The following is a 55749-nucleotide window of genomic DNA, read 5'->3' on the forward strand; positions in this document are numbered from 1 at the left end:
GGACGTCCGTCCGGGGCGGCACGGATCCGCGCGGAACGGCCGGGTTCTCGCTGTCCTCGGGGTTCGGATCCGGACGCGCCGCGGCCGACGACGGACGGTTGAACGCGACCTGGCCGGCCTTCGTGCTCGCGAACGCGAGCCACGCCGCCGCCCCGTCCGGGGAGGCGGAGTCCGCCGTCGGGACGAACGCCTCGTACCGGACGACCGGCGCGTCCCCGAGGCCGACGAGGCCCCAGCTACCGTCGCCTTCGGGTTCATTCCGGTGGCCGAACCCGGCCCGACGGAGGTACGACGACAGCCACGACCCGGCCTGAACGGCGGCCGCCTCCCCGTTCCCGACCCGGCGGCCCGCTTCGGCGAACGTCCCGCTCGAACGGTCCCCGGCGGCGAGGAGGCGTGCCGTCGCCGACACCGCTTCGCGGACGGCGGACCGGCCGCCGTCGCCCGAGAGGAACCGCCGGTACGCCCCGGGGTCGTCGGCGGCGAGCAGGGCGGTGAACAACTGGAGCGTGGACCTCGGCCAGACGAGCGCGTGGGCGAACGGCCGCGCGTCGACCGACGACCTCGCGACTGCCTCGACGGCCCCGAGGAGTCCGTCGACGGACGAGAGTGACGCGGGGTCGATCCCGGCGGCGGCGAGGACGTCGACGTTGTAGTAGACGGTATCGACCCGGAAGGCGGCGACCGGGACGGCCCGGTAGGCTCCGCCCCGCCGACACGCTTCCCGGGCGAGCGGCGGGTGCGCGTCCGCGGCGTCGCCGACCCACGCGTCCTCGACGGTCGACAGCGAGCCGTCGAACGGGGCCAGGTTCCCGCCCGGCACGGTTCCGAACACCTCCGGCGGGTCGCCGCCCTCGATGCGTCGGCCCACGAGTTCGTCGACGCTTAGGTCCGCCACGGTCCGCACGTCCGTCGCCACCGCCGGGTGGGCGTCGCCGAACGCCGCGGTGAACGACTCGCTCGCGACCCGGTCGGGGCCGGACGTCCAGTTGTGCAGGACCTCGACCGGCGTTCCCGTCTCGGTGGGCCCGCTCGTCGCCGTCGGGTCGCCGGACGACGCGCAGCCGACGAGGCTTCCGAAGCCCCCCGTGGCGAGCGCGGCCAGCAGCGGCCGTCGCCGGGAGGTCGGCTGGGCTTCCGGGGGACCAGTCATCGATCCAGGTGGTTCGCCGATGAGCTACAAATGTTTTCCGCCGCAGACGAAGCGTATCTATCTCCCGAATCGTCGGAACACTCCATCGAGCGATGGGCCTTCGCCCGTCCGGCCGACCACACGAATCGCTCCGCGCATCCCCCCGTGCTCTCATCGGGGTGGACCCCGTCGAAACTCGGCCTCCCGAAACCCCTCGTACGGTCCCGACCGAGCGACCTTTGCTCCGGGACGGAGGGGCAACGTTTTTTCCGTCGACCGCCTGTCACCGATCATGGACCTACAAGAGATCGAGGAACTCATCGAATCGCACGTGCCCGACGCCGAGGCCGAAGTGATCCAGCCTCGCGGCCCCGAGGACGACGACCACCTCGCCGCCCGCGTCGTCTCCCCCGCGTTCGAGGGGAAGTCGCTCGTCGACCAGCACGAACTCGTCTACGACGCGCTGGAGGGGCGCATGACCGAGGACATCCACGCGCTCGAACTGAAGACGTACACGCCCGACGAGGCCCCGGCCTGACGCCGCCGGTCCCCGACCGCCGACAGCGGTAGGCATTTGTTTCCGGGACCGCTCCGGTGTGGTATGGGATTCGAACCGACTGCGGACCTCTCGCCTGAGGAAGCACAGGAGCGCGTCGACAGCGCCATCGAGGAAAACGAGGTCGTCCTGTTCATGAAGGGGACCGAACTGATGCCCCAGTGTGGCTTCTCCCGCCGCGCGCTCGGCCTGATCGACCAGCACCGCGACGAGTACGAAACCGTCGACGTGCTCGAAGCCCTCGACGAGTACCGCGAAGCCCTCGAAGCACACAGCGGCTGGGAGACGATCCCCCAGACGTTCGTCGACGGCGAGTTCGTCGGCGGCAGCGACATCCTCGCGGAACTCGACGAGCGCGGCGAACTCGCCGACGAACTGTCGGCGTAACTGCCTAGTCCACGTACTCGTACCCCCACTCGGACAGCGTCGCCGCGATGGCCTCGGCGTCGGCCGTCGCCACCATCGCCTCGCGGACGTCTAACTTCTTCAGGTCCTTCTCGCGGATGTCCAGTTCGTCGGCGACGGCGTCCATGATCGCGTCCTCCGCCGCGGAGTACTCGTCCCGGAGGAAGAACTGGTGGACGTTGTCGCGGTCCTCCTTGACCCGCGAACGCCGGAGGACCCACGGGATCTCCGTCGGTTCGTCGTCCCCGTCGTCGCTGTTGCCCGCATCGTCGGTGTCGTCGGTCGCGTCGTCGTCTCCTCCTCGTGACTGGTCGCGGTCGTCACGCTGTCCGCGGCGGTCGGCCCGCTCGTTCGTCGACGGTGACTCCGCGGTCGACTCCTCCGCCGGGACCTCGGGCTCGCCTTCGGCTCCCCCGTCGTCGGGCTCCACAGGGTCGTCGGCGAACGGGTCGTCGCCGGCTCCGGACTTCATTCGAACTCACCCTCGATTCCGGCCGCGAGGTCGTCGTACTTCTCCAGGGTCTCCAGTTCGTACTCGCCGTTGGGCTCGCGTTCGTCCTCCAGCACGCCGTAGGCCGAGGTGCGGTGGTCCCACATGTTCTGCATCAGGCTCGCCCGCTCCCTGAACACGACCGGCAGGTCGAAGTCCGACGCCTTCAGTTCCTCCAGCTGTGTCTCCTGGGTGTTGGTGCGCTTGAACCCCACCGGCACGACGCCGAGCACGCCGACCTGGATGCCGACTTCCTCCTCCAGGCCGGTCACCAGGTCGTCGAGTCCGCGGATGCTCAGCGCGCCCTTCCCGGATAACTCGACTGGCAGGAGCACCGACCGCGTGGCGAAGATGGCGTTGTTCAGCGCGTCCCCCGGCGTCGCCTGCGGGTCGCAGATGATCACGTCGTAGTCGCCCGGCACGTCGTTCTCCCGGAGCACCCGGAGCAACTGCTCGTGTTTCGGCCACTCGTAGTCGTCGTCCGGGTGCATGTCCTCCTCTATCTCCGCGGCCTTCATCAGGTTCCGCGTGAGGTTCTCCAGCATGTTGTGGCTCGGGATCACGTCGACCCCGGCCTCGTCGGTCTCCCGGATCAGGTCGCGGAACTCTCCCTTCGGCCGTCCGATGAGGTGCCGGACGAGGTTGTCGGCGGTGCCGTCCGACCGGTCGTCGTCCACCTCGAACAGGTAGCTCAGGCTCCCTTCCTGCGGGTCGAGGTCGATGCAGAGCACGTCGTGGCCGCGCCGGGCGTGCGCGACGGCGAGGTTTGCCGCCGTCGTCGTCTTCCCGACGCCGCCGGCCTCCGAGTACGTCGTGTACGTGATCATGACCGGTCAGTCGCACTGATGGGTCATAAATCATGGCTATACTTGACAGTGTTACTGAACAGTCACACTGACCAGTAATACTGTGTGGTGTTGCTGATTGGTGGATCTGGACAGTCGTCCGGGCCCTACAGACTGCCCGGGGATACTGTCGCTGTCGAGGTGCAGTCTTGTGGTTTTGACTGTTCCGTTGGGCTGACTGAGCGAACGTACTGTCGAGTATCGCTGCCCAGTTGGACTATTGCGTTACACTGGCTAGTCAAACTGACCAGTTACACTGTTCAGGATGTCTGGTCAATGCTACTGACTACACCCTCTCGATACGGCCCGTCCCGGGAGGGCTTACCCGCCCCGGTGGGGAGTCCCCGACCGCGGTCCCGGGGGAGTATGTACACACTATCTGTTTCTATTGTACACGAAAAAGTTATACTGGCGCTCGTCGATCGTTCACAGGAGACAATGCCAGGGGACGTCTTCGGCCCGGCGGAGTACGAGCGACGGATCGAACGGACGAAAGAGCGGATGCGCGAGGAGGGGCTGGACGCGCTGGTCGTCTCGGACCCGGCGAACATGAACTACCTCTCGGGGTACGACGGCTGGTCGTTCTACGTCCACCAGGCGGTCGTCGTCACGGCCGAGCGCGACGAACCGGTGTGGATCGGGCGCGGCCAGGACTCGAACGGGGCCCGCGCGACGACGTGGCTCTCGGAGGAGAGCATCCACTCCTACAGCGACGACCACGTCCACTCCCCGTACGACCTCCACCCGACCGACTACTTCGCCGAGGTGCTGGAGGCGCTGGACGTCGAGGACGGCCGGATCGGCGTGGAGATGGACGCCTACTACTTCACCGCGAAGGCGTACACGCGGCTCCAGTCGAACCTGCCTGAGGCGGAATTCGAGGATGCGACGCTGCTGGTCAACTGGGTGCGCGCGGTCAAGTCCGACGCGGAACTGGAGTACATGCGACAGGCCGCACGCATCTCCGAGAACGCGATGGCCGCGGGGCTCGACGCCGTCGGCGAGGGCGTCCCCGAGTACGAAGTCGCGGCGGAGATATACGACGCGCTGATCCGCGGCACCGACGACTTCGGCGGCGACTACCCCTCCATCGTCCCGCTGATGCCGTCGGGCGACCACACCGGCACGCCCCACCTCACGTGGACCGACAGGCGTTTCGAGGAGGGCGACCCCGTCATCATCGAACTGTCGGGCTGCCGGCACCGCTACCACTCGCCGCTCGCGCGGACGACGTTCGTCGGCGACCCGCCCGAGAAGCTGGCCGAGACCACCGACATCGTCGTGGAGGGGCTGAACGCGGCGCTCGACGCGGTCGAGCCGGGCGTCACCTGCGAGGAGGTCGAGGCGGCGTGGCGCGACGTGATCTCGAGCTACGGCATCGAGAAGGAGGAGCGGATCGCGTACTCGATGGGCCTGGGCTACCCGCCGGACTGGGGCGAACACACCGCCAGCATCCGGCCGGGCGACACGACGGAACTGGAGGAGGGCATGACGTTCCACATGATCCCGGGCATCTGGCAGGACGACGTGGGCACCGAACTGAGCGAGACGTTCCACGTCACCAGCGACGGCGCGGAGGTGCTGGCCGACTTCCCGCGGGAACTGTTCTCGACGCGGTGAACGTCGGCATCAGCTCGGATCGTACGGATTCGTCGCCGTGTCGAGGCGATAGACGTCCTCGGCCGCGTCGAAGTCGTCGTCGAACGCGTACAGGTAGCCAAGCCCTTCGGTCCGCATGTACGCGACGAGGCACGCGTCGACGAACGAGAGCGGTTCGTACTGCCTGAACAGGGCTTTCCCCGTCGCGAGGCCGTCCGCCGTGAGCGAGTCGATGTGGAATCGCGCGTTCTCCTCGATCCGGTCGAGCAGGTCCACGGCCGCGGGGTGTCCGGCGTGGGTGACGAGCCCGTTGAGGGTTTCGGCGAGCACGTAATCGAGGACGACCGCTTCGGGGAGCGTCCCGTCGTCGACCCCCCGAAGGATCGGGAGCGCGTCGTCGTGGGCGCCGTCCCCCCGATAGGCCGCAGCGAAGAGGACGGTCGTATCGAACAGCGCGCGGGGCATCTACTCGTCGACGCCCCAGGCGTCGTGGTCGGCGGTCACGTCGGTCGCTTCCGCTCCCTCGTACCCCTCGAACTCGGCGAACGTTCCCGTCTCCTGCCGGACGACCCGGACCCGGACGCTCCCGTCGTCCTCCACGTGCCACCGGAGCTGGTCGCCGTCGTCGATCCCCAGTTCGCGACGGATCTTGGCCGGGATGTTCGCCTGGTTGCCCGACACCTTGCTCTCGGCGTCGGTTCGGTCGCTGCTCATATCGAAAGCGACGGCTCGGCCCGATAAAAACCTAGTGTGAGATCACACTACCGATTACGTCGCGGTCCGACCGTCCGTCTTCTGCTAGTTACCGTCCTTCCGGCGCGAGGACGACGTTCTCCAACTCGCCGCCCTCGTCCAGCGCCGCGACGTTGCGCGCGACGATGTCGGCAAGCCGTTCCCAGTGCTTCGGCGTGTGGCCGCCGGTGTGGGGCGTGATCAGGCAGTTCTCCAGGTCCCAGAGCGGGTGGTCCGCCGGCAGCGGTTCGGGGTCGGTCACGTCCAGCGCCGCGCCGCGGATCTTGTTGGACTGCAGGGCGGCGACCAGCGCGTCCGTGTCGACGATCCCGCCCCGGGCGGCGTTGACGACGACGGCGTTCGGCGGCAGCGTCGCGAGTTCGGCCTCGCCGACGAGGCCGCGCGTCAGGTCCGTCAGCGGGCAGGCGATCACGACGTAGTCGCTTCGGGCGAACGCGTCGTGGACGGCGTCCTCGTCGAAGCCGACGACCTCGTCAGTCGGGCCGCCCTTCTCGGGCGTGTAGCGGACGCCGACCGTGTCGACCTCGAACCCCTGCAGGCGCTGCGCGACGGCCCGCCCGATGGAGCCGAGACCGATGATAGCGACCGTGCTGTCGGTGAACTCGCTCGACTGGAAGTGTCGCCACTCGCCGTTCTGTTTGCGCCGCCAGCCCTCGTGGAGGCGGCGGGCGAACACGAGCATGTTCCCGATCGCCTGCTCGGCGATGCCCGGGGCGTGGATGCCGCCCGCGTTCGTCAGGGCGATGCCGCGCTCGGCCAGCGCGTCCGTCGGAACGTGGTCGGTCCCGGCGAACGTGCAGGCGAACAGTTCCAGCCGTTCGGCGCGGTCGAGCAGGGCCTCGTCGATATCGATCCCGGTCACGACGCGGGCGGTCTCGACCAGTTCGCGCTCCTCCGCGGGGGTGCGGGCCAGCGCGACCTCGCGGTCGGGCAGTCGCTCCCGGAGGCGGTCTGCGTACGATGCCATCGACAGTCCTTCCGTCCCCTCGCGGAGGACGGCTATCTCTGGTGTGTCGCTCATGGGGTGGGTCCCGCGCCGGTGGACGCGGCTCGGCCTGTGAAACGCCCGACGCCCTCTTAGTCTTTTGTGTATCTGGTATTAACGGGAACTGTGTATAGTTAAGGTGGTGGAGCGTGTTAGCGACGGCCATGCACGAACCTATCCGGGACAGGCTGACGAGCCTCCGCCGCGGGTTCCACCGCCACCCCGAACCCGCCTGGCGCGAGTTCTACACCACGCACCGACTCGTCGAGGAACTGCGGGGGATCGGCGTCGACGAACTCGCCGTCGGCCCGGACGCCTACGACCCCGCCGACAGGATGGCCGTGCCCGACGGCGACGCGTTCGAGCCGTGGCTGGACCGGGCGCGGGAGCGGGGTGCCGACGACGACCTGCTGGAGCGGATGGCGGGCGGGAACACCGGCGTCGTCGCCGTGCTGGAGCGGGGCGACGGGCCGGCGGTCGGCCTCCGGGTCGACATCGACGGCCTGTTCGTCGAGGAGTCGACCGCGGACGGCCACCGCCCGGCCGAGGAGGGGTTCCGGTCGGGCATCGACGGGACGATGCACGCGTGCGGCCACGACGTCCACATGACGTGGGGGCTGGCCGTCCTGGAGGCGATCAAGGACAGCGAGTTCGAGGGCCGCTTCGTCGTCTTCTTCCAGCCCGCGGAGGAGGTGGGCGGCGGCGGGAACCCGATGGCCCGGAGCCGTTTCGCCGACGGGCTGGACTACCTCTTTGCCGCACACGTCGGCCTCGACCACCCCTCCGGCGAGATGGTCGCCGGCATCGAGAAGCCCCTGGCGATGTGCCACGTCGACGTGACGTTCGAGGGCACCTCCGCACATGCGGGCAAGGCCCCGAACCAGGGCGACAACGCCGTGCAGGCGCTCGGGACGGCGATCACCAACGCGTACGGCATCCCCCGCCACGAGGACGGGATGACCCGGGTCAACCTCGGCCGGGTCGAGGGCGGTACCGCGAGCAACGTCATCGCCGAGCGCGCCCACGCGGAGGCGGAGGCCCGCGGCGAGACCACCGAACTGATGGAGTACACGAAGGCCCGGCTCCGCCGCGTCGTGCGCTCGGCGGCGCGGATGCACGGCTGCACCGCCGACTTCGAGGTGGTCAGCGAATCGCCCCGCGCCGACAGCGACCCCGAACTGGTCGACGTGATCGCCGAGGCCGCGGCGGGCGTCGCCGGCGTGGACACGGTCGTCCCGACCGCCGACTTCGGCGCGAGCGAGGACGCGACGTTCCTCATGGAGCGCGTCCAGGAGGCGGGCGGCCTCGCCGCGTACTGCATCGTCGGGACGGACCACCCGACGAGCCACCACACGCCGACGTTCGACGTGGACGAGGACAGCATCGCGACGGGCGTCGCCGTGCTGACCGAATCGATCCTTGCGACCGCGGAGGTCGGGCCGTGAACGCGGACGACGTCGTCACCGCGGCGGACGTGCGGGCCGACCGCGACCGACTGGGCGACGTGGTCCACCGGACACCGCTCGACACCTCGACCACGCTCGCCGAGCGCAGCGGCGCGGCCGCGGTCGGGCTGAAGCTGGAGAACGTCCAGCGCACGGGCTCGTTCAAGATCCGCGGCGCGTACAACCGGATGGCTCAGCTCGCGCCGGACGAGCGCGAACGCGGCGTGATCACGGCCAGCGCCGGGAACCACGCGCAGGGCGTCGCGCTGGCCGGCGACCTGCTGGGCGTCGAGACGACGGTCGTGGTCCCGGAGGTGACGCCCGCGGCGAAGGTCGAGGCCACCCGGGGCTACGGCGCGGAGGTCGTCGTCGAGGGCGACATCTACGAGCGCTCCTACGAGCACGCGCTGGAATTGGCCGAGCGCGAGGGCCTGACGTTCGTCCACCCGTTCGACGACGCGGCGGTCATCGCGGGGCAGGGCACGGTCGGGCTGGAGATCGTCGAGGCCTTCCCCGACCCGGACACCGTCCTCGTCTCGGTCGGCGGCGGCGGGCTGATATCCGGGATCGCGACCGCGCTGAAGGCCCGGGACCCCGACGTCCGCGTCGTCGGCGTCCAGCCCGAGGGCGCGGCCCACGCGAAGCCGTCGCTGGAGGCGAGGGAGATCCGCGAACTGCCCGGCGTCGACACCGTCGCGGAGGGGATCGCAGACACCCGCCTGCTGGAGAAGACGTTCGCCGTGATGTCCGAGCGCGTTGACGACGTTGTCGCCGTCTCGGACCGGGAACTGGCCGTCGCGGTGACGGTGCTCGCCGAGCGCGCGAAGACGGTCGCGGAGGCGGCCGGCGCTGCCCCCGTCGCCGCCCTGCTCTCCGGGGCAGTCGACGTGAGGGGCGAGCGCGTCGCCGCGGTCGTCTCCGGGGGCAACGTGAACCTGAGCGAGCACGCCGAACTGACGCGGACCGGGCTACACGAACTCGACCGGTACGCCGAGGCCCGTCTCGCGCTGGACGGCTGGCCGACCGCGCTCGGCCGGGTGGCGGAAGTCGTCGAAGCGCGCGGGGCCGAACTCGACGCCGCCGAGCGTGCGCGGCGAACGGCCGGCGACGACCCGAACCGGACGCCGCTCTCGGTCGGGATCGAGGGCGCGGGGGCCGAACACCTCCGCGAGGTGCTCGCCGCGCTCGATGCCCGCGACGGCGTGGCGGTCGTCTCGTCGACGCTGGCGCGGTAGCCGGGCGGTCAGAATTCGCTCTATCACAACACCCATCCCTCTCTACGGTGAAGGGATCGGTGTCTACCCGATCACATGACCGAGAAACGCGAGTACACCGGCGACTACGCCGACAAGACCCTGTACATCCCCGGCCCGACCGAGGTCCGCGACGACGTCATCGACGCGATGGCCGAGCCGATGTTCGGCCACCGCATGGACCGGATGACGGACCTGTACACGACCATCGTCGAGGACACGAAGGAGTTCCTCGGCACCGACAACGAGGTCGTGATCCTCACCGCCTCCGGCACCGAGTTCTGGGAGGCGTCGACGCTCAACCTCGTCGACGAGAACATCCTCGTGCCGACCTGCGGGAGCTTCAGCGAGCGCCACGCCAACGTCGCCGAACGGCTCGGCAAGGACGTCGACCGGCTGGAGTACGACTGGGGCGAGGCGATCAAGCCCGAGGACATCCGCGCCGAACTCGAAGCCAGCGACGAGGGGTACGACGTGGTCGCGACCGTGATGAACGAGAGTTCGACCGGCGTCCGCAACCCCATCGAGGAGATCGGCGACGTGGTCGCGGAGTACCCGGACACGTACTTCGTCGTCGACGCCGTCTCCGCGCTGGGGGGCGACCACGTCGACATCGACGCCCACGGCATCGACGTCATCTTCGCGTCCACGCAGAAGGCCTTCGCCATGCCGCCGGGGCTGGCGGTCTGTGTCGTCAGCGACGAGGCCTACGAGCGCGAACTGGAGAAGGAGTCGGCGTCGTGGTACGGCGGCTTCCAGCGGACCATCGACTACTACGAGCGCAAGGGCCAGACCCACTCGACGCCCGCGATCCCGGTCATGCTCGCGTACCGCAAGCAGATGAAACACATGCTCGACGAGGGCCACGAGGCCCGCAGCGAGCGCCACCGCGAGATGGCGGAGTACACCCGCGACTGGGCGCGCGAACACTTCGACGTGTTCCCCGAGGCGGGGTACGAGTCCCAGACCGTCTCCTGTATCGAGAACACGCAGGGTATCGACGTCGCCGCCACCATCGAGGCGGTGTCCGAGGAGTACGACTTCGCGTTCTCGAACGGCTACGGCTCCCAGCTCGGCGAGGAGACGTTCCGCATCGGCCACATGGGCGAACACGACGTCGAGAGCATCCGGGCGCTGACCGACGCCATCGAGGACGTCGCCGACCTGTAAGGATAGCTCGCGGGGGTCGGGCTACTCCGCCGCCGCTGCCGCGTCGAGGAAGATGCTCGTGCCCATCTCGATCTCGCGGTGCGTGGAGTCCAGCGGCGGGAGCAGGCGGATCGTCTTCTTGCCGCAGCCGAGCGTGAGCAGGCCGCGCTCCAGCGACTCCTTCACGACGGTGTCCCGGCGGCTCGGCGCGTCGAACTCGACGGCGAGCATCAGGCCCTTGCCGCGCACGTCGACGACGCAGTCGGGCGCGCCGTCCCGCAGCATCTCCTTGGCCTGCCGGCCGCGCTCGGTGGCGTTGTCGAGCAGGTCGTGCTCCTCGATGGCCTCCAGCGTGAACGCCCCCATCATCGAGCCGAGCACGTCGCCGCCGCCGAACGTCGAGCCGAGTCGGTTCTTCTCCGAGGGGAAGATCTCCGACCGGGAGATCGTCGCGCCGACGCGGAGCGCCTTCGCGCTGGCTATCACGTCCGGCTCGATCGGGTAGTGGTCTATCGCCCACGTCTCGCCGGTGCGGCCGACGCCGGACTGTATCTCGTCGACGACGATCGGGATGTCGTGGGCGTCGCAGACGTCGCCGACCTCGGCCATGAAATCCTCGCTGGGGAAGCGGTACCCCCCGACGCCCTGGATGGGTTCGAGGATCACGAACGCGACCTCGTCGGGGTTGACGTGGCCCTGCGGCGCGAGCATGTTCCGCAGCTGCGAGCCGCCGCCGGCGAAGAAGCCGCAGTCGCAGGTCTCCGCGGAGCAGGCGCGGTCGTCGCAGAACGGCACCGTCTGGATCCCCGCGATCTCGGGGTAGTGGCGGGTGTACACCTCCTTGGACTTCGTCAGCGACAGCGTGCCCAGCGTCCGCCCGTGGAAGCTGTCCGCGAACGCGACGCCGTACTTCGCGGCGGGCGCGTGGTCGTGGGTGATCTTCACCGCGTTCTCGACGGCCTCCGCGCCGGAGTTCGAGAGGAAGACGGTGTCCATCCCGTACTGGCTGGAGACGTCGACCAGTTTCTCCATCAGGTGGCTCGACCCCGGGAACTGTGCGTCCTCGGGGTCCGGGCCGGCCCCGAAGTACATGTCCTGGCCGGCGATCTTCATCGGCTCCACGAGGTCGAACTCGCGGAGCTTCGACGTGACCTTCCCGTTGTTGTACCCGAGCGGGGCCGCGCCGATGTGGCAGGTGAAATCCAGGAGGACGTTGCCGTCGACGTCCGTGACGAAGGGGCCGTCCGCCTCCCGCGTCACGTCCCAGACGAACTCGTGGGAGTACTCGCTGGGCGCGGCGTGTTCGCCGTGGAACTCGACCCACTTGCGGGCGTTCGGGCCGGGAAGCGCGTCCGCGTCCGGCTCGGCCGTGTCCCTATCCATACACAGAATACGTGTACAATGTACATTAAAACTTGTTATAGATACCGGAGTTGCCGGGACGCCCCCGGCCGCTACGTCGAACCGCGCACCGCAGTCAAAAAGGCGTTTCGCGGCGCTGTCAGTCGTCGTCGGATTCGACCGGCCCGCCGGGACCGGAGGGCGAATCGCGTTCGGCCCTCCGACCCGACCCGATGAGCACGGTCTCGTCCTGCAGCAACACCCGGCCGTACTTCGAACTGAAGTCCCTGATCAGCGACAGCATCGCGAGGAAGCAGACGAACGCGAACGGCGCGCCGGTTATGATCACCGCGTTCTGGAGCGCGCTCGTCCCGCCCTCGCCGCCGATGATCATGAGGATCGCGGCGGTCATGCCGAGGACGACGCCCCAGAAGATCCGGTTGATAGTCGACGGACTGGCCTTGCCGCCGGTGGTCATCATCGAGACGGCCAGCGTCGAGGAGTCGGCCGACGTGATGAAGAACGTCGTGACGAGGACCATGAACGCGATCATGAACACCGTTCCCAGGGGGAACGCCTCGAAGAGGATGAACCCCGACACCTCCGGCGTGCCGTTGGCGATCACGGTGCTGAAGTCCGCCACGCCGGTGTGGTGGTACCGCAGCGCGGTGCCGCCGACGAACGTGAACCACGGGATGGTCGCGGCCGAAGTCGCGCCGATGCCCGTGAACGCGACTTCGCGGACGGTCCGGCCCTTGGAGATGCGGGCGATGAACAGGCCCGCGAAGGGCGACCACGAGAGCGCCCACGCCCAGTAGAAGACGGTCCAGGAGTTCATCCATCCCGTCCCGCCGTCGCCGCCGGCCCCCGTGTAGAGGCTCATCGACGTGAAGTCGGCGATCATGCCGCCCATGGCCTGCGAGCCGAGCAGGAGCAGGAACAGCGTCGGCCCCAGGATGAACGTCGCCGCCATCAGGATGACGAACAGGATCATGTTGAAGTTCGACAGCCTGCGGATCCCCCTGTCGACGCCCAGCACCATCGATATCGTAAACAGGAGCGTCATCGTCGTCACCACGAGGAGGATGCCGGCGTTCCCGAGGTCGATCCCCCACTGGTAGCTGAGTCCGGCGATGAACTGGCTGCCGATGAAGCCAAGCGACGTCGCCACGCCGCCGATCGTCGCGAAGACGGCGAGGATGTCGACGACCTTCGCGAACGGGCCGTCGAGGTTCTCCTTCCCGATGATCGGCGTCAGCGCCGAGGAGACCCGCAGCGGGACGTCATCGTAGTTGTACGCGAAGTAGCTGATCGCGAGTCCCATGATCGTGAACACGGCCAACTGGGGCAGCGCCCAGTGGAACAGCGTCTGCTGGATCGCGATCGGGATCGCCTCGCTCGTGCCGCCCTCGACGCCGAACAGCGGCGACGGGTTGTCGTAGTAGAACAGCGCCTCGGTCGGGCCCCAGAACACGACGCCGGCCGCGAACCCGGCGGAGTACAGCATCGCGAAGTACGACAGGAAGCTGTACTCGGGGTCCGAATCGCCCATCTTGATCTTCCCCCACGGCCCCACGATCAGGAACAGCAGGAAGAGGACGATCAGGAACACGATCACCAGCAGCGCCCAGTTCAGGTACGTGACGACCCAGTTGTAGACGGTCCCGATCGTTTCCGTGACGAGCGTCTCGTTGACGAAGAACGCGCCGATCACGCCGACGGTCAGCAGCGCCCCGAACGTGAAGACGATCGGGTCGATCTCCTCTACGAACTCCTCGACCATCCCCTGGCTGCCGTCGCTCACGGGTTCTCACCCCCTTGGTTCGGCAGGGTTCTCCGATTCTCCGTCCGATGCCCCGATCTGCCGCCCACCATGGCGAGCGTTGCCATGGCATACTCGATTATCGTTTACACTATAAGGTTTTCGTTTCCGTACCTAACATATACAGATAGTGTTTATAACTGGGGTGGGATCGGCGGGAACTACGACTCGACTCCGAGTAAACCGATTTCGTTCGCGACGCCCAGGGCTGGCGACGTGCACTCCCGAGGAAAACGACCGGCGACACCTGACCGCCCGACCGACGACGCTACTTCGTCAGCTCCTCGACCGTCCGCTCGCGGGCCCGCTCGCTCTCCGACACCCGCGACGCGAACTCGTCGACGCTGTCCTTTATCTCCTCACGGGTCGCCTCCGGCGAGAACTCGTCGGACATCGTGAGCAGGCGGACGAACGCCCGCAGTTCCTCGTCGGTGATCTGGGCGAACTCGTCGTTCTCCAGCTTGTCGACGACCTCGTCGACGTCTATCTGGCCGACCGGGTCGACGTTGAACTCCACGTTGACCATCCGGTAGTTCGACCCCGCGAGCTTCTGTTCGGCCTTGCCCACGCCCTCGGACAGCATGTCCTTGAACGGCGTGTAGTAGCCCATCGTCCCGAGGTGGAGGAACGCGAGCATGTCGGTGACACCCTGGGTCAGCCCCTCGCGCTCCCCGTCGTCGGGGTCGAACACGGTGTCGCGGTCCCGCTCCTCGAGGCACTCGAAGAGGATGCTGAAATCCAGTATCGCGTTCTGGACGCGCCGGCGGATCCGGTTTCGCTTCTGTTTTTTCGAGTGGTCGGTGTAGTCGGTCTTCCGGCCGAGCAGGAAGTCGCGGTCGGAGGGCGTGAGTATCCCGCGCGGGCGGTCGGAGTCGGCGGCGGTCCGCAACTGGTCCGGTACGTCGTTCCCGTCCATACACAGAAAGCGCGTACCCGACCGAATTAATGGTTGTGGTCGGCCCGGCGCGGACGGTTCCGCGCGGCAAACGGTGTACGATTTTCGTATTCGCCGCCCGCCCGCGGCTACCTCGCGGGGAGGTCGACGACCGCGTCCCGGAGGAGTTCGACGGCGATCGGGAGGCTCGCCTCGTCCACGTCGAACGTCGGCGTGTGGTGGCTCGTCGGGTGGTCGGCACCCACGATGCAGTACGTCGCCAGCCCGCCGCCCTCCCGGACGCGCTCCATGAGGTACGCGACGTCCTCGCTCGCGCCGAACTCCGCCGACGGGACCACCGTGTCCACGCCGGTCACGCCCTCGGCGACGGCGGCGACGCGGTCGCGGAGTTCGGGGTCGCTGTCGGCGCGGGGCGACTCGCTGACGACCCTGACGGTCACGTCGCAGTCGTGCATCTCGGCGGCGGCGTACAGCACCCGCTCCAGTTCCGTCCGGGTGTACTCCATCAGCGCCGTCGTCTCGCCGCGGATCTCGCCGTGGAGCGTCACCTCCTCGGCGACGACGTTGCTGGCGGTGCCGCCCTCGACGCGGCCGAAGTTCACCCGCGTCATCCCGTCCTCGTGGCGGGGGATCGCGTAGGCGTTCTGTACCGCCGTCGCCATCGCCTGCATTGCGTTGGCCCCCTCGTTTGGCGACTTGCCGGCGTGGGCGCTCGCCCCCTCGAACGTCGCCGTCAGGTGGGCCATCGCCAGCGGCTTCTCGACCCCGGCGACGACGGTCCCCGTCGGGTTGTCGAGGCCGACGTGGAGCGCGAACAGGTAGTCCACGTCGTCGACGTAGCCGCTCTCGGCCATCGACTTCCCCCCGCCGGATATCTCCTCGGCGGGCTGGAACACCACCTTGAACGTGCCCGCGAAGTCGCTCTCCTTCACCGCCGCGAGCGCGCCGATCCCGATGGCGACGTGGGCGTCGTGGCCGCAGGCGTGCATGTACCCGTCGTGCTCCGACCGGAACCCCTCGTCGGCCGGCCGGTGGCCCGGTTCGTCCGCCTCCGACAGCGAGATGGCGTCCATGTCGACCCTGAGCGCGACCGTCGGCGCGCCGTCGCCTTCGAGTACGGCGATAGCGCCCGTGTACCCGCCGGCGGTGCGGTCCAGCACGTCGGGGTCGACGCCGGCGACCCGGGCGCGCTCGACCCAGGGCGCTATCTCCCCGTCGGTCGGTTCGGCCATCCGCTCGTCGGGGGCGTGTGCCTCCCGGCCGACGGCCAGTTCGTCGACGCCGATCCGCTCGACCTCCTCGACGATGCGGGCGGTCGTCTGGTACTCCCGCCACCCCGGTTCGGGCCGCCTGTGGAACTCGCGCCGCAGGTCCCGTAACCGGTTCCGCACGTCGAAGAACATTCTCGGCGTTGGTTCGACACGGAGATACTTAACTGTGGCCGGACCCGCCGGCGGTTTGGGTCCCCGCAACGGCGTAGCCCCTCGGCGTTGTCGCCGCGTATCGGGGCGTACGGGGGCCGTTTGGGGAAACCCTCTTGCCGTCACGGCGTAACGTGACAGGCAAATGGCGGGAACCGATCCGGTCGTTCGTGTCTCCGACCTCCGGAAGGAGTACGGGTCGACGACCGCCGTCGACGGCGTCTCGTTCGAGATCCGCGCCGGCGAGATATTCGGCCTGCTCGGGCCGAACGGCGCCGGCAAGACGACGACCGTCGAACTGCTCCAGGGCCTTCGCACCCCGACGAGCGGCGACGCGACCGTCCTCGGCCTCGACCTCCGGGACGACCTCTACCGGATCAAAGACCGGATCGGGGTCGTCCCGCAGTCGTTTCACACCTTCGAACGGCTCTCCGTCCGCGAGAACGTCGCGCTCATGCGCGACCTGTACTTCGACCCCCTGTCGGTCGACACGGTGCTCGAACGGCTGGACCTCGACGACTGGGCCGACGAGCCGTTCGCGTCGCTGTCGGGGGGTTTCCAGCGCCGGACCGGCATCGCGATGGCGCTCGTCTCCGACCCGGACGTCCTGTTTCTGGACGAACCCACGACCGGGCTGGACCCGGCCGCCAGACGCGCGACGTGGCAGCGGATTCAGGCGCTCCCCGACCGGGGGACGACCGTCGTTCTGACGACCCACTACATGGACGAGATCGAGTTCCTCGCCGACCGCGTCGCGCTCATGGTCGACGGCCGGATCGAGGCCGTCGACACCGTCCCGGCGCTCGTCGAGCGGTACGCGGGCAGCGTCAGGGTGGTCGTCTCCCTCCCGGAGTCGGCCGACGACGGCGACGACCGGGTCGCGTCGGTGCTGCGTGATCGTGCGCGCGAGACCTACCGGCCGAACGACCGGAAACTGATCGGCATCTTCGACGACCGGGGGGCGGCCCAGCGGACGTTCAGCGAACTTCACGGGACTGATCACGCCGGCTCGGTCGAACTGGTCAGCGCCGGGATGGAGGACGTCTTCCTCGAAGTCGCCGGGCGTCCCCTCGACGCGGGGGGCGTTCGATGACCCGACTGACGAGCCTCACGGCGACGCTGCTCCGCGACTGGGCGCGGAACCGGGAGGCCGTGTTCTTCGCGCTGTTTTTCCCGCTCATCCTGCTTCTCATCTTCAGTACGGTGTTCGCCGGCGGCGCGACCGAGTTCGACCTCGCCGTCCAGAACAACGACGTCGACGGGAACGGCACCCCGACGGCGCTGTCGGCGACGTTCGTCGACGCGCTCGAACGGGCGGGCCCCCTCGACGTGGAGCGCGTCGACCCCGACCGCGACCTGTCCGACGCCGACCGGCTCGAGGAACGGACCGGCCACCGGCGGGTTCTCGTCATCCCGGAGGGGTTCCACGAGCGCGTCCGGGCCGGCAGCGGGCGCGTCCGGATGGCCGTGATCCGGGACACTATCGAGCGGGCCGGGGGCAACGTGACCGACGAACAGCGGACGGCGCTCGAAGGAGTGGGCGCGAACGCCACGCAGGGCAACCTCTCGGGCGCGTCCCCGGTCGAAGTGACGCTCCTGACCTCGCCCGACGACGACGCCGCCGGGGCCGTCGGGAGCGTCCTCGACAGCGTCGTCGGCAGGTTCAACGACCGCTCGATCGGCGTCGAGGAGCCGCCCGTGACGGTTCACACCGAGGAACGCGGCCCCGAGCGCCTCGGCGGGGTGGACTACTTCCTGCCGGCGTTCATCGTCGCCACGGTCCTCATCAACGGGGTCATGACGGTCCCCTCGGCGGTCGCGACGCTCAAACGCGACGGGACGCTGAAGCGCCTCGCCGCGACGCCGCTCCGGAAACACGAGTGGGTCCTGGCGAACGTGATCCAGCAGTCGATCCTTGCGGTGGGGGTCACCGGGGTGATGCTCGCGGTGGCCCGGGTCGCCTTCGGCGTCCAGGTCGTCCCGGGTCCGCTGTCGATCGCACTGGTCGTCGTCGGCGCGGTCGCGTTCACTGCTCTCGGGATGGTCGTCGGCGGACTGATCCGCGATCCGGGGTCGGCGATCAGCCTCGGCGGCGCCATCGCGTTCCCGCTCATGTTCGTTTCGGGGATCTTCTGGGAACTGGACCTCATGCCGGCGACGCTCCAGCGAGTCGCCGAGTACAGCCCGGTCACGCACTATCACCGGAGCCTCCGCCAGTTGCTCATCCTGGACTCGACGGACGGCGTGGCGAGCACGTTCGCCGTCCTCCTCGCCCTGGCTGCCGTCTTCCTCGTCGGCGCGCTCTACGCCACCCGCTGGCAGGAGTTCGACTGACCGGGCCCGGCGGTCGCTTACCTCCGTCCGCTGGCCGAAGGCCGTCCCGTCAATTCGACTCGGACTGTGTCCCACGGACAGCGACGCCGGCGAACTGGCTACTGGTGACGACTAGACAGCCGCGTGGAACTTGAATCGATCCCACTCTCACCGGCACTCATCTCGTTGAAACAGAATAATAAAAATAAGGTTAGTAAGGACGTACCATAATTATACAAACTATTCTATACGGCGACGGAGCGGGCCCTCGCTACGGCAGTCCCCGACGGTATCGAACCCGGTCCGAACGCCGTCTTTGCGAGTCGGCGTCGGATCAGTGCTACGACGTGAAGAGGACAGCCGGTAGAGATGGGCGGATAGAGCCAGTAAGGTCGTGGTAAACGTGTCTCTACCGTGATGGTCCACGCGGGCCTCGGGACGGATTCTGACTGGGCCTTCGATCGTTCAACACTCTATCCGTGTACTTCGGCAACCCCGTTCTGGCGAAATATGGGAACTGAATTTGACTCAAATACCAGATAAAATACTATACTTCCAAATTGGTATATTTGGATCAGAACTGTGGATTCGGCCCATCCCACGAAGCCGGTGGGAGCGCACAGCTATCGAACAAGTGTTACGAAGCGTCGCCGCCAGACACGTGTCGAGTTCGGGCGTGGATAGACCGGAACTCCGTCGCCCGAAGGCCGCTCGGCGCGGGCGCTACTTCGCGAGGGGTTCGACGCCCGACCGGGCGAAGTCCACCGTGCGGTTCTTGACGGCCTCGCCGGTCTCACGGTCGAAGAGGTGGATCGCCTCCTCGGGGAAGCCGACGGTGACGCGGTCCCCGCGGGCGACGTTCGGGTCGCCTTCCGTCGTGGCGACGAACTCCGCCGACGTCTCCGGGTTCTCGAACCGGAGGTGGATGATGTTCTCGTTGCCCATCGGCTCGACGACGGACACCTCCGCCTCGAACTGCTGTCCGCCCTTCTCGGGTTCCGCAACGTGGATGTCCTCCGGCCGGATCCCGAACGCGATGCCGGTCACGCCGTCGATGTCGGCGGCCAGTTCCTCCGACAGCGGGTACTCGAACGCGTCGGTCATCACGCGGCCGGCCTCGTGTTCCCCGTCGAAGAAGTTCATCGACGGCTCGCCGAGGAACCCAGCGACAAACCGGTTTGCCGGCTCGTGGTAGCATTCGAGGGGCGTGCCGACCTGCTGGAGTTCGCCGCGGTCGAGGATGGCGATCCGGTCGCCCATCGTCATCGCCTCGGTCTGGTCGTGGGTGACGTACACCGTCGTGACGCCCAGTTGCTCCTGGAGGTGCTGGAGCTCCGTACGCATCTCGGCGCGGAGCTTCGCGTCCAGGTTGCTGAGCGGTTCGTCCATGAGGAACACCTCGGGGTCGCGGACGATTGCGCGGCCCAGCGCGACGCGCTGTTGCTGGCCGCCCGAGAGCTCGTTGGGCTTGCGGTCCAGCAGGTCCTCGATCCCCATCATCTCGGCCGTCTCCTCGACGATCGAGGCCACCTCGTCGTTCGGCGTGTCCGTCGACTGTTTGATCCCGAAGGACATGTTCGCCCGGACCGACTTGTGCGGGTAGAGCGCGTACGACTGGAACACCATCGCGATGTCGCGCTCCTGGGCGGAGACGTCGTTGATGGACTCGCCGTCGAGCCGTACGTGGCCGTCGGTGACGTCCTCGAGGCCGGCGATCATCCGGAGCGTCGTCGACTTCCCGCAGCCCGACGGACCGACCAGCACGAGGAAGTCGCCGTCGGGCACCTCGATCGAGACGTCGTCGACAGCGACGACGCTCGCGTCCTCGTCCTGGTACACCTTGGTTATCTCGTCAAGTTCTAGCTCAACCATGTTACACCTGCGTGAGTTCCTGTTTCGAGCCGTCCCGGGGGTTCCGGAGCGCCGCGCCGCTCCCGCCGTCGAAGACGTGGATCCGGTCGGGATCGATGCCCACGACGACTTCCTCCCCGGCGTCGAAGACGTTCATCCCGTCGGTCACCGCCCGCAACACGTCGTGTTCGGTCGTCGTCTCGGAGTGTGCGAGGTGGACCACGTTCCGGTCCCCGTGGGTTTCGTTCACCGTGACGACCATGCGGAACTCGTGGTCGCCCAGGTCAGCGGGGTCCGTTCCCTCGGCGGGTCGGAGGTCGATCGACTCCGGGCGGACCCCGATCACGACGTCCTCGGTCTCACCGACTGCGTCGGCGATCCGCGGCGGGAACGGGTACTCGATGTGCTCGCCGACGAACGTCCCCTCGGACCGACGGCCCGTGAGGAAGTTCATCGAGGGTTCGCCGATGAACCCCGCGACGAACTGGTTCGCGGGCTCGTGGTACACCTCCAGCGGCTCGCCGACCTGCTGCAGGCGGCCGTCGTTCAGCACCGCGATCCGGTCGCCCATCGTCATCGCCTCGGTCTGGTCGTGGGTGACGTACACCGTCGTCACGCCGAGGTCGGCCTGGAGGCTCTGGAGCTCCGTGCGCATCTCCGCGCGGAGCTTCGCGTCGAGATTCGCCAGCGGCTCGTCCATGAGGAACACCTCGGGGTCGCGCACGATGGCGCGGCCGAGCGCAACGCGCTGTTGCTGGCCGCCCGAGAGCTCGTCGGGCTTGCGGTCCAGCAGTTCCGCGATGTCGAGGTCCGCGGCGGTGTCCTCGACCTGCTGGTCCATCCTGGCGGCGGCGGAGTAGCCGGCCTGCTCCTCTCCGTCCTCCGGCTCGTCTACCTCCTCTTCCTCGAGCCCGAACCGGATGTTCTCCCGGACCGTCATGTGCGGGTAGAGCGCGTAGTCCTGGAACACCATCGCGATGTTCCGGTTCTGGGGCACGCGGTAGTTCATGTGCTCGCCGTCGATGTAGAGGTTCCCCGACGTGGGTGATTCGAGGCCGGCGATCATCCGGAGCGTGGTCGACTTCCCACAGCCCGACGGGCCGACGAGCACGAGGAACTCCCCGTCCTCGACGTCTATCGTTACGTCTTCGACGGCGACTTCGCTCCCGTAGCGCTTCGTCAGGCGGTCGAGTTGAATGCGTCCCATGGGTTACCCACTCTCCGTGCGCAGCCCTTTCGCGAACTGTTCGGCGAACGCCACGTACAGGATGATCGTCGGCAGCGCGGCGAGGAACGCCGCGGACATCCGGATCCCGAAGTCGATCCCGGACGTCGACGTCCCGATCGCCGGCAGGATCAGCGTCACCGGCGCGGCGGGGTTGTTCGCGCTCGTGATGAGCGTAAACGAGAACAGGAACTCGTTGTATATCTGCGTGAACTGGTAGATGAACACGACGCCGAACATCGGCTTCGAGATGGGCAACACGATGCGGCGGTAGATCTTCGTGATGCTCGCCCCGTCTATCTTCGCCGCCTCCACCAGCGAGTTCGGGAGCCCCTTGTAGTACGACCGGAACAGGATCGTACAGATGGGGATGCCGTACGCGACGTGCGTGATGACCAGCGGCACGAGCTGGGAGTGGTGGCCCTGCAGCAGCGGCACGGCCGCGAACGTCGGTTCGAGCATCCGCCCCAGCGGGAAGATGTTGTTCCAGAAGCGCGCGAGCGGCACGAGGACGGCCTGGTACGGCACGAACACGCCGACCAGGAACAGCGACAGCAGCGCCAGCTGGCCGCGCCAGCGCACCATCGTGAGGCCGAACGCCGCCATGCTCGCCAGCAACACGTTGATGATGGTCGCCGGGATGGCCATGAGCAGCGAGTTGATGAACGCGGTCGACAGCCGGTCGAATGCGAACTCGAGGTTCGAGAGCGTGAACCCCTGTCCTGCCGGCGGCGCGAACGGCAGCGACCGCGCGACCGCCTCGTTCGTCTTCAGCGCCGTCATGATGCCGGTCTGAAGGGGGACGAGGAAGAAGCCGAGGAAGAGCACGACCAGCGTGTACTGGCCGACCCGCCTGAGGCTGACGTCCTCGACGAGCGATACGACGTCGATGTTCGGTCGGGATGTGGACTGAGACATGTTAGAGGCTCCCCTGTCGGTACTGGTAGTAGAGGTACGGTGCGATCACGCCGAGCGCGAGCAGCAACAGCATGGTGGCGATGGCCGCGCCGTACGCCCACTTCCCGAACTTGAACGCCTGCCGGACCATCAGCGTGGCGAGGATGTCCGTGCCGTTCGGCGGCCGGTACTGCCCGACCAGCGCGTAGAGGAAGGTAAACGCCTTGAGCGCGAACACCATCAGCACGACGGCGGCGCTCACCGACGACTCCTTCAGCTGGGGGATGATGATGCTGACGTACGTGCGGAACGTGCTCGCGCCGTCGACCCTCGCGGCCTCGAACTGGTCCGACGGGATCGACTGCAGCCCCGCCAGATACACCACCATCGCGTAGCCGCTGAACTGCCACACCAGCGCGAAGATGACCGCCGCGAGCGCGAAGTCGGGGTTGCCGAGCCAGTTGATCGACTCGAAGCCAAGTCCCTCGATTATCACGGTGAGCACGCCGTTTTCCTGGTTGTACATCCACAGCCAGAGCTGTGCGGTGACGACGAACGACAGCGCCATCGGCAGCAGGTAGGCCGTCTGTATCTTCTCCTTGAACCTGATGCCGTGGTCGAGCAGCACCGCGAGGAACAGCCCCAGTCCGAGCGAGACGCTGGTGAACGCGACCAGCAACACGAAGTTGTTGAACGCGGCCCGGCGGAACGCCTCGTTGCCGACCGCCGTCCGGTACATCTCGAGGTCGAAGCTCTCGAACGTGGGCTGGCTGAGCCCGGCGTAGTCGGTGAACGATATCGCGAGGTTGTAGCCGATCCCGCCGTAGACGGCGACGGCCATGAGGAGAAACGGGATGCCCCAGTACGGCGACGACCTGACGAAGTCGCTGTTCAGGAAGTACCTGAGCTTCGTCCGCCAGCCGACCGGCTCCTCGTCCGGCATCTCGGGGTCGTTGGTGGGTTGTGTTGCCATCGAGCTAGTCATCTATGCGCTACTGGGAGACGGCTTCGAGCAGCCCGTCGGCGGCGGCCTCCGCGTCGTAGGGGCCCATGAAGTTGTTCCCGATAGCGCTCTTGCAGTCGTTCATGGCTTCGGGTTCCACGGCGAGGCCGTGGGCTATCGTCGGCGGGTAGGCGTCCGAACTCGTGAGGTCCTCGTAGGTCATCGCGAGGAAGTCGGTCAGTTCGCTCGAATCGATGTCGGTCCGGAGCGGCACGGAGCCCTTGAGGTTGTTGAACGCGACCTGGGCCTCCTTCGTGCCGATGAACTTCTGCCACGACACCGTCTTCTCCCGCGTCGGGTTGCTCCCCGGCGTGACGAAGGCGTCGACGTGGTAGAAGTACAGCCCCTCGGTCCCCGGGAACGGGATCCAGTCCCACTGCTCGCCGTAGTTGAACTCGTCGTCGGCGCGGAACATCCCGTACAGCCAGTTCCCGCCGTGGATGCACGCCGCCTCGTCGGCGATGAGCTTCTGGGCGGCCTGCGTGTACCCGATGGACGACGCGTCCTCGGTGATGTAGTTCTCCTGGATCTCCTGCAGCGTTTCGAGGGCGTCGATGACGGCGCCCCTGTCACCGTCGCCCGCGATGAAGTCCTCGTACGCCTCGACCCCGCTCTGGCTCGTGAGGATCTGCGCCCACGTCTGGAGCCCGAGGAACGGGGCCTGCATCCCGTGGGCGAACGCCGTGTAGTCCGTCTCCGAGTCGATGGTTTCGAGCGCGTCGACGAAGTCCGGCACGCTCCCCAGGCTCGACGGGTCGATGCCGGCCTCCTCGAACGCCGCCGTGTTGTAGAACAGGTTGTTCAGTCGGTGTGACCCGATCGGGACGGCGGGCATCTTGTCGTTGAACGTACAGAGGTCGACGACCCGGTCCTGCATGCTGTCCTTGTAACCCTCCGCTTCCCAGACGTCCTCCTCGAGGTCCATGAGGCTCCCGCGGTAGCGTTCGAGGTTCTTGCCCGGCCAGTTGGCGAACGCGCCCATCGGGTTCGAGTTCGTCAGCCGGCGGAGCACCGTCGTGTTCAGCTCGACGTTCCCCTGCCCGCCGACCGCCTTGATGTTCGAGTCGAGGTCGGGGTACTCGTCGTTGAACAGTTCGGTGAGCTCGTTGATCGCGTCCGAGCCGTCGCCGCCCGTCCATCCGTGGAGCACCTCCAGCGTCTCGTCGCTGCTCTCGTCGCCGCCGAGACAGCCGGCCGCGCCGGCCGCGACCGCTCCCGCGATACCACCGAGATACGCACGTCTGTCGATACCGGCCACCTGATCGTTACTATCGACCATGTACATTACCACACATGCATAACAGTATATAAATCTACTGGAGAGGGTGAAAACCGACCCCACGCATTGGGATACCACGCCCGCCAGTTCACCGCGTAACCGCGGTGAGAGACGCTGTCGGTGGCGATTTTCCTATTGGCTGTGCTAGCCTGCTGTCGGCAGTACACCTCGGTCTCTCCGGTCTTGGCCGCGTGGGTGGTGTGGTTCCGGTATCAGCGGATAACAGCCCGCGTTGCCGACGCGGCCCCCGGGCATCGACTGACGGTCGAGGTACCGGCCGTCGGCGCACGTCTCCCGCTGGCCCCGACCAGTACGGCGATTCGATCACGATCGACCGTGTCGATATGGTTCCGGCCACAGCGGAACGGCGGCGTGGCTATCCGCGGGAGCGGCGGGGAATAGCGGACTGATTACGAACATAGATATGTAAAGAAACGAGCGATTGATTTCCGGTGTCAGCGGAAAACCGCGGGAAACGCAGGGGCGACGGAGCGGGGGGCTACCTGACCTCGTCGGCAATGCCCAGCGTGCCGAGGCGCGATGGCGGGACGTGTTCGGGTCCTCCGGATCGTAATATCTGCCGCTACCCAAATCGACCTGCGTGTGAAAGCTGAACCGAGCGGTTGCATGACGGATACGAACGAGAACTACGTTAACGGAGAGTGGGTTCCGGCGGCGACCGGCGAGACAGTCGACGTCGTGAACCCCGCGAACCCCGACGAGGTCGTCGCACGCTACCAGCAGTCCGGCACCGAGGCCGCGACCGACGCGGTCGAGGCCGCGGCCGACGCCGCCTCGGACTGGGCCGACACGCCCGGGCCGGACCGCGGCGCGGTCCTCCGCGATGCCGGCGCGATCCTGGACGACAGGAAGGACGAACTGACCGATCAACTCGTCGCCGAGGAGGGCAAGGCCCGCCCCGAGGCGGCGGGCGAGGTACAGCGGGCCATCGATATCTTCTACTACTTCGCGGAGAAGGCCCGCGACCTCGGCGGGAGCCTGAAGTCGGCGAGCGGTCGCGACACCTCCCTCTACACGGTCGAGGAGCCGGTCGGCGTCGCGGCGCTCATCACGCCGTGGAACTACCCCATCGCGATCCCGGCCTGGAAGCTCGCGCCGGCGCTGGCCACCGGCAACAGCGTCGTCCTCAAGCCGGCGAGCGCCGCGCCCGGCCCGGCCGTCGCGCTCGCGGAGGCGCTCGACGAGGCGGGGCTGCCGGACGGCGTCCTCAACCTCGTCACCGGCCCGGGCAGCAGCGTCGGCAGCACGTTCGTCGAACACGACGCCGTCGACGCCGTCTCGTTCACCGGCAGCAGCGAGGTCGGCGAGATGGTGTACGACCAGGCGACCGACGCCGGCAAGCGCGCCCAGATGGAGATGGGCGGGAAGAACCCGACGGTGGTCGGCGCGTCGGCCGACCCTGCGGAGGCCGCGGAGATAGTCGCGAACGGCGGGTTCGGGACGACCGGCCAGTCTTGTACCGCGTGTTCCCGCGCCGTCGTCCACGAGGACGTGTACGACGAGTTCGTCGACGAACTGGTTGCGCGGGCGGAGGCGATCGACATCGGCCCCGGCAGCGACGCCGAGATGGGCCCGCAGGTCAGCGAGAGCGAGCGCGACGGCACCCTTGAGTACATCGGGATCGCCGAGGACGAGGGGGCGACCCTCGCCGCCGGCGGCGGCGTCCCCGCGGAGTACGACGAGGGCTACTTCGTGGAGCCGACGGTGTTCACCGACGTCGAGCCGGACTACCGGATCGCCCAGGAGGAGGTGTTCGGGCCGGTCGTCGCGGTCATCGAAGTCGAGGACTTCGACGAGGGCCTCGCCGTTGCCAACGACGTCGAGTACGGCCTCTCCGCCAGCGTCGTCACCGACGACCACACGGAAGCAAAGCGGTTCCTCTCGGAGGCCGAGGCCGGCGTGGTGAAGGTCAACGAGAAGACGACCGGGCTGGAACTGCACGTCCCCTTCGGCGGGTTCAAGCGCTCGTCCTCGGAGACGTGGCGCGAGCAGGGCGACGCCGGCATCGACTTCTACACCATCAGCAAGACGGTGTACGACAACTACTGAACCGGCCGCAGCCGGGGGACGGGACGGCTGCGCGTCTGTGACGTCGCACGGACGCGCGGCCGGACGGGGCTTCAGTCCGATCCGGTGTGGATCGTGACGAAGCCGTCGAAGTTGAGGATGACGCGCTGGGCGAAGTCGCCGAAGATGGCCTTGCCGGCCGGCGAACGGCGCTCGCTGGTGATGAAGACGTGGTCGCAGCCGAAGTCCTCGGAGGCGTCGAGCGTCGCCGTCCCGTAGCCGCCGTCGATGACGCGGACGACGGCCTCGTACTCGACGTCGGCCCCGTCGAGCGTCTCCTCGACGTACGCTTCGAGCGCATCCTCGGCCGCGTCGACGAACTCGGCCTGGTTGTCGTAGGTGACGCCCTCGACGCCGCCCAGCGCCTCGAACTTCTCGACGCCGGACCCGAGCTGGCGCTCGGTGGCGAACGTCAACACGACGAGCGGGGCGTCGGCCCCGCGCGCTTGCTGTGCGGCTTCCCGGAGGAGCCCCTCGTGTGGCTCCGCGTCCTTGATGACGACTAACCCTCGGTCCATAGTCGACGCGAGGAACCGCTGTGCGTTAAAAGTACCGACGGCGCGCCGGCGCGCCCGGCAAAAATCCATCATTCGTGTAACCGTTCCACAAATATTTATAACCGTGCAGTGAGGTGTTCCCATCCGGAGAATGTCAGCAACGTTTCCAGCGTTAGCAGCGTTACTCATCGGTGTGGCAGTCGTCGTACTGTTCCTCGTCGTGTGGGACCTCCCCGCGTTCGTTGGGCTGGTGCTCTCGGCGTTCATCGTCGGCACCGTGAACGCCTACTTCCTCCCGGAGGTCGCGTTCGGGAGCATCCCGAGCCAGGTCGCCGCCGCGTTCGGGGAGAACATGGCCGGGATCGGTATCCCGATCCTGATGGCCGCCATCATCGGAAAGTCGATGACCGAGTCGGGGGCGGCAAACCGCATCGTCCGGTCGTTCCAGGCGGTCCTCTCCGACGAGAACGCCGACTTCGCCCTTTGGGGGAGCAGCACGATCCTCTCCATCCCGGTGTTCTTCGACAACGTGTTCTACCTGATGGCCCCGCTCGCCCGCTCGATGCGCGCACGAATCGGGGGCAACTACGCCCTCTACATCGCCGTCGTCGGCGGCGGCGGGACCGCCGCACACGCGTTCGTGCCGCCGACGCCCGGTCCCCTTGCCGTCGCACAGGAGTTGGGTGCCGGCGAGTCCATCCTCGGGATGACGATCGTCGTCGGCCTCGCGGTCGCGATCCCGTCCGCGCTCGTCGCCGGCGTCGGCTACGGCCGGTTCATCAACAAGCGCATGGAGATCCCGCTCCGGGACTCGATGGGGACGACCGCCGAGGACTTGGAGCGGCAGGCCCAGAAGTCCGCGGGGAACCTGCCGGGGTTCTTCGAGTCGCTGCTGCCGGTCCTCGTCGCCGTCCTGTTCATCGCCTCCGGTACGTTCGTGGACACCTTCGAGGGGACGTACCCGACGCTGGAGCGCTTCCAATCGGTCACGAACTTCGTCGGCGACGCGAACTTCGCGCTGACGATCGCGGCCATGGTCGCCGCGCTGACGTACCTCCGCATGGACGACTTCCCGCGGCAGGTCTGGCAGGACGAACTCACCGAGGCGCTGCAAAACGGCGGTAACATCGCCGCCATCACGGCCGCCGGCGGCGCGTTCGGCGCGATGCTGGCCGCCTCCAACATCGGCGGCGTCATCGCGGACGCGCTGAGCGACGTCGGTATCGGGCTGCTCGTCACCGCGTGGCTCATCGCCGCCATCGTCCGCATCGCCCAGGGGTCGGCGACCGTCGCGATGATCACGACCGGCGGCATCATGGCCCCGCTTGTCCCCGATCTCGCGGTCCACCCGGCCTACCTCGTCGTCGCCATCGGCGCGGGCGGCATCACCACGTCGTGGTACAACGACTCCGGCTTCTGGATCGTCAAGGAGATCGGCGGCCTCACGCAGGCCGAGACGTTCAAGGCCTGGACCGCGGTCACGTCGATCCTCTCGGTCGTCGCGCTGTTTATCATCCTGCTGTACTCGACGCTGTTCCCGCTCGCGTAGCGCGAGAGCGGCGTTTCCGTCCGCGGTGTATCGTTTTCCGCACGCCAACGTCCCGAGTCAGAATCGTCCGGTATGCGTCACTTCTTCCGTCACTCCGTCTCGCTTGAGAAACCTGCGGACGGCCGGCCCTAGTCCAGCGTGACCGTCGTCCCCGACGCCGCCGATTCGTGGAGGGCTTCGAGGACGCGCATGTCGTAGCGGCCGTGTTCCCCGTCCGCGTAGATCGGCTCGCCCGAGAGCACGCGGTCGGCGAAGTAGTCGAACTCCTCGGTCATCTCGTTGACGTCGTCCGCCGACGCCGAGAACTCCCGGTCGCCGGTTTCGAGCGAGAGCGCACACTCCATGTGGAACGCCGGCGAGAGCGTGAGTTGCCCCTCGGTCCCCGTGATCGTCAGTTCGGTGTCCTCGTAGGCGTTCTGCGTCGCGGTGAACGCCGCGTGGACGCCGTCGTCGTAGACGGCGGTGGCCGTCGAGCGCTCGTCAGGGACGTCCGCGAAGGCGTCGTGGGTCGACGCCATCTGGGCCTGCACCGAGACCGGGTCCGAGTCGAGGACGAACCGCGTCGTGTTGATCGGATAGATGCCCAGGTCCATCATCGACGTCCCGTAGCCGGTCGCGTCCGGGTCGAGCCGCCACTGGTCCGGGTCGTCGATGATCGAGAGCAGCGACTGCGAGTTGTTCCCGTATACCTGAACCGGCTCGCCGATGGCCCCGCTCTGGACCAGTTCGCGCGCTCGCCGCACCGCCGGCTCCGTATGCATCCGGTAGGCGACCATCAGCGGGATCCCGCCGTCGTCGGCCGCCTCGACCATCCGGTCGGCGCGCTCGACGCTCGCCTCCATCGGCTTCTCGCAGAGCACGGCCTTGCCGAGGTCGGCGGCCGTCTCGACGTATTCGAGGTGGTAGGCGTTGGGCGTCGCGACGTAGACGGCGTCGTACTCGTCGCTCGCCTCGCCGTCGTGGTACTCCGCGCCGGAGATTGCGTGGGGTACGTCGGCCTCGTCCGCGAACCGCTCCGCTTTCTCCCGCGAGCGGCTCACGAGCACCGTCGCCTCGCAGAGGTCCGTGTCCCGGATCGCGGGGATGGCCTCGTCGATGGTCCACCAGCCGAGCCCGACGAGCGCGAGCCTGAGCGTTCCCTCCGTCGTCCCCTGCCAGTCCCGTTCCGTGAACGAGTCGACCGTTTCTGGGATACCCATACCACGCCTTCGGCGGGGAAGTGTCATAAATGGTCATGCCTCGACGCTGGTTTCGACGAACGTCGTATAAAGAATTATGTGTCCGTCGAACACACCGACCCGTATGCGCTGGAAGTGCCCACGGTGTTCCGGTAGCGTGAAGCGTAGAAACGGCTCGCTCGTCTGTGATACCTGTGGCCACGCGCCCAGACACGGCGCGGACTGACCGCTCGCCGAGCAGTCGGTCCGGGTCGGTGCGGTGCGCGCGGTCGAACCATGAGGGTCCGGGGTCGTCGGTGTCCCGCCTGCCGACACGGGCGGGTCGGGTGGCCGTCGGCTACAGCTGTTCGACGGGGTTCACCAGCGTCCCGACGTTCTCGATCTCGATGTTGACGACGTCGCCCTCCTCCAGGGTGAAGCCGTCCGGCGGGATGATCGACGTCCCGGTCAGGAGCGCGGTCGACTCGGGGACGTAGTTGTAGCGGCGGAAGAACTCCGCCAGTTCGTCGCAGGTCCGGACCATCTCGCTCGTCGACGTCGACTCCGTGAACGCGACGTCGCCGTCGCGCTCGATGGTGAGCGTCATCTCGACGTCGTGGGGGTCGCCGATGGTCTCCTCGGTGACGATGCAGGGCCCGATCGCGCAGCTCTTGTCGTAGATCTTGCTCTGCGGGAGGTAGAGGAGGTTCTCGCGTTCGATCTCGCGGCTACAGACGTCGTTGCCGACGGTGTAACCGACGATCTCCCCGTCGTGGAGCACCATCGTGAACTCGGGTTCCGGCACGTCCCAGTCGGAGTCCCCGCGGATGCCGACGGCGTCGTCCGGGCCGACCGTCCGCGTCGGCGTCGCCTTGAAGTACACCTCGGGGCGGTCGCCCTCGTACGCGCCAAGGTACGCCTCCTCCAGGCCGCCTTCCCCCTCGCGGGACTCCTGACTGATGGCGTACGTGACGCCCGCGCCCCACACCTCGTCGGGGTCGAAGGGCCGGATCAGGTTGTCACGGACCGTCTCACGGTCGATATCCGGCGCGTCCGCGAGGTGGCGGCGCGCGACGTCGTCGACGTTCTGGTCCGTCAGCGACGCGGCGTCGGCGAGTTGCATAAACGAACTCGGCCCGGGCTCCGTCGCCGTCAGGTCGTACGTGCCCTCCCCGTCCTCCGCAATGAGCGACACAGTTTCGTCTCTCTGTATGCGGTAGTATCGCATATCCCCACGTGTACTACCGACCGGTAAATATCTTTGTGTTTCGGCTGAATCTAAGCGTCCGGTGATGCCGGACGGCGATCCTGCTGAGATTTACGAACATATGGTTGTAAACTAACCCTGAGAGGGGATCGATCCCGATGGTCCCGTCGGGGCCCGTTCCGGCGATGGCGGAAACGAGGCAGCCCGCCGGTGACCCGAACTAGTTGGACGAGGATTCGTAGGATGTCGGGTCGATAGTACCGTCGCGCCGACGCGCTGACCCGCCGACAGGCTCGGCTACCGAGTCGGAACGAACGCGGGTCGGGACGCGGCCGAACGAACCGCGGGCGATGCACCCGCGCGGAAAAGGTGGGACCTGCAGTCTGCGGTTACCGCCTGTCGACTTCGCGTTTCTCCCAGTCCTTCTCGAAGAGGTTGATGGTGTGGACCTTGTCCTCGGTGTAGGCGTGTTCCTCGATGACGTCGTGGTTGAGTTCGATGCCGTAGCCCGGCCCCTCGGGCAGCTGGACGTAGCCGTCCTCGACCTCCAGCGGATCGACGAGCAGGTCGTCGACCCAGTCGACGTCGTACGTCTGGAACATCTCCTGGATCCGGAAGTTCGGGACCGAGGTACAGAAGTGGGAGTAGATCGCTCCCGCGACCGGCCCCTGCGGGTTGTGCGGGGCGATGTCGACGTGGTCGGCCTCCGCGAGCCCGGCGATCTTCTTCCCCTCGGTGATCCCGCCGGTGTTCATCAGGTCGGGCTGGAGGACGTCGACGTCCGTCCGCGTGACCAGCTCGTAGAACTCGTGTTTGGTCATGTGGCGCTCGCCGGTCGCGACCGGGATCGGCGACTTGGCCGCGACCTCACGCAGGCTGTTGATCGAGTCCGGCGGGCACGGCTCCTCGTACCAGGTGGGGTCGAACTCGTCGAGCTTCCGCGCGATGTCGACCGCCTGTCCGGCCGAGAACCGGCCGTGACACTCGATGAGCAGGTCGACGTCGGGGCCGACGGCCTCGCGGACCGCGCGGACGATGTCGACCGCGTGGTTGACGTCCTTCTTCGGCATCGACTGCCAGGCGGTGCCGAACGGGTCGAACTTCATCGCGTCGTAGCCGTCGTCGACGACGCGTTCGGCGGCCTCGGCGAACCCCTCGGGCTCTCCCTGGGTGTCCGTGTACCAGCCGTTCGCGTACGCGCGGAGTTCGTCGCCGTGGACGGAGCCGCCGAGCAGCTCGTACACCGGCTTGTCCAGCAGCTTCCCCTTGATGTCCCAGCAGGCCATGTCGACGGCCGAGCAGACGGTGGTGTTGATGACGTTCTTCGAGAACCACTCGTCGCGGTACATCTCCAGCCAGATCTGCTCCGTGTCGAAGGGGTCCTTCCCGACGAAGAAGTCGGACATCTCATCGAGCGCCTTCGCGACGGTGCGTGGCTTGTCGTGTGTCGTCGCCTCGGCGATCCCGGTCACCCCGGCGTCCGTCTCGAGTTCGACGAACACCCACGGCTTCCACGGGTTGGCGACGAGATAGGTCTCGACGCCGGTGATACTTACATCTGACATTGCGTTCCATCCCTCACGCAGGTCCGTATTAAATATATTCATGTGACACCGCCCCCCGCTGGCGCTATCACAGTCGGTTTCTTTCCGCCATCGGCGGAACGCCTATATGCTCCCGTGCTAACAGCACCTGTATGGCAACACAGGACGCGCCGGTCGGGTCGGTTCAGACGACGGTGACGATCATCCAGGCGCTCCGCGACCTGGAGAGCACCGGCGTCTCCGAGCTCGCCGACCACCTCGACCTCCCGACGAGCACGGTGTTCGACCACCTCCGGACGCTGGAGACCAACGGGTTCGTAGTCAGCGACGGCGACGGCTACCGGATCGGCACCCGCTTCCTGGAGATCGGGGGGTACGCCCGGAAGCAGGATCCGGTGTACAAGGTGGCCGAGCCGGAGATCCAGAAGGTCGCACACCAGACCGGCGAGCACGCGAACCTCGTTATCGAGGAGTTCGGTAAGGGGGTGTTCTACGCCAAGGCCGAGGGCGAGGACGCGTTCCAGCTCGACACCCACGTCGGCAAGCAGGTCCACCTCTCGACGACGTCGGCGGGCAAGGCGATCCTGGCCGAGTTCACGGACGAGGAGATCCACGCGATTCTCGACGAGCACGGCCTGCCGGAGATCACCGAGCACACGATCACCGACCGCGACCGCCTCTTCGAGGAGATAGCGGAGTGCCGCGAGCGCGGGTTCGCCACCGACGACGAGGAGCGCATCCCGGGCGTGCGCTGTGTCGGCGCGGCGATCACCGACGACGACGGCGACGTGCTCGGCGCGGTCAGCGTCTCCGGCCCGAAAAGCGGCATGCAGGACGAGCGGTTCCACGACGCGATCCCCGACCTCGTGCTCCGGACCGCGAACGTCATCGAGGTCAACATGAAGTACCGGTGACCGTCCGCAGGAGCCACACACTACCCCTCCCGACGCGCCCGCTCACGCCTCCCGCCACGCCGGCCGGCCGTCCTTCGTCGTCCGCGCCACGTCGCCGCGCTCGACGCGGGCCGCGAGATGCCCCGACAGCGGGTACGCCAGGTCGACGTCCAGGCCGTAGCTCCCCCGGCGTTCCACCACGCCGTCAATCGCCTCACGGAGCGTGATCGGGCCGTCCTCCGCGACGAGGTCAAGCGCCAGCGCGTCCAGTTCCGACGCGAAGGCGAGCGACTCGTCGAGGAACGACTCGACGGCGGCCCCCTCGAAGGGCTCGTAGTGAGTCAGCGACAGCGTGTCGAGCGACAGCGCGCGCAGCAACTCGACCGTGTTCTCGTACTCGGGGCACAGGTAGTACGGCGGCGGCTGGATGTACTCGCCGTCGACGGTGAACACGCCCCGGCCGAACGCCGGGTCGCCCCCCACCACGACGTCGTACTCCGGGTCGTAGACCACGAGGTGTCCGCGTGTGTGCCCGGGCGTATGGAGCAGTTCGACGTCGCGGTCGGCGAGGGCGATCCGTTCCCCGCCGCGGAGGCCGATGTCGATCCGATCGTCCGGGCCCATCATCTCCCGAAGCCACTCGCGCGTCTCGTCGTCGTACGCGACGCCGTGGTCGTCGGCGAACATGCCGTAGCGCTCGCGCATGATGGCGTCGACGCTCTCCATCAGGGCGACGTCGGCCTCGTGTGCGGCGAGCGTGACCCCGGGCGCGTGGTCCCGGAGCGTCCGGTTTCCGCCGTGGTGGTCGGCGTCGGCGTGCGTGACGACGGCCAGGGACACGTCCGACAGATCCCATCCCTCGCTGTCGAGGTACGGTTCGTACACCGTCGTCGGCGCGTCGACGACGCCCGGGTCGACCAGGACCGGCCCGTCGGCCCCGTCGAGCACGTGGTAGCCGTGGCGTTTCCCGTCGATGACCGTCTCGACGCGGGTGATTCCGGGCGCTATCGTCGTGGCTTCCGGTTCTCGCATCGCGGTCGGGACGTTTCCGGCCTACCTACTAAAACGTTCAGCCGGCCGACCCGTTGGGACGCCGCTCAGTACGCCGCGTCGAGGATGGCCTCGTCGAGGTCGTCGAACCGGTCGAGGTAGGCCAGCCGTTCCTCGCGGAGCGCCGCCCGCGCGGACTCGAAGTCGTCGACGCGGTCAGGCACGTCGTACGCGTCGACGTCGATGCCCGGCACGTCGGTCGGCACCGTCAGCCCGAGCGCCGGGTCGGTCTCCCACTCGATGCTCCCCCGGGCGACGCCTTCGAGGATGGCGACGGTCTCCTCGACGCCCACGTCGAGGGGGTCGTCCGTGCCGACGACGCCCGTGTTGATGACGTAACACTCGACGTCGAGTTCGGCGATGAGGTCGCGGAACCGGTTGCCCTCCGCGCCCTCGGAGCCGACGATGAAGGGGTTCGTGCCGACGACGCGGATCGCCTCCCCGGCCCGCGAGGGGTCGCCGGCGCTCGTCTCGACCGACTCGCCGAGCATGAACGCGACCGCCGCCTGCTCGCTGTCGAGACGGGCGATCGGCGGCATCAGCGGGTTGCGCGTGATGAAAAACACCTGGTCGACGTCGGGCAGGTCGACGTCGTCGGACGCGCTCGCCAGCACCTCTCGGCGGACGACCGCCCGCGCGTTGCGGCCATGGCGCGGCTCGTCGAAGTGGACGGTGCCGTCGTCGTCGACGGCGACGTTCTCAAGCACCGCGCTCCCGTCGGTGGCCGCCCCGTGCAGTTGCGGCTGTTCGTCGGCCTCCAGCCCGATGGTCTTGATGTACAGGCCGCCGCCCTCGCTGCCGGCGACCGTCCCGGAGGGCAGGAGCGCACAGACGTCGTCCTGGATCATCTCCACGCCCTCGGGGTCGTCCAGTCGGAGGCCGTGGCTGGTCAGCGTCGACTTCCCCGTCCCGGAGAGGCCGAGGAACAACTGGCCCACTTCGCGGCGGCCGTCCCCGTCGTCTAGGGTGACCCGTTTGCTGCCGGCGTGGAGGCCCAGCCCGCCCCGCTGTTTCGCACGGAGCATGAACAGCCGGAGGAACGACTTCTTGGCCTCCCCCGTGTAGTCGCTGCCCAGCACCGTCGTCAGGCCAGCGTCGGGGAGCACCCGAATGACCGGCTCCTCCCTCGCGTCGGGAAGCTGGACCGTGACGAAGTCCGGTTCGCCGCCGTCCGACGGTTCGAGGAGCTTCGCCCACGCGAGGGCGATGCGGCCGTACTCCTTCGGGAGGTAGAGCCGGCAGACGTGGGAGGCGTCCGGGTGTCGCCCGACGACGCGGTCGACACAGACCACGTCGTTGTCCGGGTCCGACACCCAGTCTACGCCCGCCTCGAAGACCGAAAGGTCCGCCCCGTCGAAGGAGTCGTCGACGGCGTTCGCGGTCCGGTCGGCGCTCCGCGAGCGGTACTCGCTGGTGTAGGCCGGCGACCCGTACTCGGTCGTCGTCTCTAGCGGGGCCGAGAACTCCCGAAGCGCCTCCAGCGACGGGTTGTACGTGACGTGGTCGGCCGCCTCCGGGTCCGGATACGTGTCCGGCATCGGCCACTCAGTGGCGTCTGTCATTCTACGGGGTACTCGGCCGGATTGTTCCATAAGTGTGTTGATGTCGGGGTTTTCTCGAGCGAGATTAACTCACGATCGGGTATATCGTTTGGCGTTCATGGAGGTAGCCGTCTGCGTCTCGGGCGCGTCGGTTCGGGTCGTGCTTCAGAATCGTTGGAGGGGCCGAACTCTCCCCAGACCGGGTTTCGAGTAGCCGTAACTACCTCTCCAAAATATAGTATGTAAATGTTATACTTCTACCCGCAATTCATTACTAGTAGTTCGAATATCCGTCTCTGGTGGCTTGAGAAGGCAGTCCTACTTCGCCTAACCAGGGTACTGATCCTATAGAGAACTGACCGAAAAGCTTGATTTTTGCCCCTGTTTCTCTCGACTGCATCTGAAAATGCGGAAAATCTGACCGAAACCAGATCTTTGGACGGCTATTCCACGGGGAATTGCTAATTCCATCGAAACAAGTATTGGATAGATTTTGTAAACTCAAACATATTCAAATTCGTATATAACAACCGCGAGTTGAAACCCCACTCACCGGTAGCTGACGTCGACCCACACCTCCGTCCCGCTGTCGGGGTCGACGGCGGCCCGGACCTCCGGAACTAGCGAGTCGCGGACGCAGTCCCGCCAGACATCCATCTCCCGTTCGAGGTACTCCTCGACGGTCGCCTCGTCGACGTCGTCCCCGCCGTCGACGCGGGCGGCCCGCCGCGCGTCCTCACGGGTCGGGATCCGGACCGTCGTCCGTTCGGGGTCGTCGCCGCGGTAGTTCTCGACGAACAGTTCGGGCGGGAGGTCGAGGGGCGTCGCGCCCGCCGCCCGATCCGTCGCCTCGTCGTCGCTAATGGTCAGTTCCGCGCGCTTCTCGCCGTCGAGCGGCGGCGAGACGCGGAGCACGTGGCGACGCCCGACGGCGTCCTCGTCTCGGTTCCGCTCGAAGGCGGCGATGACGGCTTCGGGATCGACGACGACGGTTTCGATCCCCGCGGTCGCCGCGGCGTTCCGGTGTTCCATGCGAGTGCAGTCGGGCTACTCCCCCTTGATAGCTCCCCCCGGACGGTCGCCCGGCCGACGCGCCTTTCGTTACCTTACTGGGGTGTATCGGTCGGAAATTCCGCTCCCCGGATCTCGAAGCGCGCCCCGCCCGTCTCGCTCTCGGCGACCGTGACCTCCCAGCCGTGGGCTTTCGCGATCCGGGCGACGATAGAGAGCCCGTACCCCGTGCCGTCCTCGCGCGTCGAGTACCCGTGCTCGAACACGTCGCCCCGGGCCGGTTCGGGGATGCCCGGCCCGTCGTCCTCGATGAACAGCCCACCGTTCGGGAGCGGCCCGACGCGAACCGTGACGTCGCCGCCGCCGTGTTCGACCGCGTTGCGGAACACGTTGGCGAAGATGTCCCGCAACCTGCTCCGGTCGGCCTCGACCGTCCCGAGGCCGGGTTCGACGACCAGTTCCGCCCGACGCGTTTCGGCGGTCCGCCACGATTCGCGGACGCACGCTTCCACGTCGACGGGCTCGGTCGCGCCGATGGACTGGCCCTCCTTCGAGAGGGTCAACACGTCCTCGACGAGCGTGTCGATCCGGTCGAGCGCCTCGGCGGCCCGGTCTATCTCCGGAACGTCGTGTTCCTCCTGGGCCAGTTCCGTGTACCCCTGTGCGACCGAGAGCGGATTTCTGATGTCGTGTGCCAAAAGGTCCGCGAACTCGTCGAGGCGTTCCTTCTGGTCGTGGAGTTCGCTTTCCCGGCGGCGACGCTCCGTGATGTCCCGGATGATCCCGGTGAAGTATTGGTCGCCGCCGTGTTCGTGCTCCCGGAGGCTGATCAGCGTCGGCACCTCGTGGCCCTCCTTGTGCAGCGCCGGGAGCTCGATCCCGTCCCAGTCGATGTTTCGCTCGCCGGTTCGGACGTACGCTGCCAGCGCGTCTGCATGTGTCTGCCGGAGCCGCTCCGGGATGATCTTCATCTTCGAACTCCCGACCAGTTCGTCGGGCGCGTAGCCGAGAATGTCCTCGACGGCGGGGTTCGCGTAGACGATCCGGCTCTCCTCGTCGATCGTCAGCATCCCTTCCGCGGCGTTTTCCACGAGGGTTCGATAGAACCCCTCGTAGTCGTCCGGTAGCGATCCCGGATTCATCAGTTTACTATCAATACCACACGGGTTCGTCCAGTATAGCTTTGCTGGTACTACAGGGGGGACGGCGGGAAACGCGATAGCCGACGCGTTCAGACGGGTGCAAGGGGACTGCTCCCCCCGGAGTCCTCTAGCTCCGTCCCCTGGGCGTGGAGACGGGCGCTCCAGGTACTGGCTGCCGGTACTACCCGAGGTACGCGACGGCGTCGAGTTCGACGCGCACGTCGCCCGGGAGCCGAGCGACCTCGACGCAGACCCGCGCCGGGGGGTCACCCGGGAACCGCGCGCCGTAGGCCTCGTTGACGCGGTCGTAGTCGTCCATGTCGGCGACGTAGACGGTCACCTTCACGACGTCGCTCAGGCCGTCGCCGCCCGCCGCGGTCACCACCGCGGCCAGGTTGTCGAGCACGCGGTCGGTCTGTGCCTCGATGCTCCCTTCGACCTCCTCGCCCGTGTCGGGGTCGACCGGGCCGAAGCCGGAGACGTACAGCGTGTCGCCGGCGCGGACCCCCTGCGAGTAGGGGTTGTCGGTGCTCGGTGCGTCGTCCGTGCGGACGCGTTCGGTGTCGCTCATGTGTGGGATGTGGGGGTCTCAGGCACCGCTCCCGCCGTCGGTCGCGTGGGCGACGGCGTCGGCGATCACGTCGAGCGCGGTGTCGGCCAGTTCGCGCGTGAGCACGAGCGGCGGGAGCAGGCGGAGCACGTTGCCGTGGCGGCCGGCGGTCCAGACGAGGACGCCGTGCTCGAAGCAGTACTGCTGGATCGCGTCGACGGCGTCGCCGTCGGGCACGCCCTCGTCGTCGACGAACTCCGCGCCGATGAACAGCCCGCGGCCGCGCACTTCGCCGAGGCGGTCGGTCCCCTCGCCGATCTCCCGCAGGCGGTCGCGGATGTGGTCGCCGAGTTCGCGGGCGTGGGCGAGCAGGTCGTGCTCCTGGACGTACTCGATGGTGCGGGTGCCGGCCCGCATCGCGACGACGTGGCCGCGGTAGGTGCCGGCGTGGTCGCCCGACCCCCAGGTGTCCAGTTCCTCGCGGTACATCGTCGCGGACAGCGGGAAGCCGGTGCCGCCGAGCGCCTTCGCGGAGGTCATCACGTCCGGCGTGACGCCCTCCCAGTCGCAGGCCCACCACTCGCCGGTGCGGCCCATCCCGCTCTGGATCTCGTCGAACATCAGCGGGAGGTCGTTGTCGTCGGCGATGTCGCGCAGCCCCTGCAGGAACCCCTCCGGCGGCGTCACTACGCCGCCCTCGCCCTGGATCGGCTCGACGAAGATGCCCGCGGGATTGGCGAGGCCGCCGTACGGGTCCTCGACGATGGCCTTGACTTCCTCCAGCGCGTGTTCGACCGCGGCGTCCGACTCCTTCCCCTGCCGGAACGGGAAGGGGTACGGCGCGTGCACCACGTCGGGGAGCAGGGGGGTGTAGTCGTCCTTGAACCCCTTGTTCGACGTGACGCTCATCGCGCCGGAGGTCGCCCCGTGGTACGACCCGCGGAAGGCGATCAGCCCGTCGCCGCCGGTGTTGTACTTCGCGAGCTTGATCGAGGCCTCGACCGCGTCGCTGCCGGTCGGGCCGCCGAACACGACCCGGTTGTTGTCCCGCAGGCCCGCGGGCGCGATCTCGTTCAGCTTCTCGATGAGGTCGAGCCGGGCCTCGCTCGGGAAGTCGACCGTGTGAACCAGCTTGTCGGCCTGCTCGTGGACGGCCTCCAGCACGTACGGGTTCGCGTGGCCGACGTTCAGCACGCCGATGCCCGCGAACATGTCGATGTACGTGTTGCCGTCGGCGTCACGAACCGTCGCGCCCTTCCCCTCCTCGAACGCGACGGGGATGTCCTCGGGGTACGCGACCGCGCTGCTGTCTATCTCGCGCTGGCGCTGGAGCAGTTTCCGGGACTCGGGGCCGGGCACGCTCCCGACGTTCGGTGCGTCGTCGTAGTGTAGCTCCGTTATCGGCGGTCCTGCCGTCATACTCGACACCATGTGGAACGGTAATAAATAGTTTATCCACAGTATGTATGAGTGCAGTACACAGTAACTGATACACCGGCCGGTTCTTCGGTCGAACTCGGCTACGGGGGACGCGACGGCGCCCGTCCTTGCCACAGAGCGCGATACTCTTTTACCCCTCTCCGACTTCGCTGAAATTAGCCGACCTATGCCCTCCACCGTAACCCGCTCCGTCGCCGCCGGTACCGCACTGCTGGGCGCGTTCAGCCTCCTGACGGCGGTGCTGTTGTTCGCGACGGCTCCGGACGACCCGTCGGTCGCACGGCTCGCGGCGGGAATCGCGGTGACCCCCGCGGGGGTGTGCGCGCTCGCCGGCACGCTCGCACTCGTCGAATCAGCGGCCCTGTTGCTCGCGGGGCGTCGCCGGAACCCCGCCGAGCGCGCTGAGTGGCTTCTCGCCGGCGGTGCCGTCGCGGGCGGCCTCTCGGTCCTCCTGCTGGTCACCCCCCTCCTGCCGCGGGTTGTCGACGTGCCGACCCTCGGCCCCGAGTGGGGGCCCGGTGTGGGGATCGCACTCGTTCCAATCGGCGTCGTCTGCACCGCGGCCGGGGTCGCCGTCCGGCGATACGGGGGTCCACGGTCCGGGACTCCCACCTGAGATCCGTCGGTTCTCCCCGCGGATCAGCTCTCGGATCCGTCACCCACCGGTTCCGCGTCGCCGTCGGCGTAGACGATCCGCTCGACCGCCTTCCGCGCCGTGCCGTCGTCGACGTACCGGTAACAGGCGTCCGCGTCCTCGTCGCGCGTCCCCCTGTGGGAGCCGTCGCAGAACGGGTACTCGTCGGAGAGCCCGCACAGGCAGACGGCGATGTCGCCCTTTTCGGGGTCGATGTCCGACTCGTCGAGCTTCAGCGGGCCAGTCGCGTCGTGTTCCACTAGCCGTCCCATACGCGATCCTCTCGTAGGACGACAATGAGCTTTGTCCGCCAAACCCGACGCCGGGGATTCAGTCGGTCCGCAGGGTGTGACAGCTCCGGCAGCGCGCCTCGTAGGACTCCTCCGCGCCGACCAGGATCGTCGGGTCGTCGACGTGTGCGGGGTCGCCGTCGATGAGCCGCTGGTTGCGGGTCGCGGGCTCGCCACACTGGGTACAGATGGCCTGATACTTGTCGACGTACTCTGCGAGGGTGATGAGCCGCGGGAGCGGTTCGAACGGCTCCGCACGGAATGTCTGGTCGGTGCCGGACACGACCACGCGGCGGCCGTCGTCGGCGAGGCGCTCGCAGACGTCGACCAGTTCCGCAGAAAAGAAGTTCGCCTCGTCGATCGCGACGACCTGTTCGCCGTTGAGCCGGTCGGGGATCGTCCGGGCCTCCTCGCCGGGCTCGACCACCGTCGCGTCCCACTGGCGGCCGTTGTGGGTGCCGACCGTCTCGTCGCCGTAGCGGTCGTCCACCGCGGGCTTGAACGCCGCGACCTCCTGTCCGGCTATCTCGGCCCGCCGGAGCCGACGTAGGAGCTCCTCGGTCTTCCCGGAGAACATGCAGCCGGTGATGACCTCCACCCACCCGCTGTTCGTTATCTCGTGCATACCAACAGTGCGCTCAGGGAAGCCTCAAAACGGTTTGTAGTTCGTCGCGCGACCGGCCATCGCTGTCGGTCCCCACGGTGAACATGTGATCAGTTACCACACAAAGGTTAAGTGGCGGATGCCGCATTATGGATCCATGAATCGGGCTGTCGACCGACCTGCTCGCGCGTCGAGCCTCCCGTCCCGACTCGCCTCCGTCCAGACCTCCGTTTCGTCCTATTTTAAATTTTTCACATTTTTTACATTTAAACTGGCGTAGACTGCCACAGCGCGGGTGAACGCCCGCTCACAGGCAGAAAACGTCAGTCGTCGTCCTGCCCGGGAGCCCTCGCTTTGTGCTCCCGGCACGCCGGAGTCGACACCGAGCGCCCGACCGTACCCCACGACACCACACACCAATGAACGCCGACAACGAACAGGAGAACCGCGACGCACGACCGTCGTCGACGCCGAACGCGACGCCAGGCTCCGCTCCGTCCTCGGAGCGCGTAGTAAACCGATCGATCAGGGTACTGCTCGACTCGCACTCGCCCCACCGCTGTGACAACTGCGGCGAGTTGATACGCGAGGGAACCCAGTTCCGAAACGTCACGGTCCGCGAAGCCTCCGACGAACTCACCGACTACTCGTTCTGTACCGAGGAGTGCCTCTCCGCCACGAACGTGTAGCGAGTTTCCCCGGCCCGGAACCCTTACTTCCCGCTGCTCCGTACACCGTGTCGATGCCCCGTGACGACACACAGCGCCCGACGGGGGCTGTGAAGGATACGGCCGACCGCCCGGACGGCGACGCCGCGGCAGCCGAGGGCGACGCCGACCGTGTCGTCCTCTCGTTTCGCGCCCCGGACGGCGACGGGAGCGACGGCTGGTGGACCCCCGACGCAGAGTGGTTCCGGGAGGGCCTGACCGAACCGACCTACCGGCGGTATCTCCGCCGCGCCCACGCCGGTCCGGTGTCGCCCGGGGACGAGTGGTCGGAGTTCGTCAGTTGCGGCTGTGCGTCCCCCGCCGACGTGATCCTGCGGGTCGAGCGGGTCGACGGCGGCTCCGCTGTCGGGGCGGACACCGCGTTCGACGTCGTTCCCGCGGAATCCGTCGGCGAAGGCGGGCCCCTCGACGAGAGCCACTAGCCCGACGCGAACGCCCGAACGAGCGGCGGCGGCGGATCGGCCACGGCTCCACCCGTTCCGCCCGGAGGTACATTTAAGGGAAGACGCTGAAATTGTCGGATGTTATGTCATCCCAAGAGGTCAGCCTCGAAAGCACGGTGGGTGGATTCACGGCGAACGGCCGACTGCACACGCTCAGCGTCTGGTTCATCCTCGCGCTCCGGTTGATGATGGGGCTGGCGTTCCTCCAGAGCGGGGCCGACAAGGTGCTCTCCGGGAGTTTCAGCGCCGCCGGCTACCTCCAGAACTCGCCGCCGGCAAACGGCAGCCCGGTGGCGGACCTGTTCGTCTCGATGGGCGAGACGCCGTGGTTCGTCGACTTCGTCAACGTCGCCGTCCCGTGGGGTGAAGTCCTCATCGGCCTCGGCCTGATCGTCGGCTGTCTCACCCGACTGGCCGCGTTCTGGGGCGCGTTCATGATGCTGCTTTTCTACCTCGGGAACTGGGAGGTCAGCCACGGGTACATCAACGGCGACTTCGCGTACATGCTCGTGTTCCTGTCGGTCGCCGCCTTCGGTGCCGGCCGGATCCTCGGCCTTGACGCCTACATCGAACAGTACGACGTCGGCGGCGAGACGCTCATCGAACGGTACCCGTGGGCGCGGTACTTCCTGGGGTAGCCGTCGGATACCGTCCCGGTCGGACGGTCGGCCCGTCCGGACCGCGGGATGCCTGCCCGTGATTCATCCTTCAACGCGGAAGTTCGAACTCGAACCGCGCGCCGCCCTCCGCTCCCTCGGTCACGGACACGGTCCAGCCGTGGGCCTCCGCGATACGCTTGACGATGGTCAACCCGAACCCCGTGCCGTCGCTCGACGACGAGTGGCCCGGTTCGAACACCTCCTCGCGCCTGTCCACCGGGATACCCGGCCCGTCGTCCTCGACGTAGATCCCGCGTTCGCCGTCACGGCCGACGCGAACGGTCACGTCCGGGCCGCCGTGCTCCACGGCGTTGCGGAACAGGTTCTCGAACACGTGCTGTAACCGGTCGGGGTCGCCCCGGAACGTCAGGTCGTCGACTATCTCGATGCTCGCGCCGTCGGCGTCCACCGTCGCCCAGCACTTCCCGGCGAGGTCGGTCAAACTGACCGGTTCGGTGTCGCCTATCGTGTCGCCCTGCCGGGCGAGCGTCAGGGTGTCCTCGACGATCGCTTCCATGCGGTCGAGCGACTGAACGAGCGGGCCGATGTGCTCGCTCTCCGTCTCCGCCTTCAGGAGCGTCGCCCGGCCCTGAGCGACGTTGAGCGGGTTCCGCAGGTCGTGTGAGATGACGCTCGCGAACTCGTCGAGGCGGTCGTTCTGCCGGCGTAGCTCCCGCTCCCGCTCGACCCGCTCGGTCACGTTCCGGGTGATCCCAACGAGGCGGCTGACTTCGCCGTCGGTGACCACCGGCGCGAGGTTCGTCTGCCAGACCTTGGCCCCGTCGTCTATCCGTAGCTCCTCCTGGTACGAGATCGGTTCGCGGGCCCTGATACACCGGTGGTAGTTCGCTTCGAGTTCCGCACCGTCCGCCTCGCCGAACACCTCCCGGGGCGTCTTTCCGCGCACCGCCTCGGTCGTGATCCCGGTCTCGCGCTCGTAGGCGGGGTTGAGGCGTTCGAACTCGAACCTGACGCCGTCGTCGCGCTCCTCGACGTCGAGCAGGAAGATGGCGTCCTCCGCGCTGTTCAGCAACTCCTCGTACTCCCGGGCGAGCGCGCGGTGTTTCCGCTCGCGTTCCTTCCGGTCGGAGATGTCCCGGGTGCTGAGCAGGAGCCCGTCGATGACCTCGTCGTCGAGCCGGTTCCGCATCGTGGCCTCGACCCAGCGCCAGGTGCCGTCGGCGTGCCGAAACCGGACCTCGACGGTGCGGGGTTCCTCGGGGTTCGCTCGGACGGCTTCGACCGCCTCCGCGGTCCTGGCCCGGTCGTCGTGGTGGACCAACTCGTAGCCGGTGTGGCCGACCAGCTCTTCGGGGTCGTAGCCGAGAACCCGCGTGACAGCGGGGCTGACGTACGTCATCGTCCCGTCGACGTCGATGACCGTGGCGACGTCGTGTAGCTCCTCGACCAGCCGCCGATACATGCCCGCACGGTCCTCGCCCCCGTCCTTTGGGCTGTCTGTCCCTTTCATCGGTCGCAGCAGGTGGTGTTCGTTCGGGCTACCCGCCCGTAAACGGGTGGGATTCGGCGCGGACGTCCGATCGCGGCGATGTCCCCCGATCGGGCGTGTCGGCGGCCCTGGAACGACCCCTTTCCGACGCGGAGTTCCCGTGGCGTCGCAGGTCACCGGGGTTTCACCCGGCGAACACTGCCCGAAGGTTATTGCGGTCGAACGGTCTATCCCTCCGCATGGATTGGGGCCTCAGAATCCGGAAAGACGTCCCGTCGTGGGTGCTGAAAGTCGTCCTGCTCGTCGGCATTCTGTTGATCGCCGGCCTCCAGTATCTCGACGTCTTATAACCGCTGCTCGCCAGTCCCCTCGGCAGTGACGGGCTGACCACCGGTATTCATACGCGTACTGTCCATACGGGTCGGATATGAGTACATACTCGATCGTGGTGCCGTCGCTCATCGCGGTCGTGGTCCTGTTGCTGTTGAGTGCGTTCTTCTCCAGCAGCGAGTCGGCCATCTTCTCGCTGCCCGACGAACCCGAAGGGACTGCGTCCGAGGGCGGTTCCGGGGACCGCCGTGTACTCCAGCGACTCCGCGCGAACCCGCATCGGCTCCTCGTCACGCTGCTGGTCGGGAACAACCTCGTCAACGTCGCCATCACCAGCATCGTCACGCTCCTCGTCGCGCGGTTCGTTCCGCCCGGGTTGACCGTCGTGATAGCGACCCTCGGCGTGAGCGTTCTCGTCCTCGTCTTCGGGGAGATCGTCCCGAAATCCTACGGGCTCGCACACGCGGAGTCCTGGAGCCTCCGCGTCGCCCGTCCGATCTCGTACGTCGAACGCGCGCTGGGGCCGCTCGTCGCCGTGTTCGACGTCGTCACCCGGGGGCTGACCGCGCTCGTCGGGGGCGACAGCCACATCGAGAAACCGTACGTCGACGACTGAGCGCCCGTCCGGGGGTCGCGTATCTCAGCACCTATCGTAATGGCCGCTGTTTTCACTCGACGGGAATGGACGACGTATAGTAAGACCCCCCGCGCGGGAGTTGAAAACGTATGAGACGGGACATGACTCGGCGGGGCTTACTCGGCGCAGGGGGAGCGACGGTCGGACTCGGACTCGCCGGCTGTCTCGGATTCCGGAACGGGAGCCAGTCGGGCTTGGACGGAACCCTGGCGGTGACGAACGCCCAGCAGTTCAGATCGCCGGGGTGTAGCTGTTGTGGACGGTACGCGTCCTATCTCCGCGAGCACATCGACGGGACGCTCGACGAAACGGAAACAGACGACGTAGACGCGGTAAAACGCCGTCACGACGTTCCCGCGGAGCTACGGAGCTGTCACACGCTCGTCGTCGATTCGTACGTGGTCGAGGGACACGTCCCCGTCGAAGCACTCGCGACAATGCTGGATGAACAACCAGCGATCGACGGCATCGCACTGCCCGGGATGCCCGCTGGGTCGCCGGGGATGGGCGGGACAAAGTCCGAGCCGTTCACCGTCTACGGGTTCGGCGATGGGGAGCGCGGCGACGTGTACGCCGAAATTTGAACCACCCTGCCGCACCCCGCTGCCGACTGGTCGACGATCCGGGAGCCGGCCGCTTTCCCGTTTCCCGACCGACGCCGAGACCTTTCGAACCCGCCACATCGGCGGAACCGAGCTACTGGGACCGGACCCAGAAGTCGGTGATCGTGGCTTGGACGGATATCTTCCGGTCAGTCGGCCGGAGTTGGCCTGCCACTCGGCGTGAGTGCGTTTCACCCGTTCGCACACAGCGTTATTGGGGTCGATACCGAACGTCGAGTCACCAAGCGATCCCCGTTCCGGCGATCACACCTCGTGCCGTCGCCCCGTAGAACCGCGGCGACCGCCGGACCCGGGGACGCACAACCGAACTATGTCAGAGCTACCGACCCACGAAGTCCCGGACGAAGTCGACCCGAGCGACTGGGAACTCCGAATCACGGGCGAAGTCTCGACGCCGCTTTCCCTCGAACGAGAGGACTTGGCAGGCCTCCCGGATGCGATGCTCACGGATGACTTTGAATGTGCGGAAGGGTGGACAGCAACGGGTCTCTCCTGGTGTGGTGTTCGCGTCCATCACCTGCTCAAGCGGGCCAGCCCGACGGTCGACGAAGGGTACGTCCTCGTGCACGCGATGGACGGCGACTACGCGTGTGCGTTTCCGCTCGACCGCGTGAACGACGCCATGCTCGCGTTCGAACTCGACGGTGAGGCCCTCCCCCGCGAACACGGGGGACCGGCCCGACTCGTGCCGACCGCTGCCGGGTCGGACTGCTGGGAGAGCGTCAAGTGGGTCGCGGAACTGGAGGTCCGGCGCTCGGAACCGGTCGCCGGCGATACGGCCGAGGAGATAGCCCTCGGCAGGCTCGGGTGATCGAACGCATGACGACCTGGGACGAGCGCTTTCGGGAAGGCGAGTACCCGACGGCCCCGGACCCGTCGCCGGTACTGCGACGGTATCTCGACGCCTGTCCGGACGGGAGGGCACTCGACGTCGCCACGGGGACGGGTCGCAACGCCGTGTTCCTCGCGACGGAAGGATACGACGTCGACGGGGTCGACCAGTCGAAGGAGGGGCTGCGCATCGCGAGGGAGAACGCACGCGACCGGGGCGTCGCCGACCGGGCCAACTGGATCCAGGCGGACCTCACCGACTACGATTTCCCCCCGGAGACGTACGACCTCATCACGAACAGCTACTATCGTGCTGTCGACCGGTTTCCGGACATCAAGGAGGCGCTCAAGCCCGGGGGAATGCTCTTCGTCCAGCACCACCTCCGGACTGACGACCCCGTCGACGGCGGGCCGAGCGGGGACCGGTATCGATACGCCGCCAACGAACTCCTGCACGCCTGCCTGGACCTGACGGTGCTTCACTACGCCGAGCGAACCCAGGTCCGGGACGACCGTCGAGCCGCGATCGTGGAGATCGTCGCCCGAAACAGTTCGGGCCATCACCAGTCGTACCCTCGGATCGAGTGGGAGTGACCGCAGCGAATTCCTCGGCTCTCGGTTGTTCTGGCCGTCCGACGGTCGAGTACGCTACGGAGAACTGACACCGCCTACCGCAGGCGGTCGAGTTGCGATACCAACCGTCTCGGTGCTTCCCTTCATCCATGCCCTTATATACTACACGCTCACAAGAGTCCACGAGTAACCCTTGAAGAATACTCAGTGAACACCATGCCCAAAGTAACCGTAGAAATCCCCCAGGAACTCCTGGACGATATGGAGGAACACGTCGGTGACGACAAGAAGTTCGTCAACAGGTCCGACGCCATCAGAACGTCGATCAGGAAGACCCTCGATATCATGGACGATATCGACGCCCGACACGGCCGAATGAAGTCGGAAGGTCCGGGTGAGAAGTGAGTCCGATGATACGGAGTATTCAGCGGGCACCGACCGGTCGAGTCACGGGAAACGGCGTGACCCTCCAACCTACATGGCAACCCTAGAGAAACACTTCGAACTGGACGCGGGGCACAGGCTCAGCGAACACGAATTCGACTGCCAGAACCTCCACGGCCACCGGTACCGATTCGAGGTCGAAGTCGAGGGGTCGACGGACCCGGCGACCGGAATGGTCGTCGACTTCGCCAACGTGAAAGACCCCGTGATGGAAGCGTTCGACCACAACTTCGTCCTCAACGCCGACGACCCGATCCTCGCCGTGCGGGACGAACTCGAAGCCCAGCAGGAGAAGGAACTCCACCTACTCGATGGCGAACCGACGGCGGAGAACATCGCCGAGGAATCGCTTGACCTCATCGTCGACAGCCTCTCGGCGGACGAGCGCGACCGGATCGACCGACTCGAAGTCCGACTCTTCGAGACTCCGAACTCCAGCGTGACGACTGCGAGGCGGTTGGATGACGGATAGCGAATCCCGACGCCTGCCGGTCGCCGAACAGTTCGCGAGCGTTCAGGGGGAGGGTCGATACATGGGAACCCCGTCGATATTCCTGCGGACCGCCGGCTGTAACTTCCTCTGTGGCGGTTCCCGGGCGGCAGCGGACTACGAGGGAACGGAACACGCGGAGCGAACACAGGCTATGGCGGCTCGAATGGCCGACGGTGAAGCCACGTGGGTCTGCGATACCATCGCCGAATGGATGGACGGGTCCGAATACGGGGTAGCGGAACTCGTCGACCGGTGGTCACGGAACGGATTCCTGGACAGGATCGAACAGGGGAGTCACGTCGTTCTCACCGGCGGCGAACCGCTCCTCCACCAGGACAGCCTCGTCCGGTTCCTCGACCTCCTGGAGGCCGAGGGATACGACCCGTTCGTGGAGGTCGAGACGAACGCGTCCATCTTCCCCTCCGAGGCGTTCCGGTCGCACGTCGACCAGTACAACCTGAGCCCCAAACTCAGCAATTCGGGGATCGAGGAGTCGGTCCGATACGATCCGGACGTGATCGGGCGATACGTCTCGGAGTTCACGGACAGCCCACGGGGTACCCCGAACGCGGACTTCAAGTTCGTCGTCGGCACGAGTCGGGACTGGGACGAGATCGACTCCGACTTCGTGGACGCGTTCGACATCCCGAAAGAGCACATCTATCTCATGCCCGCCGGTGGCGACCAGGACCAGCTTATGATGACACGAACGGACGTCGCGAACCTCGCAGTCGAACAGTCAGTCAACTTCTCCGAGCGACTCCAGATCGTGATCTGGGACGAAGCTACGGGGGTATAACGTATGACCCAAGACGGATCCAACGCGAAGGCGTTCGTACTCCTCTCGGGTGGTATCGATTCGGCAGTCTGCCTGCAGACCGCGCTCGACCGGCACGACGACGTGGAAGCGATCCACTTCGACTACGGCCAGCAGACGGAGGCCATCGAGCGCTCCAACGCCGAGGAACAGGCGTCCCGTGCGGGGATCCCCGTTCACATCAGCGACTACAGAACGGTCTTCGGGGACTTCGCCGAGGGCACGATCGAAGACAAATCGTACGACAGCGACACGACGGAACGCGAGGGTCACAGCGTCGGGTACGTTCCGCAGCGGAACCTGCATCTCCTCACGACGGCTGCTGCGACCGCCGAACACAACACGGAAACGGGCCGGGAGATCGTTCTCTACCACGGTGCCCAGCAGGGCGACGGCGAGGAGTATCCCGATTGTCGACCCGAGTTCGTTCAGGCTGCCACGGAGGCCATCAACCGATCCACCGATCAGCACGAGATCGACATCGAGACGCCGATAATCGACCACACGAAGGCTGACGTCCTCCGGCTCGGAGAGGAACTGGGCGTAAACTGGGAGCTGACGTTTAGCTGCTACAACGACGAGGACGGGACCCCCTGTGGTGACTGTCCTGCCTGCTTGGAGCGCAAGGAGGCGTTCGCGGAAGTCGACGTGGCGGATCCCGTTCTTCGGGACCGGTAACTACTGGAATTTTGCTTCGATTCTATTGGAGGAGCAAGGTGTTCGACGGTGAGTGAACCGCCACGAAACTGGAAATGGGGAGTGAATGATAACACTGCAAATGTCATCGGCAGGCCGCCGTTAGTATTGGATACGGTCGCGACGCGGTAGAAACTCACACCGGGATTGAAACTCGGCAATCCCGTTGCGGTTGTTCCGATGGCGGTATGAAAATAGCGCTCGTAACCGCAGTACTCACAGATAGCCGGAATCGTATTTGGCGACGTAGGGCCATCGAACGTGTTCGTCGACGAATCTGAAGCGACAACTAAACCATCCATCTTGGTCCGGGCAGTGGCAGAGTCGGATTGAAAAGTGATTTAGGCTGCCCTAAACAACGAGCATCTCATGACGGTCGAGTGTTCAGGGGAGCAGATGACGAGCGAGGGGAACGATGGGATGGCCAAGAGTACAGTCGAATACGTAGCGTTTCTCGTTCGTTCTGAGCACCGCCTTCACGTGATCGATCTACTGGCCGGCGGTCCCTGCTCCCGCGAAGAGTTGCGCGAGCGAATGGACGCAACTCGAGTAACGCTGAGCCGGATCCTCGGTGACCTCGAAGACCGCGGGCTCATCCAGCGAAGAAATTCCGACGGTGAATACGAACTGTCCAGTTTCGGCGAACTCGTCCATCGGGACTTTGCCCGACTCCTGGGAACGGTATCGGTTGGACAGACCTACCCAAAGCTGATCTCGCGACTACCGACCGACTGGTTCGACTTCGACCCTCGTTGCCTCGTCGACGGCGAGCACGTCCACGGGAAAAGTGCGGATCCGCTCGCGGCTGCCCGCGTCGTCGCGAACGCTATCAAGGAGGGCTCCTCGTGCGAAGCACTCGTCGGGACGTTCACCTCGCTCCCGATGTACGGGTACGAACAGGCCATCCAGAACGGGACCGACTCCGAGGTGCGCGTCATCTTCGATTCGAGCGTTACCGAAACGATGCTAGAAGACCCGTCCCTGCGCACGAAGTGGCAAGAAATCGAGTCCCGAATCGGTTCGACAGTGTATTACAGTTTGGATGAACGGGTCCCCTGTACGGTCGATTTCATCGATGACGAGACCGTGTTCCTCACCATCGACCGGGAGGCGGAGACTGGCTTCGACATCATTTCGTGCTCTCATCCCGACGTGGTAGCGTGGGCCGACCGGGTGATCAGCGAGCACCGTAATCGCGCGGTGCCGCTCAACCAGCGGACGAGCGATGCGGACTGACGGCGATCGAATACGGCACGAAGTCTGTAACACGCCGTGAACATCGTTCTCGCCGCGTCAACTCGAACAGCGGGAATCAATAAGTTATTTTAGGCCTGCCTAAAAATATGGCACGTAGACGCCAGGTACTTGCGAGCAGCGCTAGTCTCATCGCCGCCGGCCTCGCCGGCTGCACCGGAAACGACTCCAACGGGGCGGATAACACGAATCAGTCGGCGAACAACGGGCCGTCGGACTCGACGCCGTACACGGTCCAGATGGAACCCAACGACCCCTACACGTTCGAGGAGGTACCCGAGACGTACGGCGTCGGAACCAGTCCCTTCCTGGACATGGGGATGGCGCTTGGGATTCCCCCGAACGCGACTACCGGTCTCGAACGCGCCCCGCTCAAGTTCTACGACCTCCTCGATCTGGGGTTCGACGAGAGTCAGGTCACCAAACTCGCCAGCGATGCCGAATCCGGCTACGACAAGGAGAACTTCTACGCCGCCGACGCCGACGTCTGGCTTATCTCCCGCACCAACATCGGTCGCTACGTCAACTGGGACGACTCCGACTTCGAGGATGTCGAGTCCCTGACGGGACCCTTCCTCGGTACGACCCTCCGGTTCGCTCCCCAGTCCGCCGTCCAGGACGAACCCAACCCGTACACCATGTATGAGGCCTTCGAGAAGGTCGCGACGATCTTCCAGCGCCAACAGCAGTTCCAGGCGTGGCAGTCGCTCCACGACGACCTTATGGGCACCATCGAGGAGGGACTCCCACCCGAGGATGACCGCCCTACCGTCGCCGCCATCTGGCGGGGTGTGAGCCCTGACTCGGGTCAGTTCCGCATCGCGCCGCTGCACCGCCTCGGGAACAACACCAAGTCGTACTACCGCGTCGGCATGCAGGACGCCTTCGAGGGGCAGTATCCGGACGGCCCCATCGGTTACGAGGAACTTCTCCGGGCCGACCCCGATTACATCGGTGCCGTCGGTGCGCTTACCTCTTCGACCCACGAGGCGTTCGTAACAAACGTCATCGAGCCGTTCGAAAACAACGACAACGGTCAGCAGCTCAGCGCCGTCCAGAACGGAAACGTCATCCGGAGCGGCGGCCAGTACATGGGTCCTATCGTCGACATGTTCTCCACGGAAGCCGTCGCGAAGCAGGTCTACCCCGACGAGTTCGGCGAGTGGCCCGGCGCCGTCGGCGATGTCCCGGAGAGCGAGCAGCTCTTCGACCGCCAGCGCCTCCTCGAAATCATCGACGGGGACCTGTAGGACCGATGGGGGAACTGTTCGACCGGCTCGCGGACCGCCGAGCGGCGGCCAGCCGTTGGTACGCCGACTCGTCGCTCGCGGGCGTCGTGCTCGGGAGCATCGCGGTGCTGGTCGGTGCGACGCTCCTACAGGTAAGCTTCGGTGCGTTCCCGCTGACGCTCGCCGAAGCCTGGGGTGCGGTCTTCGACCCGGAGGTCGTGTTTAGCCCGGCGGCGTGGCGGGCGTTCCTGCTCGGCGGCGATATCCCCGAGTGGTTCACCCCCCAACAGCACATCGTCTGGAACATCCGGCTGCCGCGCATCCTCGTCGGCGTACTCGTCGGCGCGAACCTCGCCGTCTCCGGGGCCATCTTCCAGATCATCACGCGGAACGAACTCGCCAGCCCGTACATCCTCGGCGTCAGCGACGGTGCCGGTCTCGTCGTGCTGGTCGTCCTGACGGCGTTCTCCGAGTTGCTCCCGTTCGTCCCCGTGCTGGCAGCGCTGGGTGGTGGCGCGGCGTTCCTGCTAGTGTACGTCATCGCGTGGAAGAACGGCACCAGCCCCGTCAGACTCGTGTTGGCGGGCGTCATCGTCGGCACCGTCTTCGGATCGGTGCAGCGCGCGCTGTTCTTCTTCATCGACGACCTCAGTACCGTCATGTCTGCGCAGGCGTGGCTCTCGGGGACGCTGCTGAACACCGACTGGGGCGAGGTCCGTATCGCACTCCCGTTCACCGTCCTGGCGCTCGCGCTCGCGTTCACGGTAACCCAGGAACTGGACGTGCTCGCGCTCGGCGAGGAGACCGCGGATTCCCTCGGCATGCCCGTCGAGAAGATGCGGTTCGCGGTTGCCGGCATCGCCGTGTTGTCGACGGCGGCCGCCATCGCGGTTGCGGGTCTCATCGGCTTCGTCGGCCTCATCGTTCCCCACATGGTACGGAACGTCGTCGGCGGCGACTCGCGGCGGCTCTTGCTCGGGTGTCTGTTTCTCGGGCCGGCGCTGCTGGTCGGCGCGGATGTCGGTGCACGCCTCGCGCTCAGCCCAATCCAACTCCCGGTTGGGATCATCACGGGACTGGTCGGCGGCCCGTACTTCCTCTACCTGATGCGGAAGACCGAGAATCTGGGTGAAGTCTGATGCAGGAAAACGAGATGTCACGCGAGCACGGAACGAGCCGTGAATCGTCGGGCGACGGTGCGGATGAGTCGGTGTCGAAGACAGCCCTCGATGCGGACGAACTCGTCGTCGGCTACCCAAGCGCCGACGAACCAGTCATCGACGGGCAGACGCTCGCCGTGCCCGAGGGCGAGGTGACGGCGCTCATTGGCCCGAACGGGAGTGGGAAGTCGACGCTGCTGAAGGGGCTTGCGAACCGGCTGGAGCCCGACGACGGCCGCGTACTGGTGGACGGTCGGCGCGTCGATTCGTTCGATTCGAAGGAACTTGCGCGAAAGCTCGGTCGGCTCTCCCAGCAGAACACTGCGCCGGACACCATCAGCGTCGAGGAACTCGTCGAGCGCGGCCGCTACCCGCACCGGGGGTTCTTCGAGTCACAGACGGAGGCTGATGAGGAAGCTGTCGACGACGCCATCGCGATGGCGGGCGTCGAACACCTCCGCGACCGCGAGGTCGGCACGCTCAGCGGCGGGCAGACCCAGCTCGTCTGGATCGCGATGGCACTCGCCCAAGATACCGACGTATTGCTGCTGGACGAGCCGACGACGTTCCTCGACCCGCGACACCAACTGGAGGTGATGCGCGTCGTGGAGGCGCTCCGCGACGAGAGCGACACGACGGTCGTGCTCGTGCTCCACGATATCTCGCAGGCGGCACGCTATGCCGACAACGTTGTTGCGCTCAAAGACGGCGCGATCCACTCCAGCGGTCCGCCTGAAGCGGTTGTCACCGATAACCTCCTCGCAGATGTCTTCGATATCGACTCGGAAGTCATCGAGACCGAACACGGGCCCGTGGTCGTTCCACTAGATCCGATCGGTGAGGACCCTCCGAGCGGGACAAGCGCGTCGGAACCGTAGTTCGCCCTCAGTGTCCTATTGCCGATATCACCGACTTTCGGTTACCGGCCACTTTGGCCTCCGTACTGCTCTGTGAGGAAAGAAGAAATCACAATTTCGGAAACCACGATTTCCAAAACCGGGAGTTCTATCTGTGAGGGGATGCTACTGGTTGTATGGAGCAATTCGTTGATCGGGACGCCGAACTCGATCAACTCAGGGACTGTTACGAGTCCGGGACGGCGGACTTCGTCGTGATCTACGGCCGCCGTCGGCTCGGGAAAAGCGAACTCGTCCGTCAGTCCATCGCTGACCGGGACGAAGCCGTGTACTACCAGGCCGTCGAGTCAACTGCCCAGAACCAACTCGAACAGTTCGTGGACACCGCTACGGCCCAGTTTCCCTCGCTGCGCAACGTCCGACGCGACTGGGAGGCACTCCTCGAAGCACTCGGCGGCGAAGACGCTGTGGTCGTCGTCGACGAGTTCCCGTTCCTCATCGAGGAGGACGAGTCACTGCCGTCACGGATCCAGCGCGTCTGGGACATGGAACTGCAGGAGACCGGCATGACGCTCGTCCTCGTGGGTTCCTCGATCAGCGTCATGGAGGACAAGGTTCTCTCCGGAAGCGCACCGCTGTACGGCCGGCGGACTGCGACGATCGATCTCC

The 55749-nt window shown here is 66.7% G+C and carries 56 protein-coding genes (2 of these 56 running past the window's edge); 28 read left to right on the forward strand and 28 right to left on the reverse strand.

Annotated features, from left to right (window positions below):
• Positions 1 to 1153, reverse strand: partial view of an ABC transporter substrate-binding protein gene (locus EYW40_RS14265; protein WP_135822324.1) — the 5' portion only. It extends 206 nt beyond the left edge of the window; the window shows 1153 of its 1359 coding nt (coding positions 1-1153); the start codon lies at positions 1151 to 1153; its stop codon lies beyond the left edge, outside the window.
• A gap of 271 nt (positions 1154 to 1424) precedes the next feature.
• Between EYW40_RS14265 and EYW40_RS14270 the strand changes: the two genes are divergently transcribed.
• Together EYW40_RS14270 and EYW40_RS14275 are read left to right on the forward strand one after the other, a co-directional pair.
• Positions 1425 to 1670 (forward strand): BolA family protein, encoded by a 246-nt coding sequence (locus EYW40_RS14270; protein ID WP_135822325.1) that lies wholly within the window; start codon positions 1425 to 1427, stop codon positions 1668 to 1670.
• Positions 1671 to 1733: 63 nt separating this feature from the next.
• Positions 1734 to 2075 (forward strand): glutaredoxin family protein, encoded by a 342-nt coding sequence (locus EYW40_RS14275; RefSeq protein WP_135822326.1) that lies wholly within the window; start codon positions 1734 to 1736, stop codon positions 2073 to 2075.
• A gap of 4 nt (positions 2076 to 2079) precedes the next feature.
• Here the strand turns inward: EYW40_RS14275 and EYW40_RS14280 are convergent, their stop codons facing one another.
• Together EYW40_RS14280 and EYW40_RS14285 are read right to left on the reverse strand one after the other, a co-directional pair.
• Positions 2080 to 2565, reverse strand: a complete 486-nt coding sequence (locus EYW40_RS14280) for a DUF7970 domain-containing protein (protein WP_135822327.1) — start codon at positions 2563 to 2565, stop codon at positions 2080 to 2082.
• Positions 2562 to 3410, reverse strand: coding sequence for a ParA family protein (locus EYW40_RS14285; protein ID WP_135822328.1), 849 nt, complete (start codon positions 3408 to 3410; stop codon positions 2562 to 2564). The genes EYW40_RS14280 and EYW40_RS14285 overlap by 4 nt, the downstream gene beginning before the upstream one ends.
• Positions 3411 to 3866: 456 nt before the next feature.
• On the opposite strand from EYW40_RS14285, the gene EYW40_RS14290 reads away from it, so the two are divergent.
• Positions 3867 to 5048, forward strand: coding sequence for a M24 family metallopeptidase (locus EYW40_RS14290; RefSeq protein WP_135822329.1), 1182 nt, complete (start codon positions 3867 to 3869; stop codon positions 5046 to 5048).
• Positions 5049 to 5057: 9 nt separating this feature from the next.
• Here the strand turns inward: EYW40_RS14290 and EYW40_RS14295 are convergent, their stop codons facing one another.
• The 3 genes from EYW40_RS14295 to EYW40_RS14305 form a co-directional block, all read right to left on the reverse strand.
• Positions 5058 to 5492, reverse strand: a complete 435-nt coding sequence (locus EYW40_RS14295; protein WP_135822330.1) for a PIN domain-containing protein — start codon at positions 5490 to 5492, stop codon at positions 5058 to 5060.
• The gene (locus EYW40_RS14300; protein ID WP_135822331.1) at positions 5493 to 5741 is read right to left on the reverse strand and encodes an AbrB/MazE/SpoVT family DNA-binding domain-containing protein; all 249 of its coding nucleotides are present in this window, start codon (positions 5739 to 5741) and stop codon (positions 5493 to 5495) included. It lies immediately after the preceding gene.
• 88 nt (positions 5742 to 5829) lie between these two features.
• Positions 5830 to 6801, reverse strand: coding sequence for a D-2-hydroxyacid dehydrogenase (locus tag EYW40_RS14305; RefSeq protein WP_135822332.1), 972 nt, complete (start codon positions 6799 to 6801; stop codon positions 5830 to 5832).
• A 128-nt stretch (positions 6802 to 6929) separates the two neighbouring features.
• Between EYW40_RS14305 and EYW40_RS14310 the strand changes: the two genes are divergently transcribed.
• The 3 genes from EYW40_RS14310 (at position 6930) to EYW40_RS14320 (ending at position 10633) form a co-directional block, all read left to right on the forward strand.
• Positions 6930 to 8210 carry an amidohydrolase gene (locus tag EYW40_RS14310; RefSeq protein WP_135822333.1) on the forward strand — a complete coding sequence of 427 codons (1281 nt, stop codon included), beginning with the start codon at positions 6930 to 6932 and terminating at the stop codon, positions 8208 to 8210.
• On the forward strand, positions 8207 to 9445 hold the full coding sequence (ilvA, locus tag EYW40_RS14315; RefSeq protein ID WP_135822334.1) for a threonine ammonia-lyase: 1239 nt from the start codon (positions 8207 to 8209) through the stop codon (positions 9443 to 9445). Before EYW40_RS14310 ends, ilvA begins: the two co-directional genes overlap by 4 nt.
• 75 nt (positions 9446 to 9520) lie before the next feature.
• Positions 9521 to 10633, forward strand: coding sequence for a pyridoxal-phosphate-dependent aminotransferase family protein (locus tag EYW40_RS14320; protein WP_135822335.1), 1113 nt, complete (start codon positions 9521 to 9523; stop codon positions 10631 to 10633).
• Positions 10634 to 10654: 21 nt separating this feature from the next.
• On the opposite strand, the gene EYW40_RS14325 is transcribed toward EYW40_RS14320, so the two are convergent.
• The 4 genes from EYW40_RS14325 to EYW40_RS14340 form a co-directional block, all read right to left on the reverse strand.
• Entirely contained in the window at positions 10655 to 11995 is a 1341-nt protein-coding gene (locus tag EYW40_RS14325) for an aminotransferase class III-fold pyridoxal phosphate-dependent enzyme (RefSeq protein WP_135822336.1), read from the reverse strand.
• Between the two features lie 118 nt (positions 11996 to 12113).
• Positions 12114 to 13736: a BCCT family transporter gene (locus EYW40_RS14330; protein ID WP_202614558.1), complete on the reverse strand. Its 1623-nt coding sequence runs from the start codon at positions 13734 to 13736 to the stop codon at positions 12114 to 12116.
• 307 nt (positions 13737 to 14043) lie between these two features.
• Entirely contained in the window at positions 14044 to 14691 is a 648-nt protein-coding gene (locus EYW40_RS14335) for a DUF8102 family protein (protein WP_135822338.1), read from the reverse strand.
• Positions 14692 to 14798: 107 nt separating this feature from the next.
• The gene (locus EYW40_RS14340) at positions 14799 to 16073 is read right to left on the reverse strand and encodes an amidohydrolase (RefSeq protein WP_135822339.1); all 1275 of its coding nucleotides are present in this window, start codon (positions 16071 to 16073) and stop codon (positions 14799 to 14801) included.
• A 163-nt stretch (positions 16074 to 16236) separates the two neighbouring features.
• Here EYW40_RS14340 and EYW40_RS14345 point away from each other — a divergent pair, with 163 nt between their 5' ends.
• Both EYW40_RS14345 and EYW40_RS14350 read left to right on the forward strand, forming a co-directional pair.
• Positions 16237 to 17184, forward strand: coding sequence for an ABC transporter ATP-binding protein (locus EYW40_RS14345; RefSeq protein ID WP_135822340.1), 948 nt, complete (start codon positions 16237 to 16239; stop codon positions 17182 to 17184).
• On the forward strand, positions 17181 to 18425 hold the full coding sequence (locus tag EYW40_RS14350) for an ABC transporter permease (RefSeq protein WP_135822341.1): 1245 nt from the start codon (positions 17181 to 17183) through the stop codon (positions 18423 to 18425). Before EYW40_RS14345 ends, EYW40_RS14350 begins: the two co-directional genes overlap by 4 nt.
• A gap of 702 nt (positions 18426 to 19127) precedes the next feature.
• Here the strand turns inward: EYW40_RS14350 and EYW40_RS14355 are convergent.
• The 5 genes from EYW40_RS14355 to EYW40_RS14375 are packed head-to-tail and all read right to left on the reverse strand — an operon-like array spanning position 19128 to position 24629.
• On the reverse strand, positions 19128 to 20276 hold the full coding sequence (locus EYW40_RS14355; protein WP_135822342.1) for an ABC transporter ATP-binding protein: 1149 nt from the start codon (positions 20274 to 20276) through the stop codon (positions 19128 to 19130).
• Between the two features lies 1 nt (position 20277).
• Positions 20278 to 21462, reverse strand: a complete 1185-nt coding sequence (locus tag EYW40_RS14360; RefSeq protein WP_135822343.1) for an ABC transporter ATP-binding protein — start codon at positions 21460 to 21462, stop codon at positions 20278 to 20280.
• 3 nt (positions 21463 to 21465) lie between these two features.
• A complete protein-coding gene (locus EYW40_RS14365) occupies positions 21466 to 22398 on the reverse strand; it encodes a carbohydrate ABC transporter permease (protein ID WP_135822344.1) in 933 nt (310 codons plus the stop codon).
• A gap of 1 nt (position 22399) precedes the next feature.
• Entirely contained in the window at positions 22400 to 23350 is a 951-nt protein-coding gene (locus EYW40_RS14370) for a carbohydrate ABC transporter permease (protein ID WP_135822345.1), read from the reverse strand.
• A gap of 19 nt (positions 23351 to 23369) precedes the next feature.
• Complete coding sequence (locus EYW40_RS14375) at positions 23370 to 24629, reverse strand: ABC transporter substrate-binding protein (RefSeq protein WP_135822421.1); 1260 nt, start codon at positions 24627 to 24629, stop codon at positions 23370 to 23372.
• 657 nt (positions 24630 to 25286) lie between these two features.
• Here EYW40_RS14375 and xacF point away from each other — a divergent pair.
• Entirely contained in the window at positions 25287 to 26729 is a 1443-nt protein-coding gene (xacF, locus tag EYW40_RS14380; RefSeq protein WP_135822346.1) for a 2,5-dioxovalerate dehydrogenase, read from the forward strand.
• A 71-nt stretch (positions 26730 to 26800) separates the two neighbouring features.
• Here the strand turns inward: xacF and EYW40_RS14385 are convergent, their stop codons facing one another.
• Positions 26801 to 27265 carry a universal stress protein gene (locus tag EYW40_RS14385; protein WP_135822347.1) on the reverse strand — a complete coding sequence of 155 codons (465 nt, stop codon included), beginning with the start codon at positions 27263 to 27265 and terminating at the stop codon, positions 26801 to 26803.
• A gap of 130 nt (positions 27266 to 27395) precedes the next feature.
• Here EYW40_RS14385 and EYW40_RS14390 point away from each other — a divergent pair, with 130 nt between their 5' ends.
• On the forward strand, positions 27396 to 28793 hold the full coding sequence (locus tag EYW40_RS14390; RefSeq protein WP_135822348.1) for a GntP family permease: 1398 nt from the start codon (positions 27396 to 27398) through the stop codon (positions 28791 to 28793).
• A 128-nt stretch (positions 28794 to 28921) separates the two neighbouring features.
• Here the strand turns inward: EYW40_RS14390 and gfo6 are convergent, their stop codons facing one another.
• From gfo6 to EYW40_RS14405, 3 genes are all read right to left on the reverse strand, one after another.
• Entirely contained in the window at positions 28922 to 29986 is a 1065-nt protein-coding gene (gene gfo6 / locus EYW40_RS14395) for a D-xylose 1-dehydrogenase Gfo6 (protein ID WP_135822422.1), read from the reverse strand.
• 322 nt (positions 29987 to 30308) lie between these two features.
• Positions 30309 to 31178: a fumarylacetoacetate hydrolase family protein gene (locus EYW40_RS14400; protein ID WP_135822349.1), complete on the reverse strand. Its 870-nt coding sequence runs from the start codon at positions 31176 to 31178 to the stop codon at positions 30309 to 30311.
• 368 nt (positions 31179 to 31546) lie between these two features.
• Positions 31547 to 32722, reverse strand: a complete 1176-nt coding sequence (locus EYW40_RS14405) for a mandelate racemase/muconate lactonizing enzyme family protein (RefSeq protein WP_135822350.1) — start codon at positions 32720 to 32722, stop codon at positions 31547 to 31549.
• Positions 32723 to 32853: 131 nt separating this feature from the next.
• On the opposite strand from EYW40_RS14405, the gene EYW40_RS14410 reads away from it, so the two are divergent.
• Positions 32854 to 33615 carry an IclR family transcriptional regulator gene (locus EYW40_RS14410; protein WP_135822351.1) on the forward strand — a complete coding sequence of 254 codons (762 nt, stop codon included), beginning with the start codon at positions 32854 to 32856 and terminating at the stop codon, positions 33613 to 33615.
• Between the two features lie 42 nt (positions 33616 to 33657).
• Here EYW40_RS14410 and EYW40_RS14415 read toward each other — a convergent pair whose 3' ends face one another.
• From EYW40_RS14415 to EYW40_RS14440, 6 genes are all read right to left on the reverse strand, one after another.
• Positions 33658 to 34626 carry an MBL fold metallo-hydrolase gene (locus tag EYW40_RS14415; protein WP_135822352.1) on the reverse strand — a complete coding sequence of 323 codons (969 nt, stop codon included), beginning with the start codon at positions 34624 to 34626 and terminating at the stop codon, positions 33658 to 33660.
• 65 nt (positions 34627 to 34691) lie between these two features.
• Complete coding sequence (locus EYW40_RS14420; RefSeq protein WP_202614550.1) at positions 34692 to 36206, reverse strand: phosphoenolpyruvate carboxykinase (ATP); 1515 nt, start codon at positions 36204 to 36206, stop codon at positions 34692 to 34694.
• 528 nt (positions 36207 to 36734) lie between these two features.
• Complete coding sequence (locus tag EYW40_RS14425; protein WP_135822353.1) at positions 36735 to 37217, reverse strand: DUF8009 family protein; 483 nt, start codon at positions 37215 to 37217, stop codon at positions 36735 to 36737.
• A gap of 74 nt (positions 37218 to 37291) precedes the next feature.
• Positions 37292 to 38338 carry a two-component system sensor histidine kinase NtrB gene (locus EYW40_RS14430; protein ID WP_135822354.1) on the reverse strand — a complete coding sequence of 349 codons (1047 nt, stop codon included), beginning with the start codon at positions 38336 to 38338 and terminating at the stop codon, positions 37292 to 37294.
• A gap of 181 nt (positions 38339 to 38519) precedes the next feature.
• Positions 38520 to 38909, reverse strand: a complete 390-nt coding sequence (locus tag EYW40_RS14435) for a Rid family detoxifying hydrolase (RefSeq protein WP_135822355.1) — start codon at positions 38907 to 38909, stop codon at positions 38520 to 38522.
• 18 nt (positions 38910 to 38927) lie between these two features.
• Entirely contained in the window at positions 38928 to 40307 is a 1380-nt protein-coding gene (locus EYW40_RS14440) for an aspartate aminotransferase family protein (RefSeq protein WP_135822356.1), read from the reverse strand.
• A 187-nt stretch (positions 40308 to 40494) separates the two neighbouring features.
• On the opposite strand from EYW40_RS14440, the gene EYW40_RS14445 reads away from it, so the two are divergent.
• Positions 40495 to 40944 carry a hypothetical protein gene (locus tag EYW40_RS14445; RefSeq protein WP_135822357.1) on the forward strand — a complete coding sequence of 150 codons (450 nt, stop codon included), beginning with the start codon at positions 40495 to 40497 and terminating at the stop codon, positions 40942 to 40944.
• Positions 40945 to 40967: 23 nt separating this feature from the next.
• On the opposite strand, the gene EYW40_RS14450 is transcribed toward EYW40_RS14445, so the two are convergent.
• Complete coding sequence (locus tag EYW40_RS14450; protein WP_135822358.1) at positions 40968 to 41234, reverse strand: CDGSH iron-sulfur domain-containing protein; 267 nt, start codon at positions 41232 to 41234, stop codon at positions 40968 to 40970.
• A gap of 58 nt (positions 41235 to 41292) precedes the next feature.
• Positions 41293 to 41877, reverse strand: a complete 585-nt coding sequence (locus EYW40_RS14455; RefSeq protein ID WP_135822359.1) for a thymidine kinase — start codon at positions 41875 to 41877, stop codon at positions 41293 to 41295.
• Between the two features lie 398 nt (positions 41878 to 42275).
• Between EYW40_RS14455 and EYW40_RS14460 the strand changes: the two genes are divergently transcribed.
• The 3 genes from EYW40_RS14460 to EYW40_RS14470 all read left to right on the forward strand — a co-directional run bounded on the left by EYW40_RS14460 (position 42276) and on the right by EYW40_RS14470 (position 43665).
• Positions 42276 to 42545: a DUF7576 family protein gene (locus EYW40_RS14460; RefSeq protein ID WP_135822360.1), complete on the forward strand. Its 270-nt coding sequence runs from the start codon at positions 42276 to 42278 to the stop codon at positions 42543 to 42545.
• Positions 42546 to 42598: 53 nt separating this feature from the next.
• On the forward strand, positions 42599 to 43006 hold the full coding sequence (locus EYW40_RS14465; protein WP_310732458.1) for a DUF7968 family protein: 408 nt from the start codon (positions 42599 to 42601) through the stop codon (positions 43004 to 43006).
• A 104-nt stretch (positions 43007 to 43110) separates the two neighbouring features.
• Complete coding sequence (locus EYW40_RS14470) at positions 43111 to 43665, forward strand: DoxX family protein (RefSeq protein WP_135822361.1); 555 nt, start codon at positions 43111 to 43113, stop codon at positions 43663 to 43665.
• 70 nt (positions 43666 to 43735) lie between these two features.
• Here EYW40_RS14470 and EYW40_RS14475 read toward each other — a convergent pair whose 3' ends face one another.
• Entirely contained in the window at positions 43736 to 45157 is a 1422-nt protein-coding gene (locus tag EYW40_RS14475) for a PAS domain S-box protein (protein WP_135822362.1), read from the reverse strand.
• A 406-nt stretch (positions 45158 to 45563) separates the two neighbouring features.
• Here EYW40_RS14475 and EYW40_RS14480 point away from each other — a divergent pair, with 406 nt between their 5' ends.
• From EYW40_RS14480 to EYW40_RS14540, 13 genes are all read left to right on the forward strand, one after another.
• Positions 45564 to 46082, forward strand: a complete 519-nt coding sequence (locus EYW40_RS14480) for a DUF21 domain-containing protein (protein ID WP_135822363.1) — start codon at positions 45564 to 45566, stop codon at positions 46080 to 46082.
• A gap of 110 nt (positions 46083 to 46192) precedes the next feature.
• Positions 46193 to 46687 (forward strand): DUF411 domain-containing protein, encoded by a 495-nt coding sequence (locus EYW40_RS14485; protein WP_135822364.1) that lies wholly within the window; start codon positions 46193 to 46195, stop codon positions 46685 to 46687.
• Between the two features lie 349 nt (positions 46688 to 47036).
• Positions 47037 to 47537, forward strand: coding sequence for a molybdopterin-dependent oxidoreductase (locus tag EYW40_RS14490; RefSeq protein ID WP_135822365.1), 501 nt, complete (start codon positions 47037 to 47039; stop codon positions 47535 to 47537).
• Between the two features lie 8 nt (positions 47538 to 47545).
• Positions 47546 to 48151: a class I SAM-dependent methyltransferase gene (locus EYW40_RS14495; protein ID WP_135822366.1), complete on the forward strand. Its 606-nt coding sequence runs from the start codon at positions 47546 to 47548 to the stop codon at positions 48149 to 48151.
• A gap of 195 nt (positions 48152 to 48346) precedes the next feature.
• Positions 48347 to 48535: a ribbon-helix-helix domain-containing protein gene (locus EYW40_RS14500; RefSeq protein ID WP_135822367.1), complete on the forward strand. Its 189-nt coding sequence runs from the start codon at positions 48347 to 48349 to the stop codon at positions 48533 to 48535.
• A gap of 73 nt (positions 48536 to 48608) precedes the next feature.
• Entirely contained in the window at positions 48609 to 49046 is a 438-nt protein-coding gene (locus EYW40_RS14505; protein WP_135822368.1) for a 6-pyruvoyl trahydropterin synthase family protein, read from the forward strand.
• Positions 49036 to 49866 (forward strand): 7-carboxy-7-deazaguanine synthase QueE, encoded by an 831-nt coding sequence (locus EYW40_RS14510; RefSeq protein ID WP_135822369.1) that lies wholly within the window; start codon positions 49036 to 49038, stop codon positions 49864 to 49866. The genes EYW40_RS14505 and EYW40_RS14510 overlap by 11 nt, the downstream gene beginning before the upstream one ends.
• Before the next feature lie 3 nt (positions 49867 to 49869).
• Complete coding sequence (locus EYW40_RS14515; protein WP_135822370.1) at positions 49870 to 50562, forward strand: 7-cyano-7-deazaguanine synthase; 693 nt, start codon at positions 49870 to 49872, stop codon at positions 50560 to 50562.
• A gap of 387 nt (positions 50563 to 50949) precedes the next feature.
• The gene (locus tag EYW40_RS14520; protein ID WP_237560619.1) at positions 50950 to 51816 is read left to right on the forward strand and encodes a helix-turn-helix transcriptional regulator; all 867 of its coding nucleotides are present in this window, start codon (positions 50950 to 50952) and stop codon (positions 51814 to 51816) included.
• Positions 51817 to 51923: 107 nt separating this feature from the next.
• Positions 51924 to 53084 (forward strand): ABC transporter substrate-binding protein, encoded by a 1161-nt coding sequence (locus EYW40_RS14525; protein WP_135822371.1) that lies wholly within the window; start codon positions 51924 to 51926, stop codon positions 53082 to 53084.
• 5 nt (positions 53085 to 53089) lie between these two features.
• The gene (locus EYW40_RS14530) at positions 53090 to 54202 is read left to right on the forward strand and encodes a FecCD family ABC transporter permease (protein WP_135822372.1); all 1113 of its coding nucleotides are present in this window, start codon (positions 53090 to 53092) and stop codon (positions 54200 to 54202) included.
• The gene (locus EYW40_RS14535; protein WP_135822373.1) at positions 54202 to 55101 is read left to right on the forward strand and encodes an ABC transporter ATP-binding protein; all 900 of its coding nucleotides are present in this window, start codon (positions 54202 to 54204) and stop codon (positions 55099 to 55101) included. The genes EYW40_RS14530 and EYW40_RS14535 overlap by 1 nt, the downstream gene beginning before the upstream one ends.
• Before the next feature lie 155 nt (positions 55102 to 55256).
• Positions 55257 to 55749 carry the start of an ATP-binding protein gene (locus tag EYW40_RS14540; protein WP_135822374.1) on the forward strand. The gene runs 905 nt beyond the window's last position, so the window shows 493 of its 1398 coding nt (coding positions 1-493); it begins with the start codon at positions 55257 to 55259; the stop codon falls past the right edge of the window.

The organism is Halostella litorea, assembly GCF_004785955.1.
Taxonomy (GTDB): Archaea; Halobacteriota; Halobacteria; order Halobacteriales; family Natronoarchaeaceae; genus Halostella; species Halostella litorea.

Coding starts and splice junctions, on each gene's coding strand:
- EYW40_RS14355 (WP_135822342.1), bottom strand. CDS start 20,276: ATGGTTGAGCTAGAACTTGACGAGATAACCAAGGTGTACCAGGACGAG.
- EYW40_RS14505 (WP_135822368.1), top strand. CDS start 48,609: ATGGCAACCCTAGAGAAACACTTCGAACTGGACGCGGGGCACAGGCTC.
- EYW40_RS14440 (WP_135822356.1), bottom strand. CDS start 40,307: ATGACGGCAGGACCGCCGATAACGGAGCTACACTACGACGACGCACCG.
- EYW40_RS14495 (WP_135822366.1), top strand. CDS start 47,546: ATGACGACCTGGGACGAGCGCTTTCGGGAAGGCGAGTACCCGACGGCC.
- EYW40_RS14300 (WP_135822331.1), bottom strand. CDS start 5,741: ATGAGCAGCGACCGAACCGACGCCGAGAGCAAGGTGTCGGGCAACCAG.
- EYW40_RS14340 (WP_135822339.1), bottom strand. CDS start 16,073: ATGTTCTTCGACGTGCGGAACCGGTTACGGGACCTGCGGCGCGAGTTC.
- EYW40_RS14405 (WP_135822350.1), bottom strand. CDS start 32,722: ATGTCAGATGTAAGTATCACCGGCGTCGAGACCTATCTCGTCGCCAAC.
- EYW40_RS14435 (WP_135822355.1), bottom strand. CDS start 38,909: ATGAGCGACACCGAACGCGTCCGCACGGACGACGCACCGAGCACCGAC.
- EYW40_RS14500 (WP_135822367.1), top strand. CDS start 48,347: ATGCCCAAAGTAACCGTAGAAATCCCCCAGGAACTCCTGGACGATATG.
- EYW40_RS14430 (WP_135822354.1), bottom strand. CDS start 38,338: ATGAATCCGGGATCGCTACCGGACGACTACGAGGGGTTCTATCGAACC.
- EYW40_RS14480 (WP_135822363.1), top strand. CDS start 45,564: ATGAGTACATACTCGATCGTGGTGCCGTCGCTCATCGCGGTCGTGGTC.
- EYW40_RS14345 (WP_135822340.1), top strand. CDS start 16,237: ATGGCGGGAACCGATCCGGTCGTTCGTGTCTCCGACCTCCGGAAGGAG.
- EYW40_RS14305 (WP_135822332.1), bottom strand. CDS start 6,801: ATGAGCGACACACCAGAGATAGCCGTCCTCCGCGAGGGGACGGAAGGA.
- EYW40_RS14320 (WP_135822335.1), top strand. CDS start 9,521: ATGACCGAGAAACGCGAGTACACCGGCGACTACGCCGACAAGACCCTG.
- EYW40_RS14360 (WP_135822343.1), bottom strand. CDS start 21,462: ATGGGACGCATTCAACTCGACCGCCTGACGAAGCGCTACGGGAGCGAA.
- EYW40_RS14285 (WP_135822328.1), bottom strand. CDS start 3,410: ATGATCACGTACACGACGTACTCGGAGGCCGGCGGCGTCGGGAAGACG.
- EYW40_RS14515 (WP_135822370.1), top strand. CDS start 49,870: ATGACCCAAGACGGATCCAACGCGAAGGCGTTCGTACTCCTCTCGGGT.
- EYW40_RS14455 (WP_135822359.1), bottom strand. CDS start 41,877: ATGCACGAGATAACGAACAGCGGGTGGGTGGAGGTCATCACCGGCTGC.
- EYW40_RS14335 (WP_135822338.1), bottom strand. CDS start 14,691: ATGGACGGGAACGACGTACCGGACCAGTTGCGGACCGCCGCCGACTCC.
- EYW40_RS14275 (WP_135822326.1), top strand. CDS start 1,734: ATGGGATTCGAACCGACTGCGGACCTCTCGCCTGAGGAAGCACAGGAG.
- EYW40_RS14365 (WP_135822344.1), bottom strand. CDS start 22,398: ATGTCTCAGTCCACATCCCGACCGAACATCGACGTCGTATCGCTCGTC.
- EYW40_RS14465 (WP_310732458.1), top strand. CDS start 42,599: ATGCCCCGTGACGACACACAGCGCCCGACGGGGGCTGTGAAGGATACG.
- EYW40_RS14400 (WP_135822349.1), bottom strand. CDS start 31,178: ATGCGATACTACCGCATACAGAGAGACGAAACTGTGTCGCTCATTGCG.
- EYW40_RS14470 (WP_135822361.1), top strand. CDS start 43,111: ATGTCATCCCAAGAGGTCAGCCTCGAAAGCACGGTGGGTGGATTCACG.
- EYW40_RS14280 (WP_135822327.1), bottom strand. CDS start 2,565: ATGAAGTCCGGAGCCGGCGACGACCCGTTCGCCGACGACCCTGTGGAG.
- EYW40_RS14390 (WP_135822348.1), top strand. CDS start 27,396: ATGTCAGCAACGTTTCCAGCGTTAGCAGCGTTACTCATCGGTGTGGCA.
- EYW40_RS14330 (WP_202614558.1), bottom strand. CDS start 13,736: ATGGTCGAGGAGTTCGTAGAGGAGATCGACCCGATCGTCTTCACGTTC.
- EYW40_RS14530 (WP_135822372.1), top strand. CDS start 53,090: ATGGGGGAACTGTTCGACCGGCTCGCGGACCGCCGAGCGGCGGCCAGC.
- EYW40_RS14510 (WP_135822369.1), top strand. CDS start 49,036: ATGACGGATAGCGAATCCCGACGCCTGCCGGTCGCCGAACAGTTCGCG.
- EYW40_RS14370 (WP_135822345.1), bottom strand. CDS start 23,350: ATGGCAACACAACCCACCAACGACCCCGAGATGCCGGACGAGGAGCCG.
- EYW40_RS14475 (WP_135822362.1), bottom strand. CDS start 45,157: ATGAAAGGGACAGACAGCCCAAAGGACGGGGGCGAGGACCGTGCGGGC.
- EYW40_RS14310 (WP_135822333.1), top strand. CDS start 6,930: ATGCACGAACCTATCCGGGACAGGCTGACGAGCCTCCGCCGCGGGTTC.
- EYW40_RS14490 (WP_135822365.1), top strand. CDS start 47,037: ATGTCAGAGCTACCGACCCACGAAGTCCCGGACGAAGTCGACCCGAGC.
- EYW40_RS14485 (WP_135822364.1), top strand. CDS start 46,193: ATGAGACGGGACATGACTCGGCGGGGCTTACTCGGCGCAGGGGGAGCG.
- EYW40_RS14445 (WP_135822357.1), top strand. CDS start 40,495: ATGCCCTCCACCGTAACCCGCTCCGTCGCCGCCGGTACCGCACTGCTG.
- EYW40_RS14350 (WP_135822341.1), top strand. CDS start 17,181: ATGACCCGACTGACGAGCCTCACGGCGACGCTGCTCCGCGACTGGGCG.
- EYW40_RS14450 (WP_135822358.1), bottom strand. CDS start 41,234: ATGGGACGGCTAGTGGAACACGACGCGACTGGCCCGCTGAAGCTCGAC.
- EYW40_RS14535 (WP_135822373.1), top strand. CDS start 54,202: ATGCAGGAAAACGAGATGTCACGCGAGCACGGAACGAGCCGTGAATCG.
- EYW40_RS14460 (WP_135822360.1), top strand. CDS start 42,276: ATGAACGCCGACAACGAACAGGAGAACCGCGACGCACGACCGTCGTCG.
- EYW40_RS14270 (WP_135822325.1), top strand. CDS start 1,425: ATGGACCTACAAGAGATCGAGGAACTCATCGAATCGCACGTGCCCGAC.
- EYW40_RS14525 (WP_135822371.1), top strand. CDS start 51,924: ATGGCACGTAGACGCCAGGTACTTGCGAGCAGCGCTAGTCTCATCGCC.
- EYW40_RS14325 (WP_135822336.1), bottom strand. CDS start 11,995: ATGGATAGGGACACGGCCGAGCCGGACGCGGACGCGCTTCCCGGCCCG.
- EYW40_RS14410 (WP_135822351.1), top strand. CDS start 32,854: ATGGCAACACAGGACGCGCCGGTCGGGTCGGTTCAGACGACGGTGACG.
- EYW40_RS14420 (WP_202614550.1), bottom strand. CDS start 36,206: ATGACAGACGCCACTGAGTGGCCGATGCCGGACACGTATCCGGACCCG.
- EYW40_RS14520 (WP_237560619.1), top strand. CDS start 50,950: ATGACGGTCGAGTGTTCAGGGGAGCAGATGACGAGCGAGGGGAACGAT.
- xacF (WP_135822346.1), top strand. CDS start 25,287: ATGACGGATACGAACGAGAACTACGTTAACGGAGAGTGGGTTCCGGCG.
- EYW40_RS14290 (WP_135822329.1), top strand. CDS start 3,867: ATGCCAGGGGACGTCTTCGGCCCGGCGGAGTACGAGCGACGGATCGAA.
- EYW40_RS14295 (WP_135822330.1), bottom strand. CDS start 5,492: ATGCCCCGCGCGCTGTTCGATACGACCGTCCTCTTCGCTGCGGCCTAT.
- EYW40_RS14425 (WP_135822353.1), bottom strand. CDS start 37,217: ATGGAACACCGGAACGCCGCGGCGACCGCGGGGATCGAAACCGTCGTC.
- EYW40_RS14385 (WP_135822347.1), bottom strand. CDS start 27,265: ATGGACCGAGGGTTAGTCGTCATCAAGGACGCGGAGCCACACGAGGGG.
- EYW40_RS14415 (WP_135822352.1), bottom strand. CDS start 34,626: ATGCGAGAACCGGAAGCCACGACGATAGCGCCCGGAATCACCCGCGTC.